This is a genomic window from Streptomyces hyderabadensis (assembly GCF_020404845.1).
GTDB lineage: Bacteria > Actinomycetota > Actinomycetes > Streptomycetales > Streptomycetaceae > Streptomyces > Streptomyces hyderabadensis.
In genome coordinates this window covers 224,250-278,013 of sequence record NZ_JAIOJZ010000002.1, presented here as the reverse complement: position 1 = coordinate 278,013, position 53,764 = coordinate 224,250, and the positions used below count along the sequence as shown (strand labels likewise).

General features: G+C 73.4%; 38 protein-coding genes and 1 other RNA gene (1 of these 39 running past the window's edge). 21 read left to right on the top strand and 18 right to left on the bottom strand.

Annotated elements, in window-relative coordinates; genetic code table 11:
• Positions 1–478: 478 nt before the first annotated feature.
• The 3 genes from K7854_RS03530 to K7854_RS03520 all read left to right on the top strand — a co-directional run bounded on the left by K7854_RS03530 (position 479) and on the right by K7854_RS03520 (position 7,175).
• Positions 479–982: a DUF6912 family protein gene (locus K7854_RS03530; RefSeq protein ID WP_226024856.1), complete on the top strand. Its 504-nt coding sequence runs from the start codon at positions 479–481 to the stop codon at positions 980–982.
• Between the two features lie 58 nt (positions 983–1,040).
• Positions 1,041–1,712 (top strand): HAD family hydrolase, encoded by a 672-nt coding sequence (locus K7854_RS03525; RefSeq protein WP_226024855.1) that lies wholly within the window; start codon positions 1,041–1,043, stop codon positions 1,710–1,712.
• 501 nt (positions 1,713–2,213) lie between these two features.
• A complete protein-coding gene (locus K7854_RS03520; protein WP_226024854.1) occupies positions 2,214–7,175 on the top strand; it encodes an NAD-glutamate dehydrogenase in 4,962 nt (1,653 codons plus the stop codon).
• A 272-nt stretch (positions 7,176–7,447) separates the two neighbouring features.
• On the opposite strand, the gene K7854_RS03515 is transcribed toward K7854_RS03520, so the two are convergent.
• From K7854_RS03515 to K7854_RS03500, 4 genes are all read right to left on the bottom strand, one after another.
• Positions 7,448–9,166 (bottom strand): glycosyltransferase family 2 protein, encoded by a 1,719-nt coding sequence (locus K7854_RS03515; RefSeq protein ID WP_226024853.1) that lies wholly within the window; start codon positions 9,164–9,166, stop codon positions 7,448–7,450.
• A complete protein-coding gene (locus tag K7854_RS03510) occupies positions 9,163–11,379 on the bottom strand; it encodes a CDP-glycerol glycerophosphotransferase family protein (protein ID WP_226024852.1) in 2,217 nt (738 codons plus the stop codon). The genes K7854_RS03515 and K7854_RS03510 overlap by 4 nt, the downstream gene beginning before the upstream one ends.
• A gap of 129 nt (positions 11,380–11,508) precedes the next feature.
• Positions 11,509–12,375, bottom strand: a complete 867-nt coding sequence (locus K7854_RS03505; protein WP_226024851.1) for an ABC transporter ATP-binding protein — start codon at positions 12,373–12,375, stop codon at positions 11,509–11,511.
• The gene (locus tag K7854_RS03500) at positions 12,368–13,300 is read right to left on the bottom strand and encodes an ABC transporter permease (RefSeq protein WP_226024850.1); all 933 of its coding nucleotides are present in this window, start codon (positions 13,298–13,300) and stop codon (positions 12,368–12,370) included. The genes K7854_RS03505 and K7854_RS03500 overlap by 8 nt, the downstream gene beginning before the upstream one ends.
• Before the next feature lie 172 nt (positions 13,301–13,472).
• Between K7854_RS03500 and K7854_RS03495 the strand changes: the two genes are divergently transcribed.
• From K7854_RS03495 to K7854_RS03485, 3 genes are all read left to right on the top strand, one after another.
• Complete coding sequence (locus K7854_RS03495) at positions 13,473–14,105, top strand: TetR/AcrR family transcriptional regulator (protein WP_226024849.1); 633 nt, start codon at positions 13,473–13,475, stop codon at positions 14,103–14,105.
• A gap of 91 nt (positions 14,106–14,196) precedes the next feature.
• On the top strand, positions 14,197–14,592 hold the full coding sequence (locus K7854_RS03490; RefSeq protein ID WP_226024848.1) for a nuclear transport factor 2 family protein: 396 nt from the start codon (positions 14,197–14,199) through the stop codon (positions 14,590–14,592).
• A gap of 29 nt (positions 14,593–14,621) precedes the next feature.
• On the top strand, positions 14,622–15,017 hold the full coding sequence (locus tag K7854_RS03485; protein WP_226024847.1) for a GNAT family N-acetyltransferase: 396 nt from the start codon (positions 14,622–14,624) through the stop codon (positions 15,015–15,017).
• A gap of 60 nt (positions 15,018–15,077) precedes the next feature.
• Here K7854_RS03485 and K7854_RS03480 read toward each other — a convergent pair whose 3' ends face one another.
• Positions 15,078–15,905 carry a M55 family metallopeptidase gene (locus K7854_RS03480; RefSeq protein ID WP_226024846.1) on the bottom strand — a complete coding sequence of 276 codons (828 nt, stop codon included), beginning with the start codon at positions 15,903–15,905 and terminating at the stop codon, positions 15,078–15,080.
• Between the two features lie 87 nt (positions 15,906–15,992).
• Between K7854_RS03480 and K7854_RS03475 the strand changes: the two genes are divergently transcribed.
• On the top strand, positions 15,993–16,604 hold the full coding sequence (locus K7854_RS03475) for a DinB family protein (RefSeq protein WP_226024845.1): 612 nt from the start codon (positions 15,993–15,995) through the stop codon (positions 16,602–16,604).
• Complete coding sequence (locus K7854_RS03470) at positions 16,601–17,038, top strand: glutaredoxin domain-containing protein (protein WP_226024844.1); 438 nt, start codon at positions 16,601–16,603, stop codon at positions 17,036–17,038. Before K7854_RS03475 ends, K7854_RS03470 begins: the two co-directional genes overlap by 4 nt.
• Before the next feature lie 7 nt (positions 17,039–17,045).
• Here the strand turns inward: K7854_RS03470 and galE are convergent, their stop codons facing one another.
• Positions 17,046–18,026, bottom strand: a complete 981-nt coding sequence (galE, locus tag K7854_RS03465) for a UDP-glucose 4-epimerase GalE (protein ID WP_226024843.1) — start codon at positions 18,024–18,026, stop codon at positions 17,046–17,048.
• Between the two features lie 76 nt (positions 18,027–18,102).
• A complete protein-coding gene (locus K7854_RS03460) occupies positions 18,103–18,573 on the bottom strand; it encodes a MarR family winged helix-turn-helix transcriptional regulator (protein ID WP_226024842.1) in 471 nt (156 codons plus the stop codon).
• A gap of 131 nt (positions 18,574–18,704) precedes the next feature.
• On the opposite strand from K7854_RS03460, the gene K7854_RS03455 reads away from it, so the two are divergent.
• Positions 18,705–19,118, top strand: coding sequence for an organic hydroperoxide resistance protein (locus K7854_RS03455; RefSeq protein WP_226024841.1), 414 nt, complete (start codon positions 18,705–18,707; stop codon positions 19,116–19,118).
• Positions 19,119–19,169: 51 nt separating this feature from the next.
• On the opposite strand, the gene K7854_RS03450 is transcribed toward K7854_RS03455, so the two are convergent.
• The 9 genes from K7854_RS03450 to K7854_RS03410 all read right to left on the bottom strand — a co-directional run bounded on the left by K7854_RS03450 (position 19,170) and on the right by K7854_RS03410 (position 37,427).
• Complete coding sequence (locus tag K7854_RS03450) at positions 19,170–20,723, bottom strand: hypothetical protein (protein WP_226024840.1); 1,554 nt, start codon at positions 20,721–20,723, stop codon at positions 19,170–19,172.
• Between the two features lie 103 nt (positions 20,724–20,826).
• The gene (locus K7854_RS03445; protein ID WP_226024839.1) at positions 20,827–22,161 is read right to left on the bottom strand and encodes a hypothetical protein; all 1,335 of its coding nucleotides are present in this window, start codon (positions 22,159–22,161) and stop codon (positions 20,827–20,829) included.
• Complete coding sequence (locus K7854_RS03440; protein ID WP_226024838.1) at positions 22,158–24,395, bottom strand: bifunctional glycosyltransferase/CDP-glycerol:glycerophosphate glycerophosphotransferase; 2,238 nt, start codon at positions 24,393–24,395, stop codon at positions 22,158–22,160. The genes K7854_RS03445 and K7854_RS03440 overlap by 4 nt, the downstream gene beginning before the upstream one ends.
• Before the next feature lie 7 nt (positions 24,396–24,402).
• Positions 24,403–26,622, bottom strand: a complete 2,220-nt coding sequence (locus K7854_RS03435; RefSeq protein WP_226024837.1) for a bifunctional glycosyltransferase/CDP-glycerol:glycerophosphate glycerophosphotransferase — start codon at positions 26,620–26,622, stop codon at positions 24,403–24,405.
• A 65-nt stretch (positions 26,623–26,687) separates the two neighbouring features.
• The gene (locus tag K7854_RS03430; protein WP_226024836.1) at positions 26,688–28,973 is read right to left on the bottom strand and encodes a bifunctional glycosyltransferase/CDP-glycerol:glycerophosphate glycerophosphotransferase; all 2,286 of its coding nucleotides are present in this window, start codon (positions 28,971–28,973) and stop codon (positions 26,688–26,690) included.
• Positions 28,974–29,166: 193 nt separating this feature from the next.
• The gene (locus K7854_RS03425) at positions 29,167–30,084 is read right to left on the bottom strand and encodes a carbohydrate ABC transporter permease (RefSeq protein WP_226024835.1); all 918 of its coding nucleotides are present in this window, start codon (positions 30,082–30,084) and stop codon (positions 29,167–29,169) included.
• Positions 30,085–30,175: 91 nt separating this feature from the next.
• The gene (locus K7854_RS03420) at positions 30,176–31,459 is read right to left on the bottom strand and encodes a carbohydrate ABC transporter permease (protein ID WP_226024873.1); all 1,284 of its coding nucleotides are present in this window, start codon (positions 31,457–31,459) and stop codon (positions 30,176–30,178) included.
• Between the two features lie 94 nt (positions 31,460–31,553).
• Positions 31,554–32,951: an ABC transporter substrate-binding protein gene (locus K7854_RS03415; protein WP_226024834.1), complete on the bottom strand. Its 1,398-nt coding sequence runs from the start codon at positions 32,949–32,951 to the stop codon at positions 31,554–31,556.
• 384 nt (positions 32,952–33,335) lie between these two features.
• Positions 33,336–37,427: an FHA domain-containing protein gene (locus K7854_RS03410; RefSeq protein WP_226024833.1), complete on the bottom strand. Its 4,092-nt coding sequence runs from the start codon at positions 37,425–37,427 to the stop codon at positions 33,336–33,338.
• A gap of 415 nt (positions 37,428–37,842) precedes the next feature.
• On the opposite strand from K7854_RS03410, the gene K7854_RS03405 reads away from it, so the two are divergent.
• The 4 genes from K7854_RS03405 (at position 37,843) to K7854_RS03390 (ending at position 43,201) form a co-directional block, all read left to right on the top strand.
• Positions 37,843–39,483, top strand: coding sequence for a serine/threonine-protein kinase (locus tag K7854_RS03405; RefSeq protein ID WP_226024832.1), 1,641 nt, complete (start codon positions 37,843–37,845; stop codon positions 39,481–39,483).
• Positions 39,484–39,588: 105 nt separating this feature from the next.
• Positions 39,589–40,839 (top strand): serine/threonine-protein kinase, encoded by a 1,251-nt coding sequence (locus tag K7854_RS03400; RefSeq protein ID WP_226024831.1) that lies wholly within the window; start codon positions 39,589–39,591, stop codon positions 40,837–40,839.
• A gap of 78 nt (positions 40,840–40,917) precedes the next feature.
• The gene (gene prfB / locus K7854_RS03395) at positions 40,918–42,024 is read left to right on the top strand and encodes a peptide chain release factor 2 (protein ID WP_226024830.1); all 1,107 of its coding nucleotides are present in this window, start codon (positions 40,918–40,920) and stop codon (positions 42,022–42,024) included.
• Between the two features lie 325 nt (positions 42,025–42,349).
• Positions 42,350–43,201, top strand: coding sequence for a hypothetical protein (locus K7854_RS03390; protein ID WP_226024829.1), 852 nt, complete (start codon positions 42,350–42,352; stop codon positions 43,199–43,201).
• A 137-nt stretch (positions 43,202–43,338) separates the two neighbouring features.
• Here the strand turns inward: K7854_RS03390 and K7854_RS03385 are convergent, their stop codons facing one another.
• Positions 43,339–43,533 (bottom strand): hypothetical protein, encoded by a 195-nt coding sequence (locus K7854_RS03385; RefSeq protein ID WP_226024828.1) that lies wholly within the window; start codon positions 43,531–43,533, stop codon positions 43,339–43,341.
• Positions 43,534–43,747: 214 nt separating this feature from the next.
• Between K7854_RS03385 and ftsE the strand changes: the two genes are divergently transcribed.
• The 5 genes from ftsE (at position 43,748) to ssrA (ending at position 47,685) form a co-directional block, all read left to right on the top strand.
• A complete protein-coding gene (ftsE, locus tag K7854_RS03380) occupies positions 43,748–44,437 on the top strand; it encodes a cell division ATP-binding protein FtsE (protein WP_019325705.1) in 690 nt (229 codons plus the stop codon).
• 42 nt (positions 44,438–44,479) lie between these two features.
• On the top strand, positions 44,480–45,397 hold the full coding sequence (ftsX, locus tag K7854_RS03375; protein WP_226024827.1) for a permease-like cell division protein FtsX: 918 nt from the start codon (positions 44,480–44,482) through the stop codon (positions 45,395–45,397).
• 68 nt (positions 45,398–45,465) lie between these two features.
• Positions 45,466–46,653 carry a S41 family peptidase gene (locus K7854_RS03370; protein WP_226024826.1) on the top strand — a complete coding sequence of 396 codons (1,188 nt, stop codon included), beginning with the start codon at positions 45,466–45,468 and terminating at the stop codon, positions 46,651–46,653.
• Positions 46,654–46,699: 46 nt separating this feature from the next.
• Positions 46,700–47,179 (top strand): SsrA-binding protein SmpB, encoded by a 480-nt coding sequence (gene smpB, locus K7854_RS03365; protein ID WP_226024825.1) that lies wholly within the window; start codon positions 46,700–46,702, stop codon positions 47,177–47,179.
• A 106-nt stretch (positions 47,180–47,285) separates the two neighbouring features.
• Positions 47,286–47,685, top strand: a transfer-messenger RNA (tmRNA) gene (ssrA, locus tag K7854_RS03360).
• Between the two features lie 105 nt (positions 47,686–47,790).
• Here the strand turns inward: ssrA and K7854_RS03355 are convergent.
• On the bottom strand, positions 47,791–49,086 hold the full coding sequence (locus K7854_RS03355) for an MFS transporter (RefSeq protein WP_226024824.1): 1,296 nt from the start codon (positions 49,084–49,086) through the stop codon (positions 47,791–47,793).
• An 83-nt stretch (positions 49,087–49,169) separates the two neighbouring features.
• On the opposite strand from K7854_RS03355, the gene stgR reads away from it, so the two are divergent.
• From stgR to K7854_RS03340, 3 genes are all read left to right on the top strand, one after another.
• Entirely contained in the window at positions 49,170–50,141 is a 972-nt protein-coding gene (gene stgR, locus K7854_RS03350) for a LysR family transcriptional regulator StgR (protein WP_226024823.1), read from the top strand.
• An 802-nt stretch (positions 50,142–50,943) separates the two neighbouring features.
• A complete protein-coding gene (locus K7854_RS03345) occupies positions 50,944–52,278 on the top strand; it encodes a hypothetical protein (protein ID WP_226024822.1) in 1,335 nt (444 codons plus the stop codon).
• A protein-coding gene (locus tag K7854_RS03340; RefSeq protein ID WP_226024821.1) for a bifunctional polysaccharide deacetylase/glycosyltransferase family 2 protein crosses the window boundary here: on the top strand, positions 52,278–53,764 show its 5' portion. It continues 718 nt past the right edge of the window; the window shows 1,487 of its 2,205 coding nt (coding positions 1–1,487); it begins with the start codon at positions 52,278–52,280; the stop codon falls past the right edge of the window. The genes K7854_RS03345 and K7854_RS03340 overlap by 1 nt, the downstream gene beginning before the upstream one ends.

The following is a 53,764-nucleotide window of genomic DNA, read 5'->3' as shown; positions in this document are numbered from 1 at the left end:
GGCCCGGGGGGCGTGGGACGACACGGCGTCGGGCCCGCCGGGCGGCGTCGCGTCGGGGATGTACGGCGGTGGCGGGGTGAGAGCGGTGGCGGGGGATGTGGGGAGGGGCGGAGCGGCGGGGCGGAGAGGGGTTCTGGTCATGACCTTGCGCATGGGGGTCCCCGTTCGGCGGCCCGGGTGATACCGGGCAGTAACTTCGTGGTCGTGGATCTTGTACGGGTTGGCGGGGTGGCACGGCAAGGAGGCGGGCGGCCGCGTCGAGGGGGCGGCGAAGTTCACCTATCCGAGTGACCTGGGCGGTCCCGGAGCCCGGAACGCCGCGGGTGGACCGGGTGAACACCGGGCCCGGGATGGACGCGTCGGAGGCCCTGGGTGGGGACTCGAAAGGGGACACCCGCACGTATCCTGAAGGCTCTCCACCGGGCCGCCGGGCACCGACCGCTCCGGCGGCGTCCCCGACCACGAAAGCGGCAGACTCATGCGCGTCTACGTCCCCCTGACCCTGTCCGGCCTCGCCGAGGCGCACCGGGCGGGGGAGCTGGGGGCCGGGCCGCTCGTCGCCTACGCCGTCACGCCGGCGCTGCGCGAGTGGTACCTGTCGGACGACATCGAGGAGCTGGAGTACGCCGCCCTCAACCGGGCCGCCCTGGCCTCGCTGCGGCTGCTGGCGGCCGACCCCGCCGCGGCACGGCGCCGGGTCGTGGTCGCCGCCGACGTGCCCGACGGCGCCGCCTCCGCCGACCCGGACCGGGGACTCGATCCGGCGGCGCTGGGCGAGGTCCGGGTCGCCGGGCCGCTGCCGCTGGCCAAGGCGGCCGCGGTGCACGTCGACTCCGCCGACGCGGAGGCGGACGTGAGCGCGGCGGCCGAGGCGCTCGCGGCGGCGGACGGCGGGGACGACGACGCCCAGTTCGTCGTGGACGGCGCGGAGGACCACGAGCTGCTCTGGTACGCGACGCAGGAGCTGCCGAACCTGGTCTGACCAGGAACTTCACCCTGAGGCGTCCCGATTGTCAGTGGCGGCGGGTACGTTTTCGGGCATGGGGACGCAGACGGGGGCACACATCGTGTGGGACTGGAACGGCACGCTGTTCCACGACAACGACGCGATCATCGGAGCGACGAACGCGGCGTTCGCCGAGCTGGGGCTGGCGCCGATCACACTGGAGCAGTACCGGGCGCTGTACTGCGTTCCGGTGCCGAAGTTCTACGAGCGGCTGATGGGGCGGCTGCCCACCGACGCCGAGTGGGAGGTCATGGACGCGACCTTCCACCGCCACTACACCACGCAGCGGAGCCGGTGCCGGCTCGCGGACGGCGTCACGGAGCTGCTGGCGCGGTGGCGGTCGGCGGGGCGCAGCCAGTCGATCCTCAGCATGTACGGCCACGACGAGCTGGTGCCGCTGGTCAAGGGCTTCGGCATCGAGGCCCACTTCATACGCGTCGACGGACGGACCGGGCCGTCCGGGGGCAGCAAGGCCGAGCACATGGTGCGCCACCTCGCGCAGCTGGCGCGCTCCGGGGTGGAGCCCGCCCGCACGGTGGTGATCGGCGACGCCGCCGACGACGCGGTGGCGGCGCACCACGTGGGTGCGGAGGCGGTGCTGTACACCGGGGGGTCGCACAGCCGGGCCAGCCTCGAGGGGGCCGGGGTGCCGGTGGTGGACACGCTCGGCGAGGCCGTGCTGGTGGCGGAGCGGCTGGCGGGGTGACGGTGCCGTCCGGTACGGAAGCCGTGCCGGTCCTCGCGCCCGGCGCGCACTCCGGGTCAGGTACCCGGCCGTCGCTGTGCGGAACGTCCAAGTTGTGGGCCCGGTTTTGTACACATGCGGCTCATGACGGGGAGCCCGTGGGGGGCGATAGCCTTGTGGGCGTGATCAGCGCGATAGCTCGCGGGGGCACTGGTGCCCCTGCCCTGCGCCCGGCACACACGGACGACATCCGTGGCCGGGCGGCGGTCGCTGATCCTCGCGGGCGGGACGGGGCCTCCGAGATCCCCGGCACGGCGCCGCGCACTCCCCGGACGGTGACGGCGAGAGCGAAGTCACACCCGGTGGGAGCGGCGACATTGGCCGATATGCCCCCGCTCCTCTCAACTTGCGGCATAGCGTCGGAGCAGACCGGACACCCCGTGTCTCGACGTCATGCCGGAAGGCAGGAGACCGTACTTCCTTCTACGTCACGCAACGGCGCGCGACAGGAGTCAGAGGACAATGCAGACCAAGCTGGACGAAGCCAAGGCCGAGCTGCTCGAAAGGGCTGCGCGGGTAGCTGAGAACAGCCCGGTCGGGGGACACCTACCGACCGGGACGACGGGCGAGGGAACTCCGGGCACCCCGGACGGCCCGGACGGCGCCCCGGACTACGCATCCGTGTCCGCGTTCCTCCAGCGCTACTACCGGCACACCGCCCCGGAGGACCTCGCCGACCGCGACCCGGTCGACGTCTTCGGTGCCGCCGTCTCGCACTACCGGCTGGCCGAGAACCGCCCGCAGGGCACGGCGAACGTCCGGGTGCACACCCCGACGGTCGAGGAGAACGGCTGGACGTGCAGCCACTCCGTCGTCGAGGTGGTCACCGACGACATGCCCTTCCTCGTCGACTCCGTGACCAACGAGCTGACCCGGCAGGGCCGCGGCATCCACGTCGTCGTCCACCCGCAGATCGTGGTGCGGCGCGACATCGCGGGCAAGCTCGTCGAGGTGCTCGCCGGTCCGCCCGCCGCCGACCTGCCGCACGACGCGCACGTCGAGTCCTGGATCCACGTCGAGATCGACCGCGAGACCGACCGCGGCGACCTCAAGCAGATCACCGCCGACCTGCTGCGCGTGCTGAACGACGTCCGCGAGACCGTCGAGGACTGGGGCAAGATGCGGGACGCGGCCGTCCGCATCGCGGACCAGCTGTCGACCGAGGCGACCCCGGAGGACCTGCCCGCGCGGGAGCTGGAGGAGGCCCGCGAGCTGCTGCGCTGGCTGGCCGACGACCACTTCACCTTCCTCGGCTACCGCGAGTACGAGCTGCGCGAGGACGACTCCCTCGCCGCCGTCGCCGGCACCGGCCTCGGCATCCTGCGCTCCGACCCGCACCACGCGACCGACGAGAGCCACCCCGTCAGCCCCTCCTTCGAGCGGCTGCCCGCCGACGCCCGGGCCAAGGCCCGCGAGCACCGCCTGCTGGTGCTGACCAAGGCGAACAGCCGGGCCACCGTGCACCGGCCCTCGTACCTCGACTACGTCGGTGTCAAGAAGTTCGACGAGAACGGCAACGTGGTCGGCGAGCGGCGCTTCCTCGGCCTGTTCTCCTCCGCCGCCTACACCGAGTCCGTCCGCCGGGTGCCGGTGGTGCGGCGCAAGGTCGAGGAGGTGCTGGAGCGGGCCGGGTTCTCGCCCAACAGCCACGACGGGCGCGACCTGCTGCAGATCCTGGAGACGTACCCGCGCGACGAGATGTTCCAGACGTCCGTCGAGGAGCTGGAGCCGATCGTCACCTCCGTGCTCTACCTCCAGGAGCGGCGCCGGCTGCGGCTCTACCTGCGCCAGGACGAGTACGGCCGCTACTACTCGGCGCTCGTCTACCTCCCCCGCGACCGCTACACCACCGGTGTCCGGCTGCGGATCATCGACATCCTCAAGGAGGAGCTGGGCGGCACCAGCGTCGACTTCACGGCCTGGAACACCGAGTCGATCCTGTCCCGGCTGCACTTCGTGGTCCGGGTCCCGCAGGGCACCGAGCTGCCGCACCTGTCCGACGCCGACAAGGAGCGCGTCGAGGCCCGACTGGTCGAGGCCGCCCGCTCCTGGGCCGACGGCTTCGGCGAGGCGCTGACCGCCGAGTTCGGCGAGGAACGCGCCGCGGAGCTGCTGCGCCACTACGGGTCCGCCTTCCCCGAGGGCTACAAGGCCGACCACGGTCCGCGCTCCGCGGTCGCCGACCTCGGCCACCTGGAGCAGCTCGACGAGGAGAAGACCTTCGCGCTGAGCCTGTACGAGCCGGTCGGCGCCGCGCCCGAGGAACGGCGCTTCAAGATCTACCAGAAGGGCGGCTCGGTCTCCCTGTCCGCCGTGCTGCCGGTGCTCAGCCGGCTCGGCGTCGAGGTCACCGACGAGCGGCCCTACGAGCTGCGCTGCGCGGACCGCACCACGGCCTGGATCTACGACTTCGGCCTGCGCATGCCCAAGGCCCCGGCCGGCGGCGCCGACTACCTCGGCGACGACGCCCGCGAGCGCGTCCAGGACGCCTTCGCCGCCACCTGGACCGGCAAGGCGGAGAACGACGGCTTCAACGCCCTCGTGCTCAGCGCCGGACTGACCTGGCGCGAGGCGATGGTGCTGCGCGCGTACGCCAAGTACCTGCGGCAGGCGGGCTCGACGTTCAGCCAGGACTACATGGAGGACACCCTCCGCAACAACGTCCACACCACGCGCCTGCTCATCAACCTGTTCGAGGCGCGGATGGCGCCGGAGCGGCAGCGCGCCGGGCGGGAGATCGTCGACGCCCTGCTCGAAGAGGTGGACGCGGCCCTCGACCAGGTCGCCAGCCTCGACGAGGACCGGATCCTGCGGTCCTTCCTCACCGTCATCAAGGCGACCCTGCGGACGAACTTCTTCCAGGAGGCGGAGGGCGGCAAGCCGCACGACTACGTCTCCATGAAGTTCGACCCGCAGGCCATCCCCGACCTGCCGGCGCCGCGCCCGGCGTTCGAGATCTGGGTCTACTCGCCGCGCGTCGAGGGCGTGCACCTGCGCTTCGGCAAGGTCGCCCGCGGCGGTCTGCGCTGGTCCGACCGCCGGGAGGACTTCCGCACCGAGATCCTCGGCCTGGTCAAGGCGCAGATGGTGAAGAACACCGTCATCGTGCCGGTCGGCGCCAAGGGCGGCTTCGTCGCCAAGCAGCTGCCCGACCCGAGCGTCGACCGCGACGCCTGGATGGCGGAGGGCATCGCCAGCTACAAGACGTTCATCTCGGCCCTGCTCGACATCACCGACAACATGGTGGCCGGCGAGGTCGTGCACCCCGCGGACGTCGTCCGGCACGACGAGGACGACACCTACCTCGTCGTCGCCGCCGACAAGGGCACCGCGAAGTTCTCCGACATCGCCAACGAGGTCGCCGAGTCGTACAACTTCTGGCTCGGCGACGCCTTCGCCTCCGGCGGCAGCGCGGGCTACGACCACAAGGGCATGGGCATCACCGCCCGCGGCGCCTGGGAGTCCGTCAAGCGGCACTTCCGGGAGCTGGGCGTGGACACCCAGACCCAGGACTTCACGGTGGTCGGCATCGGCGACATGTCCGGTGACGTGTTCGGCAACGGCATGCTGCTCAGCGAGCACATCCGCCTGGTCGCCGCCTTCGACCACCGGCACATCTTCATCGACCCGACGCCGGACGCGGCCACCTCCTACGCCGAGCGCCGCCGGCTGTTCGAGCTGCCCCGCTCCTCCTGGGAGGACTACAACACCGAGCTGCTCTCGGCGGGCGGCGGCATCTTCCCGCGCAGCGCCAAGTCCATCCCGGTCAACGCGCACGTCCGCGAGGCCCTCGGCATCGAGTCCGGCGTCACCAAGATGACCCCGGCCGAGCTGATGAAGGCGATCCTCAGCTCCCCGGTGGACCTGCTGTGGAACGGCGGCATCGGCACGTACGTCAAGGCGTCCACCGAGTCCAACGCCGACGTCGGCGACAAGGGCAACGACGCCATCCGCGTCGACGGCAAGGACCTGCGGGTCCAGGTCGTCGGCGAGGGCGGCAACCTGGGCCTGACCCAGCTGGGCCGGATCGAGTTCGCGCTGCAGGGCGGCCGGATCAACACCGACGCCATCGACAACAGCGCGGGCGTGGACACCTCCGACCACGAGGTGAACATCAAGATCCTGCTCAACGGTCTCGTCAAGGACGGCGACATGACCGTCAAGCAGCGCAACAAGCTGCTCGCCCAGATGACCGACGAGGTCGGCGCGCTGGTCCTGCGCAACAACTACGCGCAGAACACGGCGATCGCCAACGCGCTGGCGCAGTCCAAGGACATGCTCCACGCCCAGCAGCGCTTCATGCGGCACCTGGTCAGGGAGGGCCACCTCAACCGGGCCCTGGAGTTCCTGCCCACCGACCGCCAGATCCGGGAGCGGCTGAGCAGCGGACACGGCCTGACCGGTCCGGAGACGGCGGTGCTGCTGGCGTACACGAAGATCACGGTCGCCGAGGAGCTGCTGCACACCTCGCTGCCGGACGACCCGTACCTCAAGGGCCTGCTGCACGCCTACTTCCCGACGGCGCTGCGCGAGCAGTTCGCCGAACAGGTCGACGGCCACCCGCTGCGCCGCGAGATCACGACGACGGTCCTGGTCAACGACACGGTCAACACGGGCGGTACGACGTATCTGCACCGGATGCGCGAGGAGACCGGCGCGTCGCTGGAGGAGATCGTGCGGGCACAGACCGTGGCCCGGGCGATCTTCCGCTCCTCCCCGGTGTGGGACGCGGTGGAGGCCCTGGACACCAAGGTCGACGCGGCCGTCCAGACCCGGATCCGGCTGCACTCGCGCCGCCTGGTCGAGCGCGGCACGCGGTGGCTGCTCAACAACCGGCCGCAGCCGCTGGAGCTGGCGGAGACGGTGGACTTCTTCGCCGAGCGGGTCGAGCAGGTGTGGTCCCAGCTGCCGAAGCTGCTGCGCGGCGCGGACGCGGAGTGGTACCAGCACATCTACGACGAGCTGACCGCCGCCGGGGTCCCGGACGAGCCGGCCACGCGGGTGGCCGGGTTCTCCTCGGTCTTCGCGACGCTGGACATCGTGTCGGTGGCCGACCGCATGGGCAAGGAGCCGCTGGACGTCGCCGAGGTGTACTACGACCTCGCCGACCGGCTCGGCGTCACCCAGCTGATGGACCGGATCAGCGACCTGCCGCGGAACGACCGCTGGCAGTCGATGGCCCGTGCGGCAATCCGTGAGGACCTGTACTCGGCGCACGCGTCGCTGACCGCGGACGTCCTGGCGGTGGGGAACGGCACGTCGACGCCGGAGCAGCGGTTCAAGGCGTGGGAGCAGAAGAACGCGGCGATTCTCGGGCGGGCGCGGACGACGCTGGAGGAGATCCGGTCGTCGGACGAGTTCGATCTGTCGAATCTGTCGGTGGCGATGCGGACGATGCGGACGTTGTTGCGGACGCATTCGTAGGCGGGGCGGTGTTGCGCCGCTCGCTGTGTGAGGCGCCCCGGGCCGGGTTCGGTCCGGGGCGCCTTGGTGTGTGCGGCGGGGTGGGGCTGGGCGGGGGTGGGGACGCAGCCCGGCGTTGCGGGGTGCCGCTGCGCCCACCCGTGCCGCCCCAGCGGCACGACTGCCCGCAGCGGCGGCGGCAGTGGCGGCGGGGTGCGGCGCGACTGCCCGCAGCGGCGGCGGCAGTGGCGGCGGGGTGCGGCGCGACTGCCCGCAGCTAGGGGCGGGCGGCGTCAGCGGAGGATGTTGGTTATCAGGCGGGCCGCTCGGCGGGTTCTGGGGGTGGACAGGCGGCGGGCCGTCGGGCGGAGGACGGTGGCCGTCGTGCCCACCGGGTGCCAGGTGATCTGGAGGCGGCCCGGGTTGTGGCCCTCCGGGCGGAGGGTGACGCGGTGGGGGGTGAGACCGGCGCGGTGCGGGACGCGGGCCGTGAGCGGCGGGAAGTCCAGGGGCGCCAGGAGGATGCCCGTGTGGGTACGGCCCCGGTGGCGGAGGCGCAGCACGGGATGGCGGGTGCCCTCGAAGCCGTGCAGCGGGAGACGGGCCGCCGCCAGGTCCAGGCGGACGCGGCCCTCGAACAGGCCGGGGCGGACCGGCGAGAGGCGGAAGGGGACCGTGAGGCTGCGGCGGCCCGGCGAGAGGTGGAGCACCGCGCGCTGGGGACCGACGGGGAGGCGCAGAGCGGGGTCGTAGGTGCGGACGGTGAGGTCGACCGACGCACCGGGGCCGCGCCTGACCTCCGTGATCTCGTGCCGGAGCAGGGCGGTGAAGAACGGGCGGGTGTCCAGCTCCAGGTCCGTCAGGTCCAGCTCGCGCCGGGACTCGGGGGAGGCCGGGACCTCCTCGCCCCAGTACAGGCGGCCGCTCTCCCCGTCCGGCGTCACCTGGCGCGGTGCCACCTCGTGGCCGAGGCCGCGGGCCGCCGTGCGTACGTCGGCCAGGCGCCGGTCGCGCAGCAGGCGCAGGACGACGCGTTCGGCGCGGGGCAGCCTGGCGTAGGCGCCCTCGGCGAGCGTGTCGAGGTAGGGGTTCATCAGGTCCGCGAAGGCCGACAGCCACGCCTCGTCCCGGTAGGGGAGGTCGCCGGCGTACATCCGGAAGTCGTGCTTGAGGAACTTGAAGTCCTTGTCCTCGCGCAGCCCCTCGTGCCCGCTCTCGGCCAGGAACGCGTCGATGAGCCGCTGCACGTGGACGCGGTCGCGGACGTTGGTGAGCTTGTGCCGCTGGTTGGAGATGGAGGCGGTGTCGGAAGCGGCGTACGGGGCTATGTACCAGCGGTAGACCGGCTCGGGGACGACGGTGAACGACTTGGCCAGGCAGTACGCCTGCGCCGAGAAGAGCTGGTCCTCGTAGTGGATGCCCTCGGGGAAGCGCAGGCCGTGCCGGTCGAGGAAGGCACGGGCGTACATCTTGCTGGTGGAGAGGTGCTCGAAGAGCAGGCGCGGGTCGGCCTCGATGCCGTCGAGGGTGCGGCGCTCGGCGACCAGGTGCGGCATCCAGGTGGTACGGCGTCCGCCGTCGACGCGGATGCGGTGCACGGCGCCCATCGCGAAGTCCAGGTCGCGTTCGCGATGGGCGGCGAGCAGGACCTCGACGGCGCGTTCGGGGAGTTCGTCGTCGCTGTCCAGGAACATCAGGTAGGGCGCCCGCGCGATCTCCAGGGCGCGGTTGCGCGGGGCGCTGCACCCGCCGCTGTTCTCGGGCAGCCGCAGGTACACGATCCGCGGGTCGTGGGCGGCCAGTTCGCGGGCCACCTCCTCGGTGGCGTCGGTCGAGTGGTCGTCGCTGATGACGACCTCGATGTTCGCGTGGGTCTGGCGCAGCACGGAGGCGACCGCACGGGGCAGGCGTTCGGCGTCGTTGTAGACGATGACGGTGACGGTGACGTCCGGAGTGCTCGACGAGAGGGGCGCGAGCGTGCCGGTGGCCGGGCTCGTGGTGGCGGTCCTCATGACGCGCAGGCCTCCTCGGGGCTCGGGGCCGGGGTGCGGTCCTCGACCGGCAGGACCGGGGGCAGGGTCCGCTCGTCCTCGCCGAGGAAGACCCGGCGTACGACGCGCTCGGCGGCGCGGCCGTCGTCGTACTCGCAGAACCGGCGCCGGAAGGCGGCCCGCGCCTTCGCCGCGCGCTCGTCGTGCCAGGCGTCGGTGGTGAGGATCTCGGTCAGCTCCGCCTGGGTGCGGGCGACCGGGCCGGGGGCCTCGGCCATCAGGTCGAAGTAGACGCCGCGGGTGGTGCGGTACGTCTCCCAGTCGTCGGCGTGGATGACGATCGGGCGGTCCAGGTTGGCGTAGTCGAACATGATCGACGAGTAGTCGGTGACCAGCGCGTCGGCGGCCAGGCAGAGTTCCTCGACGGGTTCGTAGGAGGAGACGTCGACGAGGCGGCCGGTGCGGCGCAGGCCCGCCAGCGGCGCCGAGGCGGGGGCGGCGCTGTCGTAGAAGTAGTGGGCGCGCACCAGCAGGACCGTGTCCTCGCCGAGTCGGTCGGCGAGGGCGGCGAGGTCGAGGCGCGGGGTCCAGCCGGCCTCGTAGTCGCGGTGGGTCGGCGCGTAGAGGACCGCCCTGCGGCCGGGGGCTATGCCCAGGCGTTCGCGGGCCGCGCGGACCTCGGCGGGACCGGCGGTGTAGTACACGTCGTTGCGCGGGTAGCCGTGGTCCAGGGAGGTGTGGCGGGAGGGGTAGGCCCTTTGCCACATGCGGGTGGAGTGGCTGTTGGCGGAGACGCTGAAGTCCCACTTGTCGACGCGCTCCAGGAGGGCCTGGAAGTCCAGGCCGTGGGCGGCGGCCGGGTAGGGCAGCTGGTCCACGCCCATGCGCTTGAGCGGGGTGCCGTGGTGGGTCTGGAGGTGGACGGTGCCGGGGCGCTTGACCACCGCGTCCGGGAAGTTGACGTTGTTGACCAGGTACTTGGCGCGGGCCAGCACCTCCCAGTAGCGGCGGGTGCCGGGCACCACGTGGTCGGTGCCGGGCGGCAGCAGGGCCGCGCCCTGCGCCGTGACCACCCACACCGGGTGGACGCCCGGGGCGAGTTCCGCGAGCTTGGCGGCGATCGCGGCCGGGTTGCAGGCCACCCCGCGGTTCCAGTACGCCGAGAAGACCGCGAGGTGCGGGTCGACCGGGCGGGCCAGGGCGGCGCGGTACTGGAGCGCGCGCAGCCGGGTGCCGGCCCGGCGTCTGCCGGTGCGCGCGGCGGAGCGCACGCGGCGGCGGGCGTGGTTGGCGGTCTGGAGGGCGCGGTACTTGCCGTAGGCGCCCTCTTCGAGGAGCGAGCGGCGCACCCCTTCCAGGCCGGCGGGCTGCCGCAGCCCCTCGGGGCGGTGGCGCCGGGCGGTCACGGACGCCCGGTGGAAGAACTCCCGGGCCACCTCGTCCGGCATCCCGGCGCGGGCGAAGGTGCGCAGGCAGTCGCGGACCATCAGGTCGTACAGGACGCCGTGGACGGCGGGCCGGTCGGCGGTGAGGCCGAGCAGCGCCTCGTAGCGGTCGACCAGCGCGTACCGCTCGGCCGGGGTGGGCGGCGGGAGGCTCTCGGGGCGCAGCCTGCGGTCCTCGTACGCCGGGTGGGGCAGGCAGGCGACGCGGCCGGCGAGCAGCAGCGCGGCGTACGCGGCGAAGGGCTCGTCCTCGGTGGTCAGGAGCCGCTCACGGGCCCGCCAGAAGGCGGCGCGCACGACGCGGTTGCCGAGCAGCGGGGTCAGCCGGAGCAGCGCCGCGCGGTCGTCGAGGGCGAGGTCGGCGCGGCCCGCGCGGGCCAGCCGGGGGCCGTCGGGGGAGGGCAGGCCCGAGGCCCGCCACGAGCTGCGGACATGGTCGACGAGCAGCACGTCCACGGTGTCGGGCAGGCCGGCGACGTGCTCGGCGATCGTGCGTGGGGCGCCGGGAGGCAGGCCGTCCTTGGCATGGACGAAGTGCAGCCAGCGGCCGGACGCCCGTGCCGCCCCGGCCGCCCGGGCCGCCGCGTCACCGGCGCCCTCCGGCAGGGGCAGCACGGTGAACGCGGGGACGTGCCGCTCGGCGGTCTCCCGTGCCCAGTCCCCCACGGCGGCGACGATCACCTCGACACCGGCGAGGGGGTGGGCGTCGAGGGAGTCGAGGAGCGCGGGCAGGTGGTCCTGGACGTTGGGGCCGTGGACGATGACGCTGAGTTCGGGGGTCTCGGACATCGCGGGGACTCCTTCGCCGTCGGCGCTCCCGGCACACTCCTGCTCGTTCGTCCGGCCATAGTGGCACTAATCAGGCAAAAGGGTTAACCGTACGTACGCTTTCCGGGCGAAGAGGCCCTTCGGGACGGGTCAGGCGGCGGCCTTCGCCTTGGGTGCGGGCTTGGGTTTCGCCGCCTTGTCCGGACCGCCGGTGAACTTCTCGTACTCCTTCAGGACCTCCTCCGTCGGCCCGTCCATGCGCAGCTCGCCGCGCTCCAGCCACAGCACCCGGTCGCAGGTGTCGCGGATGGACTTGTTGCTGTGGCTGACCAGGAACACCGTGCCGGCGTGCTGCCGCAGCTCCCGGATGCGTTCCTCGGACCGCTTCTGGAAGGAGCGGTCGCCGGTGGCCAGGGCCTCGTCGACGAGGAGGACGTCGTGGTCCTTGGCGGCGGCGATGGAGAACCGCAGCCGGGCCGCCATGCCGGAGGAGTACGTGCGCATCGGCAGGGTGATGAAGTCGCCCTTGTCGTTGATCCCGGAGAAGTCGACGATCTCCTGGTACCGCTCCTTGACCTGCGCGCGGGACATGCCCATCGCCAGGCCGCCGAGGTACACGTTGCGCTCGCCGGTGAGGTCGTTCATCAGGGCGGCGTTGACGCCGAGCAGGGAGGGCTGCCCGTCGGTGTAGATCCGGCCCCTCTCCACCGGGAGCAGCCCGGCGACCGCCTTGAGCAGCGTCGACTTGCCCGAGCCGTTGGTCCCTATCAGGCCGATGGCCTCGCCGCGGTACGCCACGAAGGACACGTTCTTCACGGCGTGCACCCGGCGCACGCCCGCGGCCTTCTCGGCCTTCTTGCCGCGCAGGATGCGGTTGAGGGCGGCGGTCGCGGAGCCGCGGCCGGCCCCGGTGCCGTTGACCCGGTAGACGATGTCGACGCCGTCGGCGACGACGGTGGGCACGCGCTCGGCGGGGGTCTTGTCAGCGGGGGTCTTGTCAGCGGGAGTGTCAGCCACGACCGTACGTCTCCTCGGCCTTCCAGAAGTAGATGAAGCCGCCGACCCCGGCGACCAGGGCCCAGCCCACCGCGAGCGCCCACACGTGGGGCGGCAGCTGGCTGCCGCCGAAGCTGTCGATCAGGGCGAAGCGCATCAGGTCGATGTAGACGACGGCGGGGTTGAGCTGGAGGGCGGTGCCGACCCAGGACGGCAGGCCGCTGTCGGGGCCGGTCATGTGGTGGATGCTGAACATGACGCCCGAGGCGTACATCCAGGTGCGCAGCAGGAACGGCATCAGCTGGGCCATGTCGGGGATCTTCGAACCCACCCGGGCCATGACCATGGCCACGCCCGCGTTGAACAGGAACTGCAGCACCAGTGCCGGGACCGCGAGCACCCAGGAGGGGGCGGGCGGCACGCCGAAGGCCAGCAGGATCAGGACGAGGGCGGCCATCGAGAACAGCAGCTGCTGGAGCTGCTGCAGGCAGAACGACACCGGCAGCGCCGCCCGCGGGAAGTGCAGGGCGCGGACCAGGCCGAGGTTGCCGGAGATGGCCCGGGTGCCCGCCATGATCGAGCTCTGGGTGAACGTCCACACGAACACGCCGGTGACCAGGAACGGGACGAAGTCCTCCACGCCGCGGCTGGTGTTCATCAGCATGCCGAAGATGAAGTAGTACACCGCCGCGTTGAGCAGGGGCGTCATCACCTGCCAGACCTGGCCGAGCTTGGCCTGGCTGTACTGGGCGGTGAGCTTGGCGGTGGAGAAGGCGCCGATGAAGTGCCGGCGCGCCCACAGCTGGCGGACGTACTGGGGCAGGGAGGGGCGGGCACCGCTGACCGACAGCCCGTGCCGGGCGGCGAGTGCCGCGAGGTCGTGGTCCGGTTCGGGGCCGGGGGGCGCCTGGGTGGTCGGGGGCGGGGGGTCGAGGACCTGGCTCACATCCGGTGCTTTCGCTCGGGGGAGGGGGCGAGAGGGCGGCGCCCGTCGTTCACCTGGATGACGGTGGGTGTTCACTTACGTCGGGACGGCACCGTATCGTCGTAACGTGAGCGTAGGGCGTGGGGACGCCGGAACGCAACCGTTTCGTCGTTACGCCCTATGCTTGGCCCGCATGACGACCAACGCCGCCGCCGACGAGCCGACGCCGCGCCCGCGCCGCCGGGCCCCCGCGGGGGCCGCGGTGCTCCGCGAGGACGTGACGGAGGCCATCCGGGCCGCGGTCTTCGAGGAACTGGCGGCGGTCGGCTACGCACGGATGTCGATCGAGGGCATCGCGCGCCGCGCGGGCGTCGGCAAGACCGCCGTCTACCGGCGCTGGCGCTCCAAGCTGCACCTGGTGCTCGACATCGTCTCCGCCCTCGCCGTACAGGGCCTGCCCGCGCCGGACACCGGCTCCCTGGAGGGTGACCTGCGGCTGCTGTACGAGGTGACGTCGCGCGCGCTGCGCCACCCGGTGGCCTCGCAGGTCATCCCCGACCTCCAGGCGGAGGCGGCCCGCAACCCCGACATCGCCGAGGCGCTCCAGAAGACCCTGCGCGAGGGCCAGGACGGCGTCGCCAGCCGGATCCTCGCGGCGGCGGCCGAACGCGGTGAGCTGGCCCCGGGCCTCGACGCGGACCTGGCCCTGGACCTGATCTCGGGCCCGCTGTACTGGCGTTCGGTGGTCGTCCGCAGCCCGAAGCTGCCCAAGGGGTACCTGGGATCGCTGGCGCGGGCCACGGCGGAGGGCCTGAAGGCGCTCTGAGCAGGGCCGGAGCGCGACTGTCAGTGCCCCCTGTCAGGCTGCGCCCATGACACACACACCGTCTCCGGAACCAGTGGAACCTGTCGAATCCGTGGAACCCGCGGAACCCGCGGAACCCGCCGCGATCGTCCGGGAGTTCTGGACCCGCATGCAGGCCCGGGACTGGGACGGCCTGGCCGCGCTGCTCGCCGAGGACCTGGTGGTGGAGTGGCCGGTCAGCGCCGAGCGGATCGAGGGCCGCGCCGACTTCGTGAGCGTCAACGCGGAGTATCCGGAGGGCTGGTCGATCGAGGTGATACGCGTCGTGGCCGACGGCGAGACCGTGGTCTCGGAGGTGGAGGTCCCGCACGAGACGATGGGCGTCCACCGGGCGGTGTCCCTGTGGACGGTCCGGGAGGGGCGGATCACCGGCGGCCGGGAGTACTGGTCGGCCCTGGGCTCGGACCCGTCCCCGCAGTGGCGGGCCCCCTTCGTCCGACCGCTGTAGCCGCCGCGCCCGCCACGTACGATCGGGCGGTGACGACCACCTACCTGTGGCGCGAAGACGTCGACAACGGCTCGCTGAACGCCCTGCACGCCGAGGCCTTCGGTCATCCGGTCGAACGGACCGACTGGCGCACGCAATTGGAGCGGCACAGCCTCGGCTGGGTCTGCGCCCGGGAGGACGGCTCCCTGGTCGGCTTCGTCAACGTCGCCTGGGACGGCGGAGCGCACGCCTTCCTGCTGGACACGGCGGTGGCCCGGCACCAACGGTCGCGCGGCGTCGGCGCCCGACTCGTCGCGGTCGCCGCCGAAGGGGCCCGCGCGGCGGGCTGCGAGTGGCTGCACGTCGACTTCGAGGACCACCTGCGCCCGTTCTACTTCGACGCCTGCGGCTTCAAGGAAACGACGGCCGGTCTCGTCGCCCTGTGACGCGCCACTGACGGGACGGTTCTCGATGCCGCCGGAGGGCTATCGCCGTGATCTGGTCGGTCAGCAATACGGTCGCTGGTTGGTCATGGAGGCCGCCACCCGCATCCAGACGCAGAACTGACGGTAGAGGCCGGGCAGCGCGCCCCGGGCCTGGACCGTCCGGGAGTCCCTGGCGGTGACACCCGGGATGCCCTGAAGCACCGAGGCCACCGAGGCCGACTGCCATCGGACCGCCAGGACGGCCGGGTCCGGGTTCGCCGCCGCGGCCCTCGTTCCGGCCAGGCCGGTGGCAACGGCCTCCTCGATCGCCCCGCGGGCTTCGTCCGCAGGCCGCAGTTCGGCGGCGAAACGGTCATGGGCGTACTTCACGGCCACGGTGGTGACCGAGGGATCCCACTCCGTCATCTCCTCGCAGGCGCGGTCGTCACCGGTGAGGACCGCCACGGGAACACCGAGGGCGGCCGCGGTGGCATGGGCCAGGCCGATCTCTCCCACCGGTCTGCCGTCGAGCCACATGTCCTCGATCTCGTGCCCCATGAAACTGTGGCTCAGCACCCCCAGTGCGCCGGCTCGGGAGTGGTAACCGACACAGAGCATGGCGTCGTGGCCGGAAGTGAGGCCGTCGAGCATGCCCATGTTCTTGGGTTTGCCACGGATGAGCCGTGCGGCCGGGTGCAGGGCCTCCGGCAGGAGGTTGCGCATGGGGCCGTGTGCGTCGTTCACGGTGATGTGAGTGGCGCCCGCGGCGACCGCTCCTCTGATGGCCGCGTTGACGTCCTCGGCCATCATCCGGCGTCCGCGTTCGTAGTCCTGGCCGCCGGGCTGGACGTCGTCGGCGTCGACGAGCCCCGTGATGCCTTCCATGTCCGCGCTCAAGTAGATCCGCACTGAGTCAGCTCCTCCTGAAAGTCGATCACTTGGACGACATCACGGAACTGATCGACGGTTCCCAGGAAGGGAGCGGAGACTGGCCTCATGATCCCAACAGACCCCAAGGCCGTGCTCCGTTTCTACCTTCAGGCCGCTCGGGACGCCCTGCTCTGGAAGCTGGAAGGGCTCTCGGAGTACGAGGTACGGCGGCCGGTGACGCCGACCGGTACCAATCTGCTCGGGCTGGTGAAGCACGCCGCCACGGTGGAGCTGGGGTATCTCGGCGTCGTGTTCGGGCGGCCGTCGGAGGAGCCGCTGCCCTGGAACGAGGAGGGCGCCGAGGAGAACGCGGACATGTGGGTCACCGCGGACGAGTCGCGCGAGTACGTCGTGGGGCTGTACCGGCGGGCGTGGGCCCACGCGGACGCGACGATCGACGCGGTGGCGCTGGAGACGGTGGGCAGGGTGCCGTGGTGGGCCGAGGGCAGGGACGAGGTGACGCTGCTGCATGCCGTGACCCGCGTGATCGCGGACACCCAGCGGCACGCCGGGCACGCCGACATCATCCGGGAGCTGACGGACGGCGCCGTGGGGATGCGCGAGGACAACGCCGCGGTGCCGGCGGGGGACGCGGCGTGGTGGGAGTCGTACCGGGACCGGCTGGAGCGGGCGGCTCGGGAAGCCGGGCGCCGGGAAACGCCGGGGCAGGGCCGATGAGGCGGGCGTGGACGGGCCCGGTGCTGCTGCTGATCGCCGGGGCGGGGGCCGCGACCGGGCCGTTCGTCCAGGGGCGCACCGGGACGGGTGCCGTGCTGTTGCTGGTGTTCGTGCTGCTGGCGGGGCTGACCTCGCCGCTGGTCTTCCCCAGGTCGGTCGGTGCGTCGCAGGCGCGGCGGCGCAGTGCCGTCGACGGGCGGCCGGTCGTGTTCTGGCGGCCGGGGTGTGCCTACTGCATGCGGCTGCGCCTCCGCCTGGGGCGCAGGGCGCGGCGGCTGTACTGGGTCGACATCTGGCGGGACCCGGCCGGGGCGGAGCTGGTGCGGGAGGCCAACGGCGGCGACGAGACCGTGCCCACGCTGCTCGTGGCGGGCCGGACCTACACCAACCCCGACCCGGCGTGGGTGCGCGAGCAGGTCTCCTCGCCGCGCTGATCCGGCGTCAGTCCCGCGCGGCCTCCGGGTGGAGCCGCACCCAGCCCGCCCAGGCCGACGTGATCATGTCCTCGACGTCGTACTTGGCCTTCCAGCCCAGCTCGACGGCGGCGCGGTCGGCCGAGGCGACGACGCGGGCCGGGTCGCCGGGGCGGCGGGGCGTGACCGTCGGCGGCTGGTCGTAGCCGGTGAGCGCGTTGATGCGGTCGATCATCTCGCGGACGGAGACGCCCTCGCCCCGGCCGATGTTGAGGGTGAGGGTGCTGCCCGGGGAGGACTGCAGGGCGCGGGCCGCCGCCACGTGGGCCTCGGCCAGGTCGACGACGTGGATGTAGTCGCGCACACAGGTGCCGTCCGGCGTCGCGTAGTCGTCGCCGAAGATCCGGGGGGCCGCGGACTCCGTCAGCTTCTCGAAGACCATCGGGACGAGGTTGTATACGCCGGTGTCGGCCAGCTCCGGGCTCGCCGCGCCCGCCACGTTGAAGTAGCGCAGGGACGCCGTGGACAGCCCCGCGGCCTTGCCGGTGGCGCGGACCAGCCACTCGCCGGCCAGCTTGGTCTCGCCGTACGGCGACATCGGCACGCAGGGCGTCTCCTCCGTCACCAGGTCGACGTCGGGCATGCCGTACACGGCGGCGGAGGAGGAGAAGACGAAGGACGGGACCTCGGCCTTGGTGACCGCGTCCAGCAGGACGCGCAGCCCCTCGACGTTCTCCCGGTAGTAGTGCAGGGGCAGGTCCACCGACTCGCCGACCTGCTTCTTGGCGGCCAGGTGCACCACGCCGGTGACGGAGTGGTCGGCCAGGGCGCGGGCGACGCGTTCGCCGTCCAGGACCGAGCCCACCACCAGGGGGACGCCGTCGGGCACGCGCTCGGCGATCCCCGTGGACAGGTCGTCGTAGACCACGGCCTTCTCGCCCGCTTCGGTCATCGCCCGTACGACGTGCGCCCCGATGTATCCGGCGCCGCCGGTGATCAGCCAGGTCATTCGGCCGTCCCCTTCGTTCAGTGGTCCTTGGTAGCCATGATCCGTCATCCCGGCGCCGGCCCGGCGCCCGCACCCCTCAGGACGGTCCCGGGGCCGGATCGGTGCCGTACGCGTCCAGCGCCGCCGTGAGCCGGTCGAGGCGGGCGCGCAGGTCCTGGACCTCGGTCAGGTCCAGGCCGGTCGCCGCGGAGATCCGGCGCGGCACCTCGACGGCCCGCTCGCGCAGCGCCGCGCCCTGGCCGGTCAGCCGCACCTCCACCGAGCGCTCGTCGCGCGCGCTGCGCTCGCGCCGGACCAGACCGGCCGCCTCCAGCCGCTTGAGCAGCGGGGAGAGCGTGCCGGAGTCGAGCCGCAGATGCTCGCCGAGCTTCTTCACCGGCAGCTCGCCGTGCTCCCACAGCACCAGCATGACCAGGTACTGCGAGTAGGTGAGGCCCAGGTCCTTGAGGACCACGCGGTAGACGCTGCCGAAGGCGCGCGACGCGGCGTTCAGGGAGAAGCAGATCTGCTGGTCCAGGCGGAGCCAGTCGGTGGCGGGCGTGGTCATGGGCTCCAGGGTAGCCGACTGCACCTTGTCCCCAATTTAGTTGTGCACAATTAAGTTGCGTACGACTCGATCGAGTGCTCTACTTGTGGCAGTCAGGCACGCAGCCCCCTCCTGAAAGGGACGGTTCTCCCATGGACGCGCTCTACACCGCCGCCGCCACCGCCACCCACGGCCGCGACGGCCGTACCGTCAGCTCCGACGGCAGGCTCGACCTCGCCCTCGGCGTCCCCGTCGAGATGGGCGGCAACGGCCAGGGCACCAACCCCGAGCAGCTGTTCGCCGCCGGGTACGCGGCCTGCTTCGGCAGTGCCCTCGGCGTCGTCGGCCGGGCGGCCAAGGTCGACGTCAGCGATGCCGCGGTGACCGCCGAGGTCGGCATCGGCAAGCAGGGCGAGGGCTTCGCGCTCGCCGTCACCCTGCGGGTCGAGCTGCCCGACGGCCTCGACGAGGAGACCGGCCGCAAGCTGGTCGAGCAGGCCCACCAGGTCTGCCCCTACTCCAACGCCACCCGCGGCAACATCCCGGTCGACCTCGTCATCGAGTAACGCCGCCGGGCGGTGCCCACTCGTCATCGAGCACCACCCCCTGGGCGGTACTCACCCGACCCGCGCCAGCACCTCGCCCGTCCGCTCGCTCCACGCCACCACCACCGCCTCCTCGGGCACCGGGTGCCAACGGGTCAGCAGCAGCCAGCGGACGTGGTAGCGGCGGGCGACGGCGGTGCGCTCGGCGCGGGTCGAGTCCGGCGCGAGGTACGCCTCGACGTCGGCCACCCGCCGGGCCCGCTCCCGCTCGTCCAGCGCCGGGTCCGGCCAGGCGGGCGCCGCGAGGTTCGGCCCGTACCCGGCGATGGCGTGCCCGGCGTAGTAGCCGTCGGTGATCACGACCTCGCCGGGGCCGATGTGCCGGGCCGCCCACGCGTACTCCGGCCACCGCGGCGGCTGCTCGAAGCCCACCGGGTCCAGGGCGCGCGGCAGCACCGCCCCCGCGTGCACGGTGAGGAGGCCCAGCAGGGCCCCGGCCGTCGCGGTCCAGCCCAGCGCCGCCCGCCACCGCCCCCAGGGCCGGGGTGCCGCCAGCTCCACCGCCAGGGCGAACTGCAACGGCACCAGGGTGAGCCCGAGGATCCGGCCGTAGGTGTAGTGGCCGCTGAACCAGCCGTACGCCACCACCGCGCAGTCCAGCGCGAACATCAGCACCAGCGGGTCCCGCGCCGAACGGCGGCCGCGTGCCCACAGGGCCGGCAGGCCCAGCAGCGCCAGCCAGAACTCCCCGGGCAGGTGGAGGTAGAGGACCCGGTGCATCGCGTCCACACTGCCGTCGCCGGCCAGCGCGAACACGTCGAAGTACGGCCAGAGGACCGCCGCCCCGACCGCCACGGCGACCGTCAGCGCCCACCGCCCCACCACCGGCCCGCGCCAGCCGCGCTGCCACCCGGCCACCAGCGCCACCGCGCCGAGCGCCGCCGCCACCGAGGTGATCGGGTGGACGAGGAGGATCAGGGCGTAGAGGGCGCCCAGCCCCGCGTACCCGGGCAGGCCGCGCAGTCCGCTGGGGCCCACGTAGCGCACCCGGCGCCGGTCCCGCGCCCGTGCGCCGGTCAGTGCCCAGGCCCAGAAGGTGAGGCCGATCGCGAACGTGGACGGGTAGCCGAGGTTGCCCGTCATCGACATCAGCCCGAGATAGCCGCTCCACCAGGCCCGCTCGGTGCCCCACAGCAGCGTCATCGCGCCCAGCGCCAGGACCGGCGCCCACGGTCGCGGGGTCAGCACCCGCACGAAGCGGCCGAGGCCGGTCAGCAGCACCAGCAGGTTCAGCGGCCCCGCGAGCCGCACCACCTCCCAGCCGCCCAGCCCGGTCAGCCGGGCGAACGCGCCCTCGGCCACCGCGTACGGCGAGTAGTACGCGCTGCCCGCGCCCGGCAGGTCGGCCATCGGATGCCGGGGGTGGAGGAGGTTCTCCTTCAGACGCTCGACGACGGCCGCGTGCTGGCCGGCGTCGCAGCACAGCGGCACCGCCCAGTACGCCAGCGTCATCACGAGGAAGAAGAGGAAGCCGGCCGCCTGGTACGGGCTGGGACGCCAGGCGCGTCCGCCGCGCAGCGCCGTCGCGCCGCGCACCGGCCGCCGGACGAGGACGCCGGCGCTCACGAAGCAGCGAGGGTGTGGGGCAATCTGGACATTTGGCGTATGTTCCCGGTGGGGTCGCCCCCGTCAATCCCCCGGCGCCCCAAGTCACCCGGGTAGCGGATGCTCAGCCGACCGCGCCCGCCCGGTCCGGCTGCCCCTGCGCCGGCAGCGGCACCCGGCCGCGCCGCACCCCCGGCGCCAGCAGCAGCGGCACCCCCACCACCGGCAGCAGCCAGGCCAGCACGATCAGCCGCTCGCCCCAGATGTTGATGTCCGGGTGCCCGGCCTGGGTGAGGATCCCGGTGAACGCCGCCGCGACCAGGAAGCCGCCGACCGCGCCGCCGCGCCTGAGCGCACCCCACGCCCCGGCGGCCAGCGCCGCCGCGAACAGCGGCTGCCACGCCTGCCTGCGCAGCCACTCCACCCAGAAGTTGCCCTGCAGCTGCCAGAACTCCGGCCACGGATGCTTCCGGTCGGGGCGGTTGAAGTGGTCGGTGAGCAGGTCCTGGAGGCTGTCCGCCTCGGACGGGTAGTGCAGCAGCCGCGCCAGCAGCAGGGTGACGGCCGCCCCGGCCAGGCCCACGGCCGCGAGCGCCAGCACGTCCCGGGACGCCGGTCCGCCCCGCCCCCGCAGCCGCCGACGCCGCCGCCGGTACCGGCGCAGGGCGATCACCCCGCCGGCCGCCGCCAGGCACAGGCCGAGGAACAGCGCCTGGGAGTGCTTGACCGTGAACAGGGCCAGCAGCGAACCGGCGACCAGCGCCAGCCCGGCCCGGGGCCGCCCCGCCCGCAGCACCAGCGCGCAGCCCCACACCGCGGCCAGGGTCAGCGCCATCAGCAGGCCCTCGGTCATCGGGCGCATCGCGGTCGTCCCGCACGGCAGCACGTAGTACAGCGCCTGCCCGGACAGGGCGAGCGGCACCGGCACGGACAGGTTCCGCAGGATCAGGAAGACCAGGACGCCGCCCACGACCGCGATCACCACCCCCGCCGCCCACAGTCCCCACGTCACCCCGAAGGCCAGGACGAACGGCACCAGGAACACCGGATAGCCCGGCCGCGCCTCGAAGATCGCCATGAACCGCTCCGACATGTACGGGACCGTGTGCCCGCCGGTCTGCCCGGCCGCCAGCCGCGGCCGCACCACCGCCCACTCCTGCTCGCGGCACTCGGCCAGCACCTCGGCGGAGGGGTCGGCGCGGTGGAAGCGGACCACGTGCACGCTCTGGTCCCGTCGGGCCCGCTCCGCCCGGCTCGCGCACACGTAGTCGATGGTGGCCGTCGCCGCCGCGTGCTTGCTCTCCCCGGTCAGACTCAGGGCGTACGACAGGTAGTTCCTGGTGTCGGGCGTGTCCCGGCCGGTGACGTTCGCCAGCTGGAGCACGGCGAACACGGCGGCCAGGACCAGCACCCCCAGAGCCCCCGGCACCCGCCCGCTCACCCGGCTGCCGGGTCTCATGTGGAGGGCAGCAGGTCGCGTCCGGCCGGGACGGCGCGGGCCCCGGGGACACCGGAGGGCTCCGGGGCGGGCATCGGCTCGCCGAGCAGCAGCGTCCGCACCACCCGCTCGGCGGCCCTGCCGTCCTCGTACTCGCAGTACCGGGCCCGGAAGGACGCCCGCAGCCGCGCCGCCTCCTCGTCCCGCCACGCCCCGGACGCCAGCAGCCACGCCAGCTCCCGGTAGGAGCGCGAGACGTGCCCGGGTGCCTCCTGGGTGATGTCGAAGTAGGTGCCGCGGGTCGCCGTGTACGGGCCCCAGTCGTCGGCGTGGATCAGGATCGGCCGGTCCAGGAGGGCGTAGTCGAACATCAGGGCCGAGTAGTCGGTGATCAGCAGGTCGGAGGCGAGCATCAGGTCCTCCACGTGCGGTTCGTCCGTCGCGTCGATCACCACGCCCCGCCGGTGCAGCTCCGCCAGGCCCAGGCCCCGCGCCGGGCCGGTGGCCAGGGACGGGTGCAGCCGTACCACCAGGGTGTGGCCCGCGCCGAGGTCGGCGGCGAGCCGGGCCACGTCGAGGCGTTCGACGAGCCCGCCGCGCCGGTACTCGCGACGGGTCGGCGCGTACAGCACCACGGTGTCCCCCTCGGGGACGCCGAGCCGCTCGCGGACCCGGCGGCCGTCCTCGGGACCGGCGTCGACCAGGACGTCGTTGCGCGGGCTGCCGGTGCGCGCGGACGTGAAGTGGCAGGGATAGGCCCGCTCCCAGATCCGTTCCGCGTACCGGCCCGCGACCAGGCTGTGGTCCCAGCGGTCGGCGCGCCGCAGCATCTGCGGCACGTCCAGACCGTGCCGGGCACCGGGCCTGCCCAGCAGGTCGACGCCCATGTACTTGAGCGGGGTGCCCTGGTGGGTGTGGATGTGGACGGCGCCGTCCCGCTTGGCCACCGTGCCGGGCCAGTTGACGTTGTTGACGAGGAACGCCGCCCGTTCGGTCACCCGGCGGTAGGCGGCGCTGCCCAGGACCACGTGCTCGGTGCCCGGCGGCAGCAGCGCGGGGTCCGCCGCGCACTCCTCGTCCCGCACCACCCACACCCCGCGCAGGTGCGGCGCGATGTCGCGGGCCGCGCGGTGGATCGCGGCGGGGTCGCCGAGCACGCCCCGGTGGGAGAACGCCGAGTACACGACGAGGCCGGGGTCCAGCGCGCGCCGGGGGAGCGCGGCGGCGGCGAACCGGCGGGCCCGCCCCGCGGCCGCGCCGCGCGCCTGCCGGGTCCGGCGCTCCAGCTCCCGCGCCGCCCGCCCGGACTGCCGGCGCACCCGGTAGGCGGCGTACGACCCCTCCAGCACCTTCAGTTCGGCCGGGACCGACGCGTCCTCCGGCCGGTACGCGCGGAACATCTCGGCGGTGCGGTGGAAGAACTCCGCCCGGTCGGCCGGCGGCAGCCGGTCCGGCTTGGACAGGATGTCCAGGCAGTGCTCGCCCATCTTGGCGTGCAGGAACGGCCGCCACCGCGCCGCCAGCCGAGGGCGGTCGTCGAGGAAGGCGAAGACCCGCTCGTACTGCGCGTGGACGTCGAAGTGCTTGCGGCTGGTGGTGGACAGGATGTTGCCCTGGCGGCGCTGGCGGTAGTTCAGGCAGATCCGGTCCAGCGTCGCGATCCGCTCCGCGCTGAACAGCACCGGGAAGGTCCAGGGCGTGTCCTCGTAGTAGCCGGGCGGGAAGGTGAAGCCCTCCCGGTCGACGAAGTCGCGCCGGTAGACCTTGTTCCACACCACCATCAGCAGGTCGAGGATCTCGGGGCGTTCGTCCGCCGTGAAGGTGCCGTCGCCCGCCTCCGCGAGCACCCGGGCCAGGACGTTGCGCCGGGTGCCGCCCCACCAGTAGGTGCGCGCGTAGTCGAAGACCAGCACGTCCGGATCGTCCGTCTCGGCGAGCCGGTCGGCCATGGCGCGCAGGGCGCCCGGGGTGAGGGTGTCGTCGCTGTCGAGGAAGAAGAGGTAGTCGCCGGTGGCGTGCGGCAGCCCGGCGTTGCGGGCCCGGCCGAGGCCGACGTTCTCCTCCAGGTGCAGCACCCGCACCCGCTCGTCGCGGGCCGCGTACTCGTCGAGGATGGCCCCCGAGCCGTCCGGGGAGCAGTCGTCGACGGCGATCACCTCGATGTCCCGGAAGGACTGGTCCAGGACCGAGTCGAGGCACTCGCGCAGGAAGCCCTGCACCTTGAAACAGGGGACGATGACGCTGAAGCGGGGCACGGCGGGGTCAGCTCCTTACGAGGCTCTCGTGGGTGACGGCGGCGGGGGCCGGGACGCGCTCCGCGAGCGGGACCACCGGCGGCAGCGCCTCGGGCGGCTCGCCGAGCAGCACCCGGCGCACGACGCGCTCCGCGGCCCGGCCGTCGTCGAACGCGCAGAACCGCTCGCGGAAGGCCGCCCGCAGCGCCGTCGACTCCGGGCCCGCCCAGGTGCCGTCGGCGAAGACCCGGGCCAGCTCCTCCGGGGTGCGCGCCACCGGCCCCGGGGGCGCCGCCAGCAGGTCGAAGTAGACGCCGCGGGTCTCCCGGTAGACGTCCCAGTCCTCGGCGTACACGACGATCGGGCGGTCCAGGTTGGCGTAGTCGAACATGATGGAGGAGTAGTCGGTGACCAGCGCGTCCGCGGCCAGGCAGACGTCCTCCGAGGAGCGGTGCGCGGTCACGTCGATGACCCGGCCGGTGCGTTTTCGGCCGGCGCCCCGGTCGTAGAAGTAGTGGGCGCGCAGCAGCACCACCACGTCCTCGCCGGCCGCCTCGCAGAACGCCTCCAGGTCCGGGCCGCCCGCGCCGAAGCCGCTCTCCCAGTCCCGGTGCGTGGGCGCGTACAGGACCGCCGTCTTGCCCTCCGGGACGCCCAGTTCGCGCCGGACGCGGGCCACGTCGTCGGCGGTCGCGGTGCAGTAGACGTCGTTGCGCGGATAGCCGTACTCCAGGTGCTCGTAGGAGCCGGGGAAGGCGCGCTCCCACATCTGGGTGGAGTGCCGGTTGGCGGACAGGTTGAAGTCCCAGCGGTCCACCCGGCCGAGCAGTTTGGTGAAGCTGCCGGTGGCCGCCGCCACCACCGGGTACGTCGACTGGTCCACGCCCATCGTCTTCAGCGGCGTGCCGTGCTGCGTCTGCAGGTGCACGCTGCCGGGGCGCTTGACGACGCCCTCGGCGAAGTTGGCGTTGTTCACCAGGTACCTGGCGCGGGCCAGCACCTCCCAGTACCGGTGGCTGCCGATCACGGCGTGGTCGACGTCCTCGGGGACCGTGTGCGCCTGGTCCGGCTCCACCAGGAACACCGACTTCAGGTGCGGGGCGAGTTCCCGGGCCTTGGCGTGGATCGCGGCCGGGTTGCAGGCGTAGCCGCGGCCCCAGTAGGCGCAGTACACCACCAGATTCGGGTCCAGCGGGCGGCGCAGGTGACGCCGGTAGCGCAGCCGGGTGCGCAGCCCCCGCGGCCACGGCAGGCGGCGCAGCAGGCCGGTCGCGGCCCGGTTGGCGGCCCGCAGCGCGCGGAAGCCGGCGTACGAGCCCGATGCCAGCAGCCGGTGCTGCACGCCGAGCCGCCCGCCCGGCGGCCGGAAGCCCGCGGGGCGGTGGCGCCGGTAGAGGCGGCCGGCCCGGCGGTAGAAGGCGCGGCGCCCCCGGCCGGTCAGGCGGCGGGGATGGGTGGCCGTCTTCAGGACCGCCGCGAAGAGCTGCTCGAACAGCGGGCCGCGCCGCTCGGGCGGCAGGCCCAGCTCGGCGGCGTGCGTGAGCGCCAGTTCGGCCTGGTCGAGCAGGTCCGCATGGTGCTCGCCGGGCAGGTTCAGCCGGTTGCCCTGGCGTCGCACCCGGTGCCGCACGACCACCTCGCGCAGCACCGCCACCCGCTCGGCGCGGGCCGCGACCCGGGCGCCGAAGCCGATGTCCGTGTAGTGCCCGGCGGGGAAGTCCAGCTTCCGCTCGGCCAGGAAGGTGCGGCGGTGGACCGCGCTCCACGCGGGCAGGTGCACACCGGTCAGCTGCGGGGCGCGGTCGGGGGCGAAGGCGCCGTCCGGTGCCTTCGCCAGCAGCGGCGCGGCCGGGTTGGTGGTCTCGCCCTCCCACCAGGGCACGCGTTCGTACTCGACGTACAGGACGTCGACGCCGCCGGTGTCCGCGAGGCGTGCGTCGAGGGCGGCCAGCGCGCCCGGCACCAGGACGTCGTCGCCGTCGAGGAACAGCAGGTAGGCGCCGGTCGCCGCGCGCATCCCGGCGTTGCGCGCCCCGGCGAGACCGGCCGACGGCGGCGAGTGCACGGGCCGCACCCGGGAGTCCCGCTCGGCGTGCTCCCCGGCGACGTCGGCCGCGGCGCCGTCCGGGCCGTCGCACACGGGGATCAGCTCGAAGTCGCCGAAGGACTGGCCGAGGACCGAGTCCAGTGCCTGGGAGAGCCGCCCCGCCACCCCATGGGACGGGACGATGATGCTGAAGCGGGGCATACTGCTCTTTCTCTTCTTTCGCTCGTCGGACGGGAGCCCGGGGGCTCCCGGGGGACAAACGGTGCTCAGAGGCTGTCGGTGACGGTGCGCGGCCCCGCGGGTTGCGGCACCGTGGTCAGCGGGGTGCGGGCGAGGACGGCCGCGGCCGACGGCGCGGGGCGGCGCTCGGCCGGCGGGACCACCGGCGGCAGGTCCGTCTCGCCCAGGACGACCCGGCGCACCACGCGGTCGGCGGCACGGCCGTCGTCGTACGGGCAGAACCGCTCGCGGAAGGCGGCCCGCAGCCGCGCCGACCGGGCGCCCTGCCACTCGCCGCTCGCGAACAGGCCGATCAGCTCGTCCTCGTCCCGGGCGATCGCGCCCGGCGGGAAGGAACGCAGGTCGACATAGGTGCCGCGGGCCGCCTCGTAGGCCTCCGCCTCGTGCGCGTGGAGCACGATCGGACGGTCCAGGCCCGCGTAGTCGAACATCAGGGACGAGTAGTCGGTGACCAGGGCGTCCGAGGCCAGGCACAGCGACTCCACGTGCGGATGGTCGCCGACGTCGAGGACCCGGCCGCCGGACGCGGCGAGCGGACCGCCGTGGCGGGGGTGGGCGCGGGCCAGCACCACGAAGCGCGGGCCGAGCCGGCGCACGACGCGCTCCAGGTCCAGGGCGGCGCGCTGGGTGCGCCAGTAGTCGCGGTGGGTCGGGGCGTACAGGATGGCGACCGTGCCCTCGGGGATGCCGAGGGTCTCGCGCAGCCGGATCACGTCCGCCGCCGTCGCCCGCTGGAGGACGTCGGTGCGCGGCTGGCCGTACTCCAGGGTGGTCCAGCCGCCGGGGTGGACGCGTTCCCAGGTCAGGGTGGAGTGGCGGTTGGCGGAGACCACGTAGTCCCAGGAGTCGGCCTCGCGCAGCAGCCGGGCGAAGTCGGTGCCCCGGGCGGCGGCCGGGCGCTCCTGGAGGTCCAGGCCCATGTGCTTGAGGGGAGTTCCGGCCTGGGTCTGGACCAGCACCTGTCCCCGGCGTCTGACCAGGCCCGCCTCGAAGGCGGCGTCGCACACCAGGTAGCGGGAGCGGGCCAGGGCGGTCCAGTGGGCGGCCGTGCCCGGGGCCACCCGGCGGGTGCCGGGCGGGACGGTGTGGTGGTGCACCGGGTCGGCGGCCCACGCCGTGCGCACCTGCGGCGCGAGGCGGCGGAACGCCTCCTCCAGCGCGCCCGGGTCGCGGCCGTACCCGCGGTGGCCCTCGACGGCGAAGACGGCCCGGTCGGCGCGGAGCGGGAGGCAGCGCTGGACGCGGTAGTGCAGGCGCAGGAGCCCGGTGCGGGCGGTGCGCGCCAGGCTCGTGGTGCCCCTCGCGGTACGGCGGCGCAGGGCGGACGCCAGCCGCAGCGCGCCGTAGGTGCGGCGCAGGCCGAGGCGGAGCAGGGCGTGGCGGAGGCGGACGGGCAGCGGGGCCCGGGCGCCGGGGACCCGGTAGCGGCGGCAGTGCACGCGGGCCCGGCGCAGGAACTCGGCGCGCAGGGAGCGCGGGAGGCGGTCGGGGCGGGTGTACACCGTCGTGAGGTGGTCGGCCATGCGCCGGTACAGGACCGGCCGCCAGCGGGCCAGTTCCCGGGCCGACTCCGGATGCGTCTCCATGCGCGCCTGAAGGAACGCGAAGACGCGGTCGTACTGCGTGAAGACGTCCAGGTGGCGTTCGCTCGGCGTGCCCAGGATGCTGCCCCGCAGACGCTGCCGGTAGTGGACGCAGACCCGGTCCAGGGTGGCGACGGAGCCCGCCGTCAGCAGGACCGGGTACGTCCACGGCGTGTCCTCGTAGTAGCCCGGCGGGAAGGCGAAGCCCTCGCGCACGGCGAACTCCCGCCGCACCGCCTTGTTCCAGGCCACCATCAGCAGCTTCAGCAGCCCCGGCCGGTCGGCGAGCCGGAACGGCGCCGGGCCCTGCTCGGTGAGGTGCGCGGCCGCCTGGTTGCGGACCGTCTCGCCGGTCCAGTAGGTGCGTGCGTAGTCGTAGACCAGGACGTCCGGCTCCCCGGTCTCCTTGATCCGGTCGGCGATGCCGCGCAGCGCGTGCGGGGTGAGGGTGTCGTCGCCGTCGAGGAAGACCAGGTAGTCGCCGCCCGCCCGTTCCATCCCGGCGTTGCGGGCGGGGCCCAGGCCCTCGTTGCGCGCCAGGCGTACGACGCGGACGCGCGGGTCGAGGGCCGCGAACTCGTCGGCGATCGCGCCGCAGGCGTCCGGCGAGTAGTCGTCGACCACGATCACCTCGAAGTCCGGGTACGACTGGGCCAGCACCGACTCCAGGCACGCGTGCAGATACGCCTGAACCTGGTACGCGGGAACGATGACACTGAACCTGGGCACGGGGACATCCATCGGTCGGCGGGATCGGTGCGGGCGTTCGGCCCGGCAACGGCCGGGGAAGCCCCTTGGTTACGGTCGCCGCGGCATTCGGGGGACGTTGTGCCCGTACGGATGAGGGGGCGGACCGGTGACCGGTCCGCCCCCTCAAGGGTGGTACGTCGGCGCCCATTTGACGGCGCCCGCTGAACGGCGGCTACTTGACGGCGCCCGCCATCACGCCGGAGACGAACTGCCGCTGGAACGCGAAGAACACGGCCAGCGGGATCACCATGGAGATGAACGCGCCCGGCGCCAGCACGTCGATGTTGTTGCCGAACTGCCGTACCTGGGTCTGCAGGGCGACCGTGATCGGCTGGCTCCCGGAGTCCGAGAAGATCAGCGCGACCAGCATGTCGTTCCACACCCACAGGAACTGGAAGATGCCCAGGCTCGCGATCGCGGGCCCGCCGAGCGGCATCACCACCCGGGCGAACAGCCGCAGTTCGCCCGCCCCGTCCAGCCGGGCCGCCTCCAGCAGCTCCCGCGGGATCTCCGCGAAGAAGTTCCGCAGCAGGAACACCGCGAAGGGCAGGCCGAATCCGACGTGGAAGAGGATCACGCCGAGCATCGACCCGAACAGGCCGATCTTGCCGAAGAGTTCGGCGATCGGGATCAGGGCCACCTGCACCGGCACGACCAGCAGCCCGACCACCGCCAGGAACCACCAGTCGCGGCCCGGGAAGTCCATCCACGCGAAGGCGTATCCGGCCAGCGCCCCGATGACCACGACCAGGACGGTCGCGGGGACGGTGATCAGCGCGGTGTTGAGGAGGGAGGAGGTGATGTCGCCGTTCTCCAGCAGCTCCTCGTAGCTCTGGAAGGTGAGCTGCGACGGCTCGGTGAAGACCTTCCACCAGCCGCTCGCCGCCATGTCCTCGGGCGTGCGCAGTGAGGACAGCAGCAGACCGATCGTCGGGACCAGCCAGAACAGGCCCACCACGATCAGGAACACCCGGACGAGACCGCCGCTGACGGCCTCGACGAGCCGGGACCCCAGCGACTGCCTGGCCTTGACGGCCGTCTCGGGCGGCCGGGTGGCCGCCGGGGTGAGGGAACCCGCGTCCGCGGTCATCGCCGCACCTCCCGCCGAAGTCGCCGTACGTTACTGCGCCGTCCCGGGGGGTACCCCCCGGACCCCCAGCCGCCCCATCGCGGACGCGACTTCATCGCCGCACCTCCCGCCGCAGCCGCCGGACGTTGAACCACATCACCGGGATCACCAGGAGCAGCAGGAACACCGCGATGGCGCTGGCGACGCCCGGCTGGTCGGAGGCGAAGCCCTTGCGGTACAGCTCCAGGGCGAGCACGTTCGCGTCGTCCTGGGCGGAGCCCGGGGCGATGATGAAGACCAGGTCGAACACCTTCAGCACGTTGATCATCAGGGTGACGACCACGACCGCGAGGACCGGTGCGAGCAGCGGCACCGTGACCCGCCGGAAGACCTGCCATTCGTTGGCGCCGTCCACCCGGGCGGCTTCGAGCAGCTCCCGGGGCACCCCGGCCAGGCCCGCCGCGATCAGCACCATCGCGAAGCCCGCCCACATCCACACGTACGATCCGATGATCGCCGGGGTGACCAGGGAGGGGCCGAGCCAGTCCAGGCCGTTGTACGGCTCCTTGAAGTTGTCGGCGGGCAGTCTGAGCAGCGCCCCGTCGGCCGCCGCGGGCAGCGTGAAGGTGCCGTCCCCGGCCGCCGTGGTCGACGCCACCACCTCGCCGTCCTTGATCGCCTCGATCTTCATCCCGGCGTAGCCCAGTTCGGCCGCGTCGACGCCGCCCAGCTTGCCGACGCCCTTGCCGCGGGTGAAGTCCTGCCAGGTGGTGCCGGTGACCTTGCCGTCCGCGGGCTCGGCGGTCGCCGCCTTCGCCGCGCCGTCGGGCATCAGGTCGGGGGCGACGCCCACGAGCGGCAGGGCCACCGGGGTGCCCGCGCTCACCGGCTGCTTCGTGATGAACGCGCCCCCGCCGGCGGGCTTCAGCGGCGAGTCGCGGCCCGGGTGCGCCTTCGGGAACGCGGACGACTCGGCGAAGGTGTCGTGCACCCCGACCCACACCGCGTTGGCGACGCCCTTGTCCGGGTCCTGGTCGTACACCAGCCGGAAGATGATGCCGGCCGCGAGCATCGAGATCGCCATCGGCATGAAGACGACCAGCTTGAACGCCGTGCCCCAGCGGATGCGTTCGGTCAGCACCGCGAAGATCAGACCGAGCGCGGTGGCGACCGTCGGCGCGAACACCACCCAGATGATGTTGTTCTTCAGGGCGGTGCGGATGCCGTCGTCGGTGAACAGCGTCTCGTAGTTGTCGAACCCGGCGAAGGAGTCGCCGGACTGGTCGTAGAAGCTGCGGATCAGCGAGTACCCGATCGGGTAGACCACGAGCGCGCCGAGCAGCACCAGGGCGGGCAGCAGGAACAGCGCCGCCACGGACTTCCGGGTGCCGGTCACGCTCTTGCGCGACTTGGGGGACTTGGGGGCGGCGGGGACCGGAGGGCCCTCGGGGGCCGGGCCGGTCCCCGCCGCGGTGGCCGACGTCATCGCGTCAGCCCCCGTAGGCGGCGGCCGCGTCCGCCTCCAGCTTCGCCTGGGCGCCCGCGACGTCCTTCGGGTTCTTCAGGAAGTCCTGCAGCGTCTTCCACTCGCCCTTGCCCGGGGTGCCGCCGAAGGCCTGCGGGGCCTGGTCCGACATGTCGAAGCGGAAGTCGTCACCGGCCGCGAGCAGCGCTTCGGCGATCTTCTTCTGCACCTCGTTCGGATACACCGACGTGTCGACGCTCTTGTTGGGCGAGAGGAAACCGCCGAGCTTCGCCTGGATCGCCGCCGCGTCCGGCGAGGCCAGCCAGGTGGCCAGCGCCTGCGCCGCCTTCGAGTCCTTCAGGATCACCGCCGCGTCGCCGCCGGACACCACCGGCGCGGTGTCGCCCACGGCCGGGAACGGGAACACCTTCGCGTCCGTGCCGACCTCCGCCTTGGTCTCACCGATGTTGACCTGCGCGAAGTCGCCCTCGTAGACCATGCCCGCCTTGGGCTGGTCGCCGCCGGTGAAGGTCTGCGTCACCGAGGCCGGGAACTCCGTCTGCAGCGCGCCGGACGCGCCGCCCGCGACGAAGTCCTTCTTGCCCCATATCTCCGCCAGGGTGGTCAGGGCCTCCTTCACGGACGGGTCCGTCCACTTGATCTCGTGCTTGGCGAGCTGGTCGTACTTCTCCGGGCCCGCCTGCGAGAGGTAGACGTTCTCGAACCAGTCGGTGAGCGTCCAGCCGTCCGCGCCGCCCACGGAGAAGGGGGTGACGCCCGAGTCGTAGACCATCTGGGCGGTGTTGAGCAGCTCGTCCCAGGTCTTGGGCTCGGCGGCGCCCGCGTTCTCGAAGACCTTCGCGTTGTACCAGATCAGCGACTTGTTGGCGGCCTTGTAGTACACGCCGTACTGCTTGCCGCCGACCTTGCCGATGTCCTGCCAGCCGGGTGAGTAGTTCTCGCCGAGTTCCTTCGTCGCCTCGGCGCCCAGCGGCTTGGCCCAGCCCTTGTCCACGGCCTGCTTGATGGCGCCGGGCTGCGGGAGCATCGCCACGTCCGGCGGGGCACCGCCGGCGATCTTCGAGCCGAGGAAGTTGATGATCGGGTCCTGGGCCGGCACGAAGGTGACCTTGGCGCCGGTGCGCTTCTCGAACTCGGTGAGTACCTGCTTGAAGTTCTTCTGCTCGGTGCCGGTCCAGACGGCGGCGACCGACAGGCTCTCGCCGTCCAGCTTCGGGAGGGTGACGGAGGCGCCGGGCTGCTTGCCGCCGCCGCCCTTGTCGCCGCTGTCGCCGCTGCCGTTGTCGTCGTCGCCGCCGCACGCGGTGAGCGAGAGCGCGAGTGCTCCCGCGGCGAGGGCGGCGGCGGCCCGCGTGGTCCTCTTGACGGTTCCGCGTGTCCGGATGGTGCTGCTCGTGCGCATCACTGCCCCGTTCTTCGTTCCTCGTCGAACGCTCGGCGCTGTCCCGTGCGCTCTGGTGTACGCCAGGGGGGTGAGGGCGGCAAGGGCGCGTCCGCTGTCAAGTGGGCTTTTGTGACCGCGTCGTGACCGTGATCAGTCAGGCGGTGCCGGTGCGGGCGTCTCGGGGGCTGCCGCCCCCGGGCCCCCGCTTCGGCCCGAACGGCCTCGTCCTCAAACGCCGGACGGGCTGACTTGTGCCCCCCGGCGTCGCAGGCGTGAACGGGCCTGCGGGGACGGGGCCTCGGGAGGCGCTTGCTTCGGCCGGACGGTCTTGTCCGCAAGCGCCGGACGGGCTGACTTGTGCCCCCGGCGTCGCAGGCGTGAACGGGCCTGCGGGGACGGCGTCTACAGCAGTGACGGGACCTCCGCTGCCGAGACCTCCCTGGCTGCCCGTTCCAGGGCGCTGGCCAGCAGGGCCAAGTCGGTGGGGCCGTTGCCCAGTTCGCGCACCGGGCGGCGGGTGGGCGGGTCGCCCATGCGGTGCCACTCCAGGGGGACCACCGTGGGGCGCAGGGTCGCCGTGCGCGGGATGCGGCCCGTGACGCGGCCGCCCTGGAAGGCGGTGGTGCGTCCGTCGGGGCGGGCCAACCGCCCACGTCCGGGCGCCGGTTCGTCCGGCCCCGGCACCGGCGGGTCCAGGGTGACGCGCAGGGTCGCGCGCAGGACGGGCTCGGTACGGTCCGTGCGGCCGCCGGGCGCGGTGGCGGCCACCAGGTGCACGCCGAGCCGCTCGCCCTCCCGCGCGACGGCCTCCAGCGCCCGCATCACCGAACCCGCCGCGGGCCGCCCGGGGGAACCGAGCGGCGGGGTGACGAGGGCGTCGAGGTCGTCGACGACCACGACGAGGCGGGGGAGGGGCGGCACGGGACCCGTCCGGCGCCTGGCGGCGGCCGGGCGCAGCCGCAGCGTGGAGCTGGGCGGGGACTCGACGTCCCCGGAGTCGGAGACCGGCACCGGCCCCGCGCCGGCCGGGGTGCGCTGGGCGACGAGCCGGCCCGACACCTCGCGCCCGGTGTGCCACTCGGCGAAGTCCGACCGCCCCAGCAGCTCGGCGCGCCGCTTCAGCTCGGCGCTCAGCGACTGGGCGAACTCCCGCATCAGCACGGGGTCGTTGGCGGTGAGGTGGGTGGTGACGTGCGGTACGTCCGTGCACACGCGCAGGCCCTCGCCGTGGGCGCCGCCCGAACTCACGCTGTCGCGGCCGTCCATGAGGACGATGCCGAGCCGGTCGGGGCGTTCGGCGGAGGCGAGCGAGGCGACGAGCGCCCGCAGCAGCTCGGTGCGGCCGCTGCCGGGCGGTCCCTCGATCAGCAGGTGCGGCCCCTCGGCGGCCAGGTCGACCGGGACGGGGCCGCGCGGACCGGCGCCCAGCACCGCCTGCGCGCGTCCTCCGAGGGACTCCGTGTCGTCGGCCGCGGCCGCCCAGCGGGCCATCAGGGAGGCCGGGGTGGCCCGGGCCAGGCCCAGTTCGTCCAGGAGCCGGGCCGCCTGGGGCAGCGGCGCGGACACGCGCGTGTGCCGCTCGCCGCCGGTGGCGGTGTCGGTGCGCAGCGGGGCCAGGGCGCGCGCGAACCGCTCGGCCCAGGGCAGGGAGACGGCGTCCACCGTGGCGACGGTGCCGTGGCCGACCGGACCGGCGGGAGCGGCCGGGGTGCCCGTGCCCGCGTTGGTGCCGGCGCGGGCGACGCGCAGCAGGCGCAGGGTCGTCGCCACGTCGCCGCTGAGCAGCGCCACCGCCCCGCACTCCCGGAACACCGGCGACACCGCGCAGGCCTCCTCGTAGGTCCGCGTCACAGGGGAGGTGGGGGAGGCGGCCGCCGTCTCGGCGAGGCACACGACGTGCACCCCGGCCCGCGGTCCCTCCAGGGCCAGCCGGGCCACCGCCTCGCGCACGTCGGCGCCGCCGGGGTCCCCGTCCACGACGACCACCGCGTACGGCCCGGGGAAGCCGCCGGAGGGGTCGGTGCCGGAGTCGGGCCGGGCCCAGGAGGGCTGCGGGCGGGCCGCGACCGCGGGCGCCGCCGGGTCCGTGGGTGCCGCCGGGTCCGCGGGTGTGGCCGGCGGGCGCGCCCCGGGCCGGGGCTCGTCCGCGAGGCGGTCGTCGAGGCGGCGGAGGAGTTCACCGGCGCGGGCCGTGGCCTGTTCGCGGTCGTGGGCGAGCAGCAGGCGGCAGTCCTGGCCGTGTCCCGGGCGCACCTGCGGCAGCCAGCCCAGCCAGGACCACTCGGCCGTCCGCTCGGCGAGCGGGCGGGAACGGTCCGCGCTGATCAGGACGATCTCCAGGGCGTCCGCCGAGTGCAGCGCGGCGAGCTGCGCCAGCACCGAACGGGCCAGCCCGGTGAGCCGCTCGCGCGGGCCCGCGAGGCCGAGCGCGCCCACCTCGCGCAGGTCGGCGGTGACCGGCACCGCGGGCAGCGGGGCGTCCCCGCCCGGCACCACCCGGTCGGCCGTACCGAGCCGCACGGTGAGCGCCTCCGGGTGGCCCGGGCCGCGCTCCCACAGCCGGGGGCCCGGTCCCAGCGCCGTGAGCAGCAGCGAAGCGGGGTCCGGCCAGGTCTCGGGGGCGCGCGCGGGGCCGGACGACGGGGACGCCGGTGCCGGTCCGCGCTCCGTCTCGGCGGGTGCGTGCGCCCCGGACACGGTGGTCTCCGGAGCGGCTCCGCGCCCGCCGGTCAGCCGCCGCGCCCAGGCTCCTATCCCACCGCGCCTGCGCACCTCCTGCGGCACGTCGGTACCGCGCAGGGGAGTCCCCTTGCGCCCGGATCGGGAGCCCGGCGCGCCGCCACGCCCGGCGTCGGGGCCGAGAGCCGCCGCACCGGCCGCGCCCGTACGGGACGTGCCGGTACCGGACGTGCCCGCGCGAGGGGCGGCGCCGTCTGCCGGGTCCGTACCGGCCGCGCCCCGGCCGGTCGCCCGCGGGTCCGGAGCGCCGTAGGCACCGGGGCCGACCCCGTCGGCGTGGGGCGGGCCCCCACCGGCCGCGCTCGCGCCGGGCGCGGCGGGGCCTGTGCCGTACGGGGCCTGGCCGAGGGGGTTCCGGCCGGGGCCGTGTCCGCCCGGGACCGTACCGCCCGTGCGGGGTGTGACCCCACCGGTTGAGTTCGTACGGGCCGCGCCCGGCGCGGCAGGCCCCGCGTCGTACGGGGCGTCCTGGCCGGGCGGGTTCTGGCCGGGTGCCCGCGGGGCGGGGCTGCCGTGGTCGCCGGGGCCGGTCCCGCCGGGGCGGGGCGCGCCCGCGCCGGCCGTGGTGGTGCCGGGCGACCCGTACCGGTCACGGTCGGTCGGGGTCTGGCCGGGTGCCTGTGGGTCCGGGGTGCCGTGGTCGCCCGGGCCGAGTCCGTCGGTGCGGGGCGCGGTCGCGTCGGGACCGCCGGTCGCGTACGCCCCCGCGCCTCCCGCGCCCCGCGCGCCGCCGTGCGTCTCGCCCGCGGCGGGGGACTGCCGGGGCAGTCCGGCCGTGGGGCCGGTGCCGTGGCTCTCGATGCGGGGCGCGCCGCCCTGACCGGGGACCTGCGGCGGCTCTACGGGCCCCCGAGCCGTCTCGTGGCCCGAGGTGCCGTACGCGTGGTGGGTGCGGCCGCGGGGCCCGGTGCCGGGGGCCGCGGGGTCCGCAGCCGTCACCCGGGTGTATCCCGTCGGCCCGGCCGGGACCGCGCGGGAGCGGCCGTCCGCGTCGCGCACCTGGCCCTCGGCGCCGTCGGCCACGCGCGCGTGGGCCACCGCGCCGCCCTCCCCGTCCGGCGCGGACGCCCGGGGCACGGACAGCCGTACGTGACCCTCCCCGTCCGGTGTCGTCGGCACCCGCACCTCCGCCGTCGGCGGCACCGGCACGAGCCGCAGCGCCGACTCGCCGATCCGCAGCAGCGCACCCGGCGCGAAGCGGACCGGGCGGTCGCCCACGCGGGCGCCGTCCAGGGTGGTGCCGTTGGTGGAGCCGAGGTCGGCGACGGAGACGCGGGCGTCGGGGCCGACGGTCACGGCGCAGTGCATCCGGGAGACGTCCGGGTCGTCGAGCGCGACGTCGGCGTCGGCGGAGCGGCCGAGCCGGATCTGGCCGCCGTGCAGCAGGTGGACGCCGCCCGCGTCGGGCCCCGCGACCACGTGCAGCTGGGCCGGGACGTCCGCCGGCTCGGTGTGCGGATCGGGCTCGCCGGGGGCGCCCAGGCAGAGCACGGCGCCGTCGATCAGCGGGGGCTCGCCCAGGGTGCTGCGCTGGGCGTCGAGGCGCTGCGCGCCGGCGTACAGCACCACCTGACCGGAGCCCGGGCCCTCGCCGGGGAGCGCGGCGGCCAGCGCGGAGGCGACCGCGGCCAGGGCGGTGCCGGCCGGCGCGGTGACGAGCACGTCACACCGCGCGGCACGGTCCGCCACCGAAACAGCCGAAGCAGCCGAAGCATGCGGGCCCAGCGGGTCTACGACGGTCAGCCGGATCTGCATCGCCGTAAGCGGTCCCTTCGCGCGGGCGCCCGCACGCCGGGACGGAAGCCGTCACCGCGGTCCCCCACCGCGGACTTCCCCCACCGTCACACGAGCACGTCGGCCAGTACTGCACGCATCCTCGCACCTGCCACTGACAACGCGCCCGCCACCCACCGCCAAATGATCTTGATTGGTCGGCTCTGCCCCCAAAAATGCCTGACAGATGCTTCGCGGGTGATCGATTGCCGTCCCCTTGAGATCGGTCACGTCCGGGCAGCGGCAACCAAGGGACCGGGTCGAGCGTCTTTCCTTCGAACGTGGTCCGGGGGGCGGCACTACAGTTGGGTCCGACTGGGACCGACCGGGTCCGGGACAGCGTCCGGGTCTGTAACAGTGGGTCCGAACAGCCAGCAAGCAACTAGGAGCGCATGACGTGCGGCCGGTAGGCAGCAAGTACCTCCTCGAGGAGCCCCTCGGCCGCGGCGCCACGGGCACCGTCTGGCGTGCCCGCCAGCGCGAGACCGCGGGCGCCGAGGCGGCCGTGGCCGGACAGCCCGGCGAGACCGTAGCGATCAAGGTCCTCAAGGAAGAGCTCGCGAGCGACGCCGACATCGTGATGCGCTTCCTGCGCGAGCGCTCCGTCCTGCTCCGGCTCACCCACCCCAACATCGTCCGGGTCCGCGACCTGGTCGTCGAGGGCGAGCTGCTGGCCCTCGTCATGGACCTCATCGACGGCCCCGACCTGCACCGCTACCTGCGCGAGAACGGGCCGCTCACCCCGGTCGCCGCCGCCCTGCTCACCGCGCAGATCGCCGACGCGCTGGCCGCCAGCCACGCCGACGGCGTCGTCCACCGCGACCTGAAGCCGGCCAACGTCCTGCTGAAGCAGACCGGCGGCGAGATGCACCCGATGCTCACCGACTTCGGCATCGCCCGCCTCGCCGACTCGCCCGGCCTCACCCGCACCCACGAGTTCGTCGGCACGCCCGCCTACGTCGCGCCGGAGTCCGCCGAGGGCCGCCCGCAGACCTCCGCCGTCGACGTCTACGGCGCCGGGATCCTGCTGTACGAGCTGGTCACCGGCCGTCCCCCGTTCGGCGGGGGCTCCGCCCTCGAGGTGCTGCACCAGCACCTGAGCGCCGAACCGCGCCGCCCCTCCACCGTCCCCGACCCGCTGTGGACGGTCATCGAGCGCTGCCTGCGCAAGAACCCCGACGACCGCCCCAGCGCCGAGAACCTCGCCCGCGGCCTGCGCGTCGTCGCCGAGGGCATCGGCGTGCACGCGAACAGCGCGCAGATCGGCGCCGCGGAGAACGTGGGCGCGCTCCTGGCACCGGACCCGGCGCCTGCACAGGTCCCCGGCACCCCCGACGCCGCCTACGACCCGAACGGCGCGACCAGTGTGCTGCCGCACACCGGCGGCCCGGCGGGGGCCGCCGACCCGACCGCCGTACTCCCGAACACCGGCGCCGCCGACCCCACCGCCGTCATGCCCCCGGTGCCCCCCGGGCAGCCGGGTCAGCAGGGCGCGCCGGGCCAGGGCGGCCCCGAGGACCCGCACCCCTGGCAGAGCCAGCTGCGCGCCGCCCGCGACCGCAACGAGCAGACGCAGGTCCAGTACCTCGACCCGAACCAGGACCCGCTGCGCCGCCGCCCCCAGCGGCAGGTCGCCCGCCCGCCGCAGCAGCCCCGCCAGGCACCCCAGGGCCCGCCGCCCCAGCAGCCCGGCTACGGCTACCCGCAGCAGCAACAGCCGCAGCGGTACGCCACCCCGCAGCCCCAGCCGCCGCAGCGGTACGCCCCGCCGCCCGCGCCCGAGCCGCAGCCGCCCCGGCGCGAGCCCAGGCCGCCGCGGCAGCGCAGCGCCAACCCGATGCGCATCCCGGGTCTCGGCTGCCTCAAGGGGTGCTTGTTCACGATCGTCATCCTCTTCGTGGCCGGCTGGCTCGTGTGGGAGCTGAGCCCGCTGCAGGACTGGATCGGCACCGGCAAGGGCTACTGGGACCAGCTCACCGACTGGTTCACCACCGTGACCGACTGGATCGGGGACCTGGGCGGCTCCAGCGGAGGCTGAGTCTGGAGACTTGTCGACATCCGGAGGGTGATTTCCGCCTCCGCGGTGAAGGCCGGCTCCCGGGACGCGTACTTTTAGGCGCAACACGCGTCGGTAGGAGCAGTCTTGGCACGGAAGATCGGCAGCCGGTACACCGCCCACCAGATCCTCGGACGGGGCAGCGCCGGCACGGTGTGGCTGGGCGAGGGTCCCGACGGACCCGTCGCGATCAAGCTGCTGCGCGAGGACCTGGCGTCCGACCAGGAACTCGTCTCCCGCTTCGTGCAGGAGCGCACCGCCCTGCTCGGCCTGGAGCACCCGCACGTGGTCTCCGTGCGCGACCTGGTGGTCGACGGCAACGACCTCGCGCTGGTCATGGACCTGGTCCGGGGCACCGACCTGCGCACCCGCCTCGACCGGGAGCGGCGCCTGGCGCCCGAGGCCGCGGTCGCCGTCGTCGCCGACGTCGCCGACGGACTGGCCGCCGCGCACGCCGCCGGGGTCGTGCACCGCGACGTCAAGCCGGAGAACGTGCTGCTCGACATGCAGGGCCCGCTCGGCCCCGGCGGCGCGCACCCGGCGCTGCTGACGGACTTCGGGGTGGCCAAGCTCATCGACACCCCGCGGCGCACCCGCGCCACGAAGATCATCGGCACCCCCGACTACCTCGCCCCGGAGATCGTCGAGGGCCTGCCCCCGCGCGCGGCGGTCGACATCTACGCGCTGGCCACGGTCCTGTACGAGCTGCTGGCCGGCTTCACGCCGTTCGGCGGCGGCCACCCCGGCGCGGTGCTGCGCCGCCATGTGACCGAGACCGTCGTCCCGCTCCCCGGCATCCCCGACGAGCTGTGGCAGCTCCTGGTCCAGTGCCTGGCCAAGGCCCCGGCCTCCCGGCTGCGCGCCTCCGAGCTGAGCGTCCGGCTGCGCGAGCTGCTGCCGATGCTCGCCGGCATGGCCCCGCTGGACGTGGACGAGCCCGACGCCGAGCAGCAGGAGGACGACCCCGAGGAGTCCGCCGCCTCCCCGGCCGCCGCGTCCGCCGCGGAGCCCGTGCGGCGCCGGGGAGCGGTGCCGCTGGTGCCGGGGGCCAAGCCGGCCGACTCCAACCGCGACACCCACACGTCGATGCGGGTGCCCGCCCCGGACGAGCTGGCCGGCGGCGCCCGCGGCACCGCCCGCGCCCCGCGCGCGGCGGGCGCCCCGCGCCCCGGTTCGGCCCGCAACCGCGCCACCGCGCGGCGGCGCCGGATCGCGGTGGGCGCGGGCGCGGTGGCCCTGGTGGCGGCGATCGGCGTCGGCACCTGGCTGGCCACGGGCGGCGACGAGGACGGCACCGGACCCCAGGACACGCGGAACTCCGCCCCGGCCGCTCCCTGAGCCCCGTGGCGCCGCCGCGGTCCGCGCCCGCACCCCCGCCGGGCGTGGACCGCCGGCCGGAGCCGTTACGCTGGATGCGTGGCAGTCGTCGATGTATCCGAAGAGCTGAAGTCCCTCTCCTCGACCATGGAGTCGATCGAGGCCGTCCTGGACCTCGACAGGATGAGGGCAGACATCGCCGTGCTCGAGGAGCAGGCGGCCGCGCCCTCCCTGTGGGACGACCCGGAGGCGGCACAGAAGATCACCAGCAAGCTCTCGCACCTCCAGGCCGAGGTGCGCAAGGCCGAGGCCCTGCGCGGCCGGATCGACGATCTCGGGGTGCTCTTCGAGATGGCCGAGGAGGAGGACGACCCGGACACCCGCGCCGAGGCCGAGTCCGAGCTGACGGCCGTCCGCAAGGCGCTGGACGAGATGGAGGTCCGCACCCTGCTCTCCGGCGAGTACGACGCGCGCGAGGCGCTCGTCAACATCCGCGCCGAGGCGGGTGGCGTGGACGCCGCCGACTTCGCCGAGAAGCTGCAGCGCATGTACCTGCGCTGGGCCGAGCAGCACGGCTACAAGACGGAGGTCTACGAGACCTCGTACGCGGAGGAGGCCGGCATCAAGTCGACCACCTTCGCCGTGCAGTCGCCGTACGCCTACGGCACCCTCTCGGTCGAGCAGGGCACGCACCGGCTGGTGCGCATCTCGCCGTTCGACAACCAGGGGCGCCGCCAGACCTCCTTCGCGGGCGTCGAGATCCTCCCCGTGGTCGAGCAGACCGACCACATCGAGATCGACGAGTCCGAGCTGCGGGTGGACGTGTACCGTTCCTCCGGCCCCGGCGGCCAGGGCGTCAACACCACCGACTCGGCGGTGCGCCTCACCCACATCCCCACCGGCATCGTCGTCTCCTGCCAGAACGAGCGCTCGCAGATCCAGAACAAGGCCACCGCCATGAACGTCCTCCAGGCCAAGCTCCTGGAGCGGCGCCGCCAGGAGGAGCAGGCCAAGATGGACGCCCTGAAGGGCGACGGGGGCAACTCCTGGGGCAACCAGATGCGTTCGTACGTGCTGCACCCGTACCAGATGGTCAAGGACCTCCGCACGGAGCACGAAGTGGGTAACCCCGAGGCCGTGTTCAACGGCGAGATCGACGGTTTCCTGGAGGCCGGCATTCGCTGGCGCAAGCAGCAGGAGAAGTAGCACCGCGCCAAGTCGCCGCTTTGTCGACAAGGCAACTGCCGCTCTCCGGGCGGCAGTTGCCTTTTGTCTGCCCGTTGTTCGCCGGTGATGTCTGGGTTTTGCATCACACTCACACCCTTTGTGTCCGGCATACGTCCCGTACCTGGACATCGCGTACGCAATGGCCTTGACGTTGCTTTGAACATTCGGAATGGTGAGGCGCGGCATGCGTATTTCTGGGGCGCATGTGAACCGGGGGGCTTGAGCACACACGCAGCCACCCCCGTCGATCACGGCCCCCGAGTGCGGCCTCACCGACTAATCGGCTACTGGGGGTAGCAACTACATGACGAAGAAGACGCGCATCCGTGTCGCGCGCATAGCGGCCGGCGCCGTGATCGCGGCCGGTGCCTCCCTGACCGCCGCGGGTGCCGCCTCGGCGCTCGACATCGGCGTGAGCGCCAGCGCCGACGACGAGGGTCTCGGCCTCGGCGTCAGCGTCCAGGGCGGCGAGGAGGACGGCGGTGCGACCGAGGGCAACGCCATCGTCGGCGTGACCGAGGGCACCTCGCAGGGCACGTCCGAGGGGACCTCGGAGGGTACTTCCGAGGGCACGTCCGAAGGCACCTCCGAGGGCACCTCGGAAGGGACGTCCGAGGGTACTTCCGAGGGCACCTCCGAGGGGACGTCGGAAGGCACCTCGGTGGGCACGTCCGAGGGCACTTCGGTGGGCACGTCCGAGGGCACCTCCACCGGCACCTCCGAGGGCGGCGACAACGGCGGTTCCGGTGACAACGGCGGCAACGGCAACAACGGTGGCGCCGGTGACAACGGCGGCAACGGCAACAACGGCGGTTCCGGCAACAACGGCGGTTCCGGCAACGGCGGCGGCAGCGGCGACAACGGTGGCGGCAACGGGGGCAACTCCGGCGGCACCGGCGGCGGCGACAACACCACCCCCGACGGCGGCGGCAACGACAACGTCGCCCAGGAGGAGGGTTCCTCCGCGCTGACCGACACCGGCGAGGAGGCCCCGGCCTCCGACGCCGCCGCCCAGGGCAGCGGCGAGGAGCTGGCCGAGACCGGTGCCGCGGAGACCACGTTCCTGCTGGTCGGCGCCGCGACGATGATCGCCGGAGGCATCGGCTTCCGCTTCCTCCCGCGCCTGATGAACGGCCGCGGCGGGGCTGCTGCCTGACGGTAGCCGTCCGCGTACGCACCGCGCACGCAGCCGAAGGGGCCCGGAGCTTCATCGCTCCAGGCCCCTTCCGTGCCTTCCGGTCCCGCGAAACCCTCTGTCGCGTCCTGGCGGGCCTGAGGGCCGCTCCCGGCCCCTCAGACGGTCTGGTGGGCCAGCAGGGCCACCGCCGCGACCAGCACCGCCAGCAGCGCGATCAGCGTCGCCGGATTCAGCCCCGCGAAGGGGTTGCTCTCCTGCTGCAGCCGCTCGCGGTTGGCCCGGCACACCGGGCACCTGCCCTCACTCACGGGCGCCGCGCAGTTCGCGCACACCAACCGGTCGTACGTCATGCGCTCGCCCTCCTTGCCACCGGCTCTGTTCCGAAGAACGCCCGCAACGACACGAACGTTCCCCTTCCACTGTGCCAGGTTCCACGGGGCCCCGCGCGCCCTCCCGCAGGGACAAAACACGCAACTGATGCGCAACCCCGACCGGTGACTGCGGTCGGCTCCCCGGTTCGCGTATGGTCACGCACATCTACCCCCGGCGACCCGTGGTGCATCCGTGATCCGATTCGACAACGTCTCCAAGGTCTACCCCAAACAGAGCCACCCAGCCCTCAGGGACGTCTCCCTGGAGGTCGAGAAGGGCGAGTTCGTCTTCCTCGTGGGGTCCTCCGGCTCCGGAAAGTCCACCTTCCTGCGGCTGATCCTCCGCGAGGAGCGGTGCAGCCACGGGCAGGTGCACGTGCTGGGCAAGGACCTCTCCCGCCTGTCCAACTGGAAGGTGCCGCAGATGCGGCGCCAGCTGGGGACGGTCTTCCAGGACTTCCGCCTGCTGCCGAACAAGACGGTCGGCGAGAACGTCGCCTTCGCCCAGGAGGTCATCGGCAAGTCCCGCGGCGAGATCCGCAAGTCCGTGCCGCAGGTCCTCGACCTCGTCGGACTCGGCGGCAAGGAGGACCGCAGGCCCGGCGAGCTGTCCGGCGGTGAGCAGCAGCGCGTCGCCATCGCGCGCGCGTTCGTCAACCGGCCCAAGCTCTTGATCGCCGACGAGCCCACGGGCAACCTCGACCCGCAGACCTCGGTCGGCATCATGAAGCTGCTCGACCGGATCAACCGGACGGGCACCACCGTGGTGATGGCCACGCACGACCAGAACATCGTGGACCAGATGCGCAAGCGCGTCATCGAGCTGGAGAAGGGCCGCCTCGTCCGTGACCAGGCACGCGGTGTCTACGGCTACCAGCACTGACGAGCCACAGACGACGAGGAACGAAAGGCTTAACGAGACGCCATGCGCGCCCAGTTCGTAGTCTCGGAGATCGGTGTCGGTCTTCGCCGCAATCTGACGATGACCTTCGCGGTCATCGTCTCGGTCGCCCTGTCCCTGGCCCTGTTCGGCGGTTCGCTGCTGATGAGCGACCAGGTCAACACCATGAAGGGCTACTGGTACGACAAGGTCAACGTCTCGGTCTTCCTCTGCAACAAGAGCGACGCCGAGTCCGACCCGAACTGCGCCAAGGGCGCGGTGACCGAGGACCAGAAGAAGCAGATCATGTCCGACCTCGACGAGATGGCCGTCGTCGAGAAGGTGACCTACGAGTCGCAGGACGAGGCGTACAAGCACTACAAGGAGCAGTTCGGCGACTCGCCGCTGGCCAGCTCCCTCACGCCGGACCAGATGCAGGAGTCGTACCGGATCAAGCTGAAGGACCCGGAGAAGTACCAGGTCATCGCCACCGCCTTCGACGGTCGTGAGGGCGTGCAGTCCGTGCAGGACCAGAAGGGCATCCTGGACAACCTCTTCGGTCTCCTCAACGGCATGAACTGGGCCGCCCGCGCGGTGATGGCCCTCATGCTCGTGGTCGCCCTGATGCTGATCGTCAACACCGTGCGCGTCTCGGCGTTCAGCCGCCGCCGGGAGACCGGCATCATGCGCCTCGTGGGCGCCTCCGGCTTCTACATCCAGGCGCCGTTCATCATGGAGGCGGCGGTCGCCGGTCTCATCGGCGGTGGTGTCGCCTGCGGATTCCTGGTGATCGCCAGATACTTCATCATCGACCACGGACTCGCCCTGTCCGAGAAGCTGAACCTGATCAACTTCATCGGCTGGGACGCGGTGCTGACCAAGCTCCCGCTCATCCTGGCCGTGAGTCTGCTGATGCCGGCGTTGGCGGCGTTCTTCGCGTTGCGCAAGTACCTGAAGGTGTGACGCATACCAAGGGGGCCGCGCGGTCAAGGGACCGTGCGGCCCTCACGCGTTGTCCTAGACTCACCGGCATGTCAGGTCGTGACCTGTTCTGTCAGCCCCGTCGCGTGCGCCACGGGGCCGCCCTGACCTTGGTGTTCGCGAGCGTGCTCGTCGCGGGCGCGGCCACCGGCTCGCTCCCCGGTCCGGACCGGAAGTCCGAGCCCGGCACCGCCCGTTCGGCCGCCCCGGCCGGTCAGCAGGCCCGCCACGACGACGTCGCCCGCGCGGCGGCCGAGGCCATGGCCGACGGCAAGTCCCCCGTGGAGGCCGCCGAACGCGCCGTCTCCCGCAGCGGGGACCGCTGGGGCGCCGTCTACTCCGAGGGCGAGTACGAGGAGTTGGAGGACGCCCTCGACGGCCGGTACACCGGCGTCGGGCTCTCCGCGCGCCGCGAGCGCGACGGCCGCATCCAGGTGACCAGGGTGCGCTCCGGCTCGCCCGCTGCCGACGCCGGGATCCGCGAGGGCGACCGGCTGCGCAGCGTCGACGGCGAGCGGGTCGACGGGCGGCCGGTCACCGAGGTCGTCTCCATACTGCGCGGCGACGCCGAGGCCGAGCCCGCCGGCACCGCCGTCCGGCTGGGCCTGGAGCGCGGCACGCGCGCGTGGACCGAGACCGTACGCCGGGCCACGCTGTCCACCGACCCCGTGACCGTCCGCACGCTCGCCGACGGCCTCACCGTCGTCAGGGTCGCCTCCTTCACCAAGGGGGTCGGCGCCCAGGTGCGCGATGCCGTGGCCCGGGTGCCGTCCGGCGCCGGGGTCGTCCTCGACCTGCGCGGCAACTCCGGCGGCCTGGTCACCGAGGCCGTCACCGCCGCCTCCGCCTTCCTCGACGGCGGCCTGGTCGCCACGTACGACGTCGACGGGGACCAGCGGGCCCTGCACGCCGGAACCGGCGGCGACACCTCCAGACCCCTGGTCGCGCTCGTCGACGGCGGCACGATGAGCGCGGCCGAGCTGCTCGCCGGGGCCCTCCAGGACCGCGGCCGGGCGGTCGTCCTGGGTTCCCGCACCTTCGGCAAGGGCTCGGTGCAGATGCCGAGCCGGCTGCCCGGCGGCTCGGTGGCCGAGCTGACCGTCGGGCACTACCGCACCCCCTCCGGGCGCGGCGTCGACGGCACGGGCATCACGCCCGACCTGGAGGTCGACCCGGCGGACCCGGCCGCCCTCGCGCGGGCCCGGACGGTGCTGAGCGGGCTCGGGCCGACCGCGTAATCGGCTTTCCGCCAGGCCCCTCCGTAGTGCCAAAATGGACCGCACTATGGCTAAGGAAAAAGGGCGCAAGCTGATCGCGCAGAACAAGAAGGCGCGGCACGACTACCAGATCCTCGACACCTACGAGGCCGGCCTCGTGCTGTCCGGCACCGAGGTGAAGTCGCTGCGCCAGGGGCGGGCCTCGCTGGTCGACGGCTTCGTGCAGCTGGACGGTCAGGAAGCGTGGCTGCACAACGTGCACGTGCCCGAGTACAGCCAGGGCACCTGGACCAACCACAGCGCCCGCCGCAAGCGGAAGCTGCTGCTGCACCGGGTGGAGATCGACAAGCTGGAGTCGAAGTCCCAGGAGACCGGTCACACGATCGTGCCCCTGGCGCTCTACTTCAAGGACGGGCGGGCCAAGGTCGAGATCGCACTGGCGCGCGGCAAGAAGGAGTACGACAAGCGCCAGACCCTCCGGGAGAAGCAGGACCGCCGCGAGGCGGAGCGGACGATCTCGGCGATCCGGCGCAAGCAGCGGGCCTGAGGCCCGCCGGAATAGGCTGGCACCGGTACGCGTTGTTCACGTACGATGGCACCTGCACCTCACAGCGGGTGCGCGCCCCTCTTCGGAGGACTTGAAAAATCAACATGGGGATGATCGGTTTCGACAGCGGCTGTCGAAGCAGGGGAAGCGTGTCGAGGAAGCGGCCATGATCTCGTAAACCACAGGCCGAAAAAAATAATCGCCAACACCAAGCGCGATTCCTCCCAGCAGGCCTTCGCCCTCGCTGCCTGATCTCAGGTAGCGAAGCGAGCCTCCTACTAAGGGAGTGTCAGCCCGGGGATGTTCCCGACCCGGATCCTGGCATCAGCTAGGGGACTAAACCTTGATCCCGGTCACGGGGTGAAGAGGGAAACCAAACAGTGACTGAGCCCGTCGGAGACTTGTCCGCGTGATCTCCGGGGCCGAGAAAATCGAAGCGGACTGCACACGGAGAAGCCCTGGTTCCGCACCGTTGGACGCGGGTTCGATTCCCGCCATCTCCACGAGGTCGAGGGCGACGTGTGCTCGCGCGGTAAGCGCGAGCCACGTCGCCCTCGTCGTTTTTGCGCGGCTGCGCCGCGCGGCGCGGGGGCTCCGCCACCCGCACCCCCTCACCGGGTTCGCCGGGTCGGCAGCAGGGACAGGAGCAGGGCCGTTGCCGCCGCCGTGACCGGTACGCCGTAGGCCGCGGTGGGGGAGACGTGCTCCACCGTCCAGCCGCCCGCCGCGCTGCCGCAGGCGATGCCGCCGAGCAGGCCGGTCACCGCGAGGGTCATGCCCTCGTTCAGTCGGCCCTCCGGGGTGCGGTGCTGGACCAGCGTCATCGTGGTCACCATCGTCGGGGCCGTCGCCATCCCGCCGACCAGCAGCGTGAGCGCCAGCAGCGGCAGCGACCCGCTGAGGGAGGCCGCGAGGAGCGGCAGCGTCAGCAGGGCGGCCATCGCGGCCACGCACCACGGCAGGCGGTGCTCGGCCGGGCCGGCGGGCTTGATCGCGCCGTAGAGCAGACCCGCGGCGCAGGACCCGGCGGCCTGCAGGGCGAGGACCACACCGGCGGCCGCGCGGTGACCCTGTGCGTCCGCGAAGGCGATGGTGACGACCTCCATGGCGCCGAACACCCCGCCCACCGCCAGGCACACCACCAGCAGTGACGGGATGCCCGGCGCCCGGAAGGGAGCCTTCGCCGTCGGGCGCGGGCGGGCCGGGGGCTCGGTCGAACGCCGGGCGGTGAACAGCAGCATGCCGGTCACCAGCAGGACCACGCCGACGAGCGTGCCCGCCTCCGGGAACAGCGAGGTGCACAGGAACGCCGCGAGGACCGGCCCGAGCATGAAGCACAGTTCGTCCGCGGCCTGTTCGAAGGAGTTCGCGGTGTGCAGGGCGTCGGCGTCTCCCTTCAGCAGGTGGGCCCAGCGGGCGCGGGCCATGCCGCCGGTGTTGGGCGTGGTCGCGGTCGCGGCGTAGGCGGCGAACAGCGTCCAGGCGGGCGCCCCGTACCGCACGCACAGCAGCAGCGCGAGGGAGCCCAGCGCGGCGAAGAGCGTGGCGGGCAGGGCCACCCTGGCCTGTCCGTACCGGTCCACGAGCCGCGCGGTCCACGGGGCGACCAGCGCCGTCGCCGCGAGGCCGGTCGCGGTGACGGCGCCGGCGAGGGCGTACGAACCACGAGTGCCGGCGATCATCACGACCGCGCTGACGCTGAACATGCCCATGGGCAGCCGGGCGATGAGGTTCCCGAGCGTGAACGCCCGGGCGCCGGGGGTGGAGAGCAGCCGCCGGTACGGGCCGGGCGGCCGACGCCGGGTACGGGGGCGGAAGTCGGCCGCGACCAGGGTGTCGGCGGTGACGGCCAGGAAGGGGGCCGGGTGAGGGGGACGGGACGGGCGTGCGGGAGTCGGTTGCGGCATGCGTCCACCGTCGCCCGGGGACGATCAGTGGGTCCAACACCTTCTCCGTGGCCATTCACGCACCAGCGTTGTAAATTCGCCGGATGTCCGCACCCGCCCACCTCGACCCGCGCCTCCTCCGCGCCTTCGTCGCCGTCGCCGAGGAGCTGCACTTCACCCGCGCCGCCGCCCGCCTCTACGTCGCCCAGCAGGCGCTCAGCCGGGATGTGCGGCGTCTGGAACGGGAGTTGGGCGCCGAGCTGTTCGTCCGGACCACCCGGCAGGTGACGCCGACGGCCGACGGCGAGCGGCTGCTGCCGTACGCCCGCCGGGTCCTCCAGGCGCAGGACGACCTGCTGGCCGCGTTCGGGCAGGCCCGGCCGCTGCTGGTCGACCTCAACTCCCCGGGGCTGGTCACCGGTCGCCTGGTGCTGGCGCGGGCCCGTGCGCTCGCGCCCGAGCAGGAGCTGATGGCGCGCTACGAGAGCGGACTGACGCACGCGGCCGGTGAGCTGGTCGCGGGTCGACTCGACGCCTCCTTCGGCCGGTTCGCGGGACTGCCCGCCGCCCTGCGGGCCGGACTCGGTCACCAGCCGGTGCGCCTGGAGCCCATGGCGGTCGTCCTGCCCGAGGACCATCCGCTGGCCCGGCTGCCGAGGGTGCCGCTCGCCGCACTCGCCGGGGAGGCCGTGTACGCCGGGGCCGGCAACCCGCGCACGCCGGAGTGGACCGACCTCGCGCAGCGTCTGTTCGAGGGGCGCGGCATCCAGGTGGCGTCCCCCGCGCCGCTGGCGGTCGGCGAGGAGGAGTTCCAGCGCATCATGGACAAGACGCGCAATCCGATCCTCGCCGTGGAGAGTTTTCCGGCCATGGCCGCGACGGTGGTCCGCCCGCTCGTCGATCCCGTGCCGCTGTCGCCGGTCTCGCTCGTGTGGCGAAAGGGACTGGTGCATCCCGCGCTCGACGCGCTGCGCCGGGCGGCGTCGCAGGTCGCGACCGAAAAGGGTTGGCTGGAGCTTCCCGACGGGGGGTGGATTCCGGCCGCCGACGCCGCTGTGATGTCCGTCCACAAGTGACACGCGGCCACCACACATCCTCCGCGTGCGCTACATTCTTTGCCTGAGCACGGTGTGATACAGGGGGCGCTCGAAGCTGGTGGGGGCCGGTTCGGCCGACGAGTGCTCGGAGTCGTATGCGCACCCGGAAGTGTTCCGTGGGGGGAAGTGCGCGCGCGTGAAGAATTGGCAAAAAGACGCCCAACCGGAGTGGCCTGAGGCCGAGTCCGGGGCTCCTGATCGGTCGGAGGCCGGACGAGATGCTGACGCCACCGAGGTGCTGCCCCCGGCCGGCCCCCTCCCGTCGGCAGGGGAACCCCCGGTGACCGCGCCGGGTTCGGGGTGGTTCGGCGACTCCGGTGCGGGTCCGCGCGGCCGCGGGAGTTCCGACGCCGGCCGCACGGAGGGCCCGGGCTCCCGAATAGGCGGCCGCGCCCCCCGCCAGCCGTCCCCGGACCCGCTGGCCCGGGGACGCATAACCTGGGGCACGCCCGCCGCCCCGCCCGCGGCGGACCCCGGCCCCACCGCCCCGATCCCCAACTCCTTCGACCCGTCTCCCCGGACTTCCCGAATCCCCGGAAACAGCGAGGCCCGCGACTCCGCCCCCGGCACCGGTCCCGGCCGGGGTGTCGACACGGGACCCGACTTCGACCGCACGGCCGTGCTGCCGCCGACCGGTGGTGGCGCACCGGGGGCCGCGGCAGCCGACGCCCGCGATTCCGGCTCCGCGAGCGGGTACGCCCGCGGCTCCGCCCCCGGGAGGGGCTACAGCCGCGCTTCTGTCCCCGGGAGCCGTCCGGACTCCGACTTCGACCGCACGGCCGTGCTGCCGCCGACCGGTGGTGGCGCCACGGGGCCCGCGGCAGCCGGGGTCCGCGACTCCGCCCCCGGCACCGGTCCTGGCCGCGGTGCAGGCTCCGGGCCCGACTTCGACCGCACGGCGGTGCTGCCGCCGACCGGTGGTGGCGTCCCGGGGCCCGCGGTGGGCGACGCCCGCGACTCCGGCTCCGCGAGTGGCTACACCCCCGGAACGGGCTACACCCGCGCTTCTGTCCCCGGGAGCCGTCCCGACCCCGGCTTCGACCGGACCGCCGTGCTGCCGCCGACCGGTGGTGGCGCCCCGGGGGCCGCGGCAGCCGACGCCCGCGACTTCGGTCCCGGCACCGGTCCCGGCCGCGGTGCAGGGTCCGGCGGTGACTTCGAGCGGACGGCCGTGCTCCCGCCCGCCGGTGCCGGTGCGTCGGGGGCTCCCACGCGGGTCTTCTCCGGGCCCGGGGAAGACCCCGCGTCGCCGCTCCCGTCCGGGCCCGCCACCGCCGCGCTGCGCGATCCCTGGCAGGAGACGCCGGAGGCGGACGCCGGGCACACTCACGATCCGCACGAGGTCACCGTGCAGCTCGACGCCGTCCACCTCGGCGACGGCGTGCTGCTGCGGGCCGACGGCGGGCACCGCAAGAGCGGCCCGGAGGCCTCCGACGGGCCCGTCTTCGTCGACGCGTCCGGCCGCCGCAACCGCCTGTACCGCCGCCTCGGCATCCTGGTCGCCGTCGCCTGCGCGGTCTACGCCGTCGTCATCGTCTCCACGCTGCTCTCCGGCAACTCCGACGCGCCGTGGATGCCCGTACCGGGCCAGGAGGAGGGCGCACCGGCCGGCCAGGTCGACACCACCCCGCAGCCCTCGCAGTCGGCGCAGCCCACCGGCACCGGCACCACCGCCCCGCAGGCCACGCCCTCGGCCGGGGCCGGCGCGACGACCGAACCGGGCGTCGAGTCACCCGCGTCCGGCACCTCCGGCGTCACCGGCGGCGCCACCGGACAGCCCGGCACGAGCGCCGCCCCGAAGACCTCGGCGCCCGGCACCGACCAGAACCAGGGCGGCGGCGCGACCGGTCCGGACCCGACGCAGTCGACCCAGGTCCCGCCCCCCGACAGCACGGACCCGTCGGCCCCGACGGGCGGCGACGGCACCTCCGTCGAACCGACCGCGCCCACCGGCGGTTCCACCACCGGCACCGACCCGGGCACGGGCGGCGGCACCAACGCCAACGGCGCGGGCGCCCCGGACCCCCTCGCGGGCCAGGGCGGCGCACCCGTCGTGGTCGCCGGCCCGGCCGACACCTCCACGTCCCCTCATCTGTCCCCGGAGAACACCCTCTGATGGCATCCCGCACCCGCCGTCACGGGGCCGCACGCAACGCCCGTGAGGGCTCCCGCCGTCGTGTGCCCTTGCGCCTGCTGCTTCCGCTGCTCGTCCTGGTCGCCCTGGTGGCGATGCTCATGCTGCGCGGCTACGTGCACAGCGAGATCCTCGCCGACCACCGCGTCCAGCCGCCCGCCGCCACCGACAAGGTGCCGCAGAAGATCCTCGAGGGCGGCCCCGTCATCGACGTGCGCGGCGGCCGCACCGAGAGCCTGAGCGTGCCCGACCACCGGCTCGTCCTCACCTTCGACGACGGCCCGGACCCGACCTGGACGCCGCGGGTGCTGGACGTGCTGAAGAAGCACGACGCGCACGCGGTCTTCTTCGTCACCGGCACCATGGCCTCCCGCTATCCCGACCTGGTCCAGCGCATGGTCGACGAGGGCCACGAGGTGGGCCTGCACACCTTCAACCACCCCGACCTCTCCTTCCAGTCCAAGAAGCGCATCGACTGGGAGCTGTCGCAGAACCAGCTGGCGCTCACCGGCGCGGCCGGGGTGCGCACCTCGCTGTTCCGCCCGCCGTACTCCTCCTTCGCCGACGCCATGGACAACAAGTCCTGGCCGGTCACCGAGTACATCGGCAGCCGCGGTTACATCACCGTCGTCAACAACACCGACAGCGAGGACTGGAAGAAGCCCGGCGTCGACGAGATCATCCGGCGCGCCACCCCGCACCGCGGCAAGGGCGCCATCGTCCTGATGCACGACTCCGGCGGCGACCGCCACCAGACCGTGCAGGCCCTGGACCGGTTCCTGCCCGACCTGAAGAAGAAGGGCTACGAGTTCGACAACCTCACCGAGGCCCTGGACGCGCCCAGCGCCATGTCCCCGGTGACCGGCGCCGAACTGTGGAAGGGCAAGGCGTGGGTCTTCCTGGTCCAGGCCTCGGAGAAGCTCACCGACGTCCTGGTGGTGGGCCTGGCGATCATCGGCACGCTGGTCATCGGGCGCTTCGTCCTGATGCTGCTGCTGTCCGGCGTACACGCCCGCCGGGTCCGGCGCCGACGCTTCCGCTGGGGCCCGGCGGTCACCGAACCGGTCACGGTGCTGGTCCCGGCGTACAACGAGGCCAAGTGCATCGAGAACACGGTGCGTTCCCTGGTGGCGAGCGACCATCCGGTCGAGGTCGTCGTCATCGACGACGGCTCCACCGACGGCACCGCCCGCATCGTGGAGGGGCTCGGCCTGCCGGGCGTCCGGGTGATCCGGCAGCTCAACGCGGGCAAGCCCGCCGCGCTCAACCGCGGCCTCGCCAACGCCCGTTACGACATCGTCGTGATGATGGACGGCGACACCGTCTTTGAACCCTCCACCGTCCGCGAACTCGTCCAGCCCTTCGGCGACCCCAGGGTGGGCGCGGTGGCGGGCAACGCCAAGGTCGGCAACAAGGACAGCCTCATCGGCGCCTGGCAGCACATCGAGTACGTGATGGGCTTCAACCT

Bases quoted from the DNA above. Each gene is read 5' to 3' on its own strand.
- K7854_RS03435 (WP_226024837.1), bottom strand. From the start codon at position 26,622: ATGCCCCGCTTCAGCATCATCGTCCCGTCCCATGGGGTGGCGGGGCGG.
- K7854_RS03355 (WP_226024824.1), bottom strand. From the start codon at position 49,086: ATGCCGCAACCGACTCCCGCACGCCCGTCCCGTCCCCCTCACCCGGCC.
- stgR (WP_226024823.1), top strand. From the start codon at position 49,170: ATGTCCGCACCCGCCCACCTCGACCCGCGCCTCCTCCGCGCCTTCGTC.
- galE (WP_226024843.1), bottom strand. From the start codon at position 18,026: ATGACCTGGCTGATCACCGGCGGCGCCGGATACATCGGGGCGCACGTC.
- K7854_RS03495 (WP_226024849.1), top strand. From the start codon at position 13,473: ATGACGACCAACGCCGCCGCCGACGAGCCGACGCCGCGCCCGCGCCGC.
- K7854_RS03475 (WP_226024845.1), top strand. From the start codon at position 15,993: ATGATCCCAACAGACCCCAAGGCCGTGCTCCGTTTCTACCTTCAGGCC.
- K7854_RS03385 (WP_226024828.1), bottom strand. From the start codon at position 43,533: ATGACGTACGACCGGTTGGTGTGCGCGAACTGCGCGGCGCCCGTGAGT.
- K7854_RS03390 (WP_226024829.1), top strand. From the start codon at position 42,350: ATGACGAAGAAGACGCGCATCCGTGTCGCGCGCATAGCGGCCGGCGCC.
- ftsX (WP_226024827.1), top strand. From the start codon at position 44,480: ATGCGCGCCCAGTTCGTAGTCTCGGAGATCGGTGTCGGTCTTCGCCGC.
- K7854_RS03410 (WP_226024833.1), bottom strand. From the start codon at position 37,427: ATGCAGATCCGGCTGACCGTCGTAGACCCGCTGGGCCCGCATGCTTCG.
- K7854_RS03530 (WP_226024856.1), top strand. From the start codon at position 479: ATGCGCGTCTACGTCCCCCTGACCCTGTCCGGCCTCGCCGAGGCGCAC.
- K7854_RS03445 (WP_226024839.1), bottom strand. From the start codon at position 22,161: ATGAGACCCGGCAGCCGGGTGAGCGGGCGGGTGCCGGGGGCTCTGGGG.
- K7854_RS03415 (WP_226024834.1), bottom strand. From the start codon at position 32,951: ATGCGCACGAGCAGCACCATCCGGACACGCGGAACCGTCAAGAGGACC.
- K7854_RS03425 (WP_226024835.1), bottom strand. From the start codon at position 30,084: ATGACCGCGGACGCGGGTTCCCTCACCCCGGCGGCCACCCGGCCGCCC.
- K7854_RS03455 (WP_226024841.1), top strand. From the start codon at position 18,705: ATGGACGCGCTCTACACCGCCGCCGCCACCGCCACCCACGGCCGCGAC.
- K7854_RS03470 (WP_226024844.1), top strand. From the start codon at position 16,601: ATGAGGCGGGCGTGGACGGGCCCGGTGCTGCTGCTGATCGCCGGGGCG.
- K7854_RS03460 (WP_226024842.1), bottom strand. From the start codon at position 18,573: ATGACCACGCCCGCCACCGACTGGCTCCGCCTGGACCAGCAGATCTGC.
- K7854_RS03370 (WP_226024826.1), top strand. From the start codon at position 45,466: ATGTCAGGTCGTGACCTGTTCTGTCAGCCCCGTCGCGTGCGCCACGGG.
- smpB (WP_226024825.1), top strand. From the start codon at position 46,700: ATGGCTAAGGAAAAAGGGCGCAAGCTGATCGCGCAGAACAAGAAGGCG.
- K7854_RS03515 (WP_226024853.1), bottom strand. From the start codon at position 9,166: ATGAGGACCGCCACCACGAGCCCGGCCACCGGCACGCTCGCGCCCCTC.
- K7854_RS03525 (WP_226024855.1), top strand. From the start codon at position 1,041: ATGGGGACGCAGACGGGGGCACACATCGTGTGGGACTGGAACGGCACG.
- K7854_RS03510 (WP_226024852.1), bottom strand. From the start codon at position 11,379: ATGTCCGAGACCCCCGAACTCAGCGTCATCGTCCACGGCCCCAACGTC.
- K7854_RS03520 (WP_226024854.1), top strand. From the start codon at position 2,214: ATGCAGACCAAGCTGGACGAAGCCAAGGCCGAGCTGCTCGAAAGGGCT.